Annotated in this window: 35 protein-coding genes, 1 pseudogene and 1 other annotated feature (1 of these 37 running past the window's edge); of the genes and pseudogenes, 8 read left to right on the top strand and 28 right to left on the bottom strand. The window is 29.7% G+C overall.

The features are described 5' to 3' along the window. Positions 1–85: 85 nt before the first annotated feature. Entirely contained in the window at positions 86–1465 is a 1380-nt protein-coding gene (locus ACESR5_RS01970; protein ID WP_373153960.1) for a PLP-dependent aminotransferase family protein, read from the top strand. Positions 1466–1778: 313 nt separating this feature from the next. Here ACESR5_RS01970 and ACESR5_RS01965 read toward each other — a convergent pair whose 3' ends face one another. The 15 genes from ACESR5_RS01965 to ACESR5_RS01895 all read right to left on the bottom strand — a co-directional run bounded on the left by ACESR5_RS01965 (position 1779) and on the right by ACESR5_RS01895 (position 20213). Further along, on the bottom strand, positions 1779–2894 hold the full coding sequence (locus tag ACESR5_RS01965) for a Fic family protein (RefSeq protein WP_087936720.1): 1116 nt from the start codon (positions 2892–2894) through the stop codon (positions 1779–1781). 225 nt (positions 2895–3119) lie between these two features. Continuing rightward, a complete protein-coding gene (locus ACESR5_RS01960) occupies positions 3120–6275 on the bottom strand; it encodes a type I restriction endonuclease subunit R (protein ID WP_373153959.1) in 3156 nt (1051 codons plus the stop codon). Between the two features lie 18 nt (positions 6276–6293). Further along, complete coding sequence (locus ACESR5_RS01955; protein ID WP_373153958.1) at positions 6294–6872, bottom strand: restriction endonuclease subunit S; 579 nt, start codon at positions 6870–6872, stop codon at positions 6294–6296. 17 nt (positions 6873–6889) lie between these two features. Then, on the bottom strand, positions 6890–8176 hold the full coding sequence (locus ACESR5_RS01950; protein WP_373153957.1) for a restriction endonuclease subunit S: 1287 nt from the start codon (positions 8174–8176) through the stop codon (positions 6890–6892). Between the two features lie 14 nt (positions 8177–8190). Continuing rightward, entirely contained in the window at positions 8191–8817 is a 627-nt protein-coding gene (locus ACESR5_RS01945; protein ID WP_373153955.1) for a hypothetical protein, read from the bottom strand. 2 nt (positions 8818–8819) lie between these two features. Next, complete coding sequence (locus ACESR5_RS01940; RefSeq protein ID WP_373153954.1) at positions 8820–10385, bottom strand: type I restriction-modification system subunit M; 1566 nt, start codon at positions 10383–10385, stop codon at positions 8820–8822. Positions 10386–10388: 3 nt separating this feature from the next. Then, positions 10389–10616, bottom strand: coding sequence for a DNA-binding transcriptional regulator (locus ACESR5_RS01935; protein WP_087936714.1), 228 nt, complete (start codon positions 10614–10616; stop codon positions 10389–10391). Positions 10617–11270: 654 nt separating this feature from the next. After that, the gene (locus ACESR5_RS01930; protein ID WP_373153953.1) at positions 11271–12599 is read right to left on the bottom strand and encodes a putative ABC transporter permease; all 1329 of its coding nucleotides are present in this window, start codon (positions 12597–12599) and stop codon (positions 11271–11273) included. A gap of 73 nt (positions 12600–12672) precedes the next feature. Continuing rightward, the gene (locus ACESR5_RS01925) at positions 12673–13251 is read right to left on the bottom strand and encodes a sugar O-acetyltransferase (RefSeq protein ID WP_373153952.1); all 579 of its coding nucleotides are present in this window, start codon (positions 13249–13251) and stop codon (positions 12673–12675) included. 24 nt (positions 13252–13275) lie between these two features. Next, positions 13276–14007, bottom strand: coding sequence for an HAD family hydrolase (locus tag ACESR5_RS01920; protein ID WP_373153951.1), 732 nt, complete (start codon positions 14005–14007; stop codon positions 13276–13278). Further along, positions 13988–14548, bottom strand: coding sequence for an NUDIX domain-containing protein (locus ACESR5_RS01915; RefSeq protein WP_373153950.1), 561 nt, complete (start codon positions 14546–14548; stop codon positions 13988–13990). Before ACESR5_RS01915 ends, ACESR5_RS01920 begins: the two co-directional genes overlap by 20 nt. 39 nt (positions 14549–14587) lie before the next feature. Beyond that, positions 14588–15532 carry an AEC family transporter gene (locus tag ACESR5_RS01910; RefSeq protein WP_087298229.1) on the bottom strand — a complete coding sequence of 315 codons (945 nt, stop codon included), beginning with the start codon at positions 15530–15532 and terminating at the stop codon, positions 14588–14590. Between the two features lie 2 nt (positions 15533–15534). Continuing rightward, positions 15535–16344 (bottom strand): HAD family hydrolase, encoded by an 810-nt coding sequence (locus ACESR5_RS01905; RefSeq protein WP_087936709.1) that lies wholly within the window; start codon positions 16342–16344, stop codon positions 15535–15537. 102 nt (positions 16345–16446) lie between these two features. After that, entirely contained in the window at positions 16447–19521 is a 3075-nt protein-coding gene (locus tag ACESR5_RS01900) for an ATP-binding cassette domain-containing protein (RefSeq protein WP_373153948.1), read from the bottom strand. A 161-nt stretch (positions 19522–19682) separates the two neighbouring features. Continuing rightward, complete coding sequence (locus ACESR5_RS01895) at positions 19683–20213, bottom strand: methylated-DNA--[protein]-cysteine S-methyltransferase (protein ID WP_373153947.1); 531 nt, start codon at positions 20211–20213, stop codon at positions 19683–19685. A 170-nt stretch (positions 20214–20383) separates the two neighbouring features. Then, positions 20384–20616: a binding site (T-box leader), on the top strand. Between the two features lie 33 nt (positions 20617–20649). On the opposite strand from ACESR5_RS01895, the gene lysS reads away from it, so the two are divergent. Then, positions 20650–22140: a lysine--tRNA ligase gene (gene lysS, locus ACESR5_RS01890; protein WP_087305158.1), complete on the top strand. Its 1491-nt coding sequence runs from the start codon at positions 20650–20652 to the stop codon at positions 22138–22140. 177 nt (positions 22141–22317) lie between these two features. Here the strand turns inward: lysS and ACESR5_RS01885 are convergent, their stop codons facing one another. From ACESR5_RS01885 to ACESR5_RS01870, 4 genes are all read right to left on the bottom strand, one after another. Continuing rightward, complete coding sequence (locus ACESR5_RS01885; RefSeq protein ID WP_087258007.1) at positions 22318–23418, bottom strand: site-specific integrase; 1101 nt, start codon at positions 23416–23418, stop codon at positions 22318–22320. Then, positions 23418–23702, bottom strand: coding sequence for a helix-turn-helix domain-containing protein (locus ACESR5_RS01880; protein WP_373153944.1), 285 nt, complete (start codon positions 23700–23702; stop codon positions 23418–23420). The genes ACESR5_RS01885 and ACESR5_RS01880 overlap by 1 nt, the downstream gene beginning before the upstream one ends. A 14-nt stretch (positions 23703–23716) precedes the next feature. Beyond that, complete coding sequence (gene mobV / locus ACESR5_RS01875) at positions 23717–24961, bottom strand: MobV family relaxase (RefSeq protein ID WP_373153942.1); 1245 nt, start codon at positions 24959–24961, stop codon at positions 23717–23719. Between the two features lie 194 nt (positions 24962–25155). After that, positions 25156–26124, bottom strand: a complete 969-nt coding sequence (locus ACESR5_RS01870; protein WP_373153940.1) for an AAA family ATPase — start codon at positions 26122–26124, stop codon at positions 25156–25158. A 305-nt stretch (positions 26125–26429) separates the two neighbouring features. Between ACESR5_RS01870 and ACESR5_RS01865 the strand changes: the two genes are divergently transcribed. The 4 genes and pseudogenes from ACESR5_RS01865 to ACESR5_RS01850 form a co-directional block, all read left to right on the top strand. Beyond that, positions 26430–27101: a helix-turn-helix transcriptional regulator gene (locus ACESR5_RS01865; RefSeq protein WP_373153938.1), complete on the top strand. Its 672-nt coding sequence runs from the start codon at positions 26430–26432 to the stop codon at positions 27099–27101. 14 nt (positions 27102–27115) lie between these two features. Continuing rightward, complete coding sequence (locus tag ACESR5_RS01860; protein ID WP_373153936.1) at positions 27116–27673, top strand: hypothetical protein; 558 nt, start codon at positions 27116–27118, stop codon at positions 27671–27673. A 79-nt stretch (positions 27674–27752) separates the two neighbouring features. Beyond that, a complete protein-coding gene (locus ACESR5_RS01855) occupies positions 27753–30773 on the top strand; it encodes a metallophosphoesterase (RefSeq protein WP_373153934.1) in 3021 nt (1006 codons plus the stop codon). Between the two features lie 187 nt (positions 30774–30960). Next, a pseudogene (locus ACESR5_RS01850) lies at positions 30961–31113 on the top strand (amino acid--tRNA ligase-related protein); the annotation flags it as partial. A gap of 286 nt (positions 31114–31399) precedes the next feature. On the opposite strand, the gene ACESR5_RS01845 reads toward ACESR5_RS01850, so the two are convergent. The 3 genes from ACESR5_RS01845 to ACESR5_RS01835 are packed head-to-tail and all read right to left on the bottom strand — an operon-like array spanning position 31400 to position 34472. After that, positions 31400–32500, bottom strand: coding sequence for a tyrosine-type recombinase/integrase (locus ACESR5_RS01845; protein ID WP_373153933.1), 1101 nt, complete (start codon positions 32498–32500; stop codon positions 31400–31402). After that, complete coding sequence (locus ACESR5_RS01840) at positions 32501–32749, bottom strand: helix-turn-helix domain-containing protein (RefSeq protein WP_373153932.1); 249 nt, start codon at positions 32747–32749, stop codon at positions 32501–32503. A 13-nt stretch (positions 32750–32762) separates the two neighbouring features. Further along, positions 32763–34472: a helicase-related protein gene (locus tag ACESR5_RS01835; RefSeq protein WP_373153931.1), complete on the bottom strand. Its 1710-nt coding sequence runs from the start codon at positions 34470–34472 to the stop codon at positions 32763–32765. A gap of 115 nt (positions 34473–34587) precedes the next feature. Between ACESR5_RS01835 and ACESR5_RS01830 the strand changes: the two genes are divergently transcribed. Further along, positions 34588–36078, top strand: coding sequence for a hypothetical protein (locus ACESR5_RS01830; protein WP_373153929.1), 1491 nt, complete (start codon positions 34588–34590; stop codon positions 36076–36078). Between the two features lie 81 nt (positions 36079–36159). On the opposite strand, the gene prfH is transcribed toward ACESR5_RS01830, so the two are convergent. The 6 genes from prfH to ACESR5_RS01800 form a co-directional block, all read right to left on the bottom strand. Beyond that, on the bottom strand, positions 36160–36750 hold the full coding sequence (prfH, locus tag ACESR5_RS01825; protein ID WP_373153928.1) for a peptide chain release factor H: 591 nt from the start codon (positions 36748–36750) through the stop codon (positions 36160–36162). Then, positions 36744–37745, bottom strand: coding sequence for an RNA ligase RtcB family protein (locus ACESR5_RS01820; RefSeq protein ID WP_373153926.1), 1002 nt, complete (start codon positions 37743–37745; stop codon positions 36744–36746). Before ACESR5_RS01820 ends, prfH begins: the two co-directional genes overlap by 7 nt. Before the next feature lie 173 nt (positions 37746–37918). Further along, a complete protein-coding gene (locus tag ACESR5_RS01815) occupies positions 37919–38686 on the bottom strand; it encodes a hypothetical protein (protein WP_373153925.1) in 768 nt (255 codons plus the stop codon). 3 nt (positions 38687–38689) lie between these two features. Then, complete coding sequence (locus ACESR5_RS01810) at positions 38690–39139, bottom strand: RadC family protein (protein ID WP_373153924.1); 450 nt, start codon at positions 39137–39139, stop codon at positions 38690–38692. Next, positions 39123–39692 (bottom strand): recombinase family protein, encoded by a 570-nt coding sequence (locus ACESR5_RS01805; RefSeq protein ID WP_373153923.1) that lies wholly within the window; start codon positions 39690–39692, stop codon positions 39123–39125. The genes ACESR5_RS01810 and ACESR5_RS01805 overlap by 17 nt, the downstream gene beginning before the upstream one ends. Before the next feature lie 141 nt (positions 39693–39833). Next, positions 39834–41837 carry an LPXTG cell wall anchor domain-containing protein gene (locus ACESR5_RS01800; protein ID WP_373153922.1) on the bottom strand — a complete coding sequence of 668 codons (2004 nt, stop codon included), beginning with the start codon at positions 41835–41837 and terminating at the stop codon, positions 39834–39836. 186 nt (positions 41838–42023) lie between these two features. Between ACESR5_RS01800 and ACESR5_RS01795 the strand changes: the two genes are divergently transcribed. Further along, positions 42024–42169, top strand: partial view of a helix-turn-helix domain-containing protein gene (locus ACESR5_RS01795; protein ID WP_373153921.1) — the beginning only. It continues 187 nt past the right edge of the window; 146 of the gene's 333 nt are visible here — the first part of the coding sequence; the start codon lies at positions 42024–42026; its stop codon lies off the right edge, out of view.

Raw genomic sequence — 42169 nt, 5'->3', positions numbered from 1 at the left:
CTACGTATTAATAAAGTTGATAGAAAGGAGAAGGTATATTTTAATGACTGATAAATGAGTCAATTATAATATACCAGTGAAAAATATGTTAACTTATTCATTTAAAGAATTGGATATACCTATGTATGAATATTTATATCAATGCATTAAAAATGATATTATCCATCAAAAACTCAAACCCCATGAAAAATTACCTTCTAAACGTGCTTTTGCGAAAAATCAAAATGTCAGTCTTATTACTGTAGAGAATGCCTATCATCAGCTTCTTATTGAAGGATATATTTATTCTAAAGAAAGAAAAGGATATTTTGTAAGTGAACTTCATTATCCCCATTATATAAAAAGTCATTCTTCTGTTATGACAAAACCAAAACAAACTCAGTATCGTATAGACTTAAAATCAAATTCTGTATCTTCTTTACATTTTCCATTTTCTACATGGTCTAAAATGACACGTCAAGTCCTTTCATCTCAATCACAAGAATTGCTTTCACGTTCTCCACATCAAGGTTGCGAATCTTTAAGGCGTGCTATCTGTTCACATCTTTATGCCTTTTGTGGAATGAATATTTCTCCTGATCAGGTGATTATTGGAGCTGGAAGTGAATACCTTTATAATCTAGTGATTCAATTATTAGGAAGAGATCAGATATATGCCTTAGAAAATCCAGGTCATCACAGTATTTCCCAAGTCTATCACATCAATCATGTCAATTATCATTACATTACCTTAGATCAACAAGGCATTGATATAAAGGCACTAAGACAAAGTCAGGCACAAATCGTGCATATCTCTCCTGCTCATCATTTCCCAACAGGTATCACAATGCCCATACAAAGACGTTTAGAATTACTTCAATGGGCAGAAGAATCCCATCGTTATATTATTGAAGATGATTATGATAGTGAATTTCGTATGCGAGGAAAACCACTCTCCCCACTCTTTCAGATTGATCAAAATGAACATGTGATTTATATGAATACATTCTCTAAAACACTAGCCCCTTCATTTCGTATTAGTTATATGATTTTACCACCTCATCTCGTTCAAATTTTCCAACAAAAATTAGGTTTCTATACATGTAGTGTATCAAGCTTTGAACAGATTATTCTTGCCGAGTTTATCCAAAACCATCACTTTGAAAAACACATTAATCGTATGCGTAACTACTATAAATCCATCCGTGATGAATTTCTTCTCCAACTTTCACAAAGTCCTCTCTTTTCCCAAATTACAATTACTGAAGAAAACTCAGGCTTACATTTTCTACTTCATTTCTCTTTGCCATATAGCGATGAATTTATTTTAAAACGTGCTCAAGATTTAGGAATCAACATGAGCATGCTTTCCCAATTTTATGACCAACCATTTGATTCACATACAATCGTGATTAACTATTCTGGACTTTCTATTGAAGACATTCCTTTAGCCGTTCAATTACTGTGTCAATTATTAATGGAATAAAAAAAAGGACAAAATAAATTTTGTCCATGGCGATTAATCATCTTTGATGATTATCGTTTTTTTAATAAGAAAACTGCTTTATATCATCTGATATTTGCTTTGATGGCAGCAACGTCTTTCTATATTTGCATACTACTGCAACAGATATTTGTGCCTGTTCTTTGATTTCCATATTCCCATAGCAGAAGTATAACATAAGCTTCCGCTTTTTTTTACCTTAACCAACCGTCTAAAACCCGTGGGATTGCGGTAGCCTCATTTCAAAAGTTTTTCATACAGTTCATGATGTTTAGCATCTTCTCCATCTTGATGCTTACTTTTTGAATTTATATTTACCTTTTCCATGACCAAATACTGGCTCTATAATATCTTTCTGTACTAAATTGGAAAGAAGCTTAGAGGCACCAGATTGCTTCAAATCAATGACCTTCATGACTGCACTTCTACCAAATACTTCATCATACCCGAATTTCTCAAATAATCTACGAACATGATTTGCTGTTTTAACGGATAAATCTTTTTCTTTTACTAAAAGTGTACTTTCAATATCCACTTTTGTATCTTGAATGTCCACTTCTGTGCTTCCAATGTCCACTTTTTTAGTATTTAAAAATCCACTTATATGCATATCTCGGTTATGTAGTTCATTTTTCTCATTTAAAAGCAGATTTCTGAGAAAAATTTCAAGGTATTCCGTTGTTTCATGAATTCCTTTTTGCAAATTGGTATAATTCGCACGGACTAGTGCATTTCTAAAATACCAGGCATTTTCGGCAAAGATATCATTAGTTGCAGAAAAACCAAGTGTTCTAAGATATTTAATAAAAAATACCGCTGTTGTCCTTGTGTTACCTTCACCAAAAATATGAATCTGCCATAGTCTTGAAACAAATATTGCAAGATGATGGATGATTTCATCCATTGATAGACCTCTATAACTAAAGCTTTTTTCCTGTGAAAAGTCATATTCAAGTGTTGCCCTAAGCTCTGAAGCACTACCATATATCACAGTTTTACCGTCAAGTACCCACTCTTTCTTAGTTATATTGTAATTTCTAATCTTCCCAGCATGACTATATATTCCCTGAAAGAGTTTGCGATGGATGGAAATATATTCATTAGGCGAAAATGAAAACGCAGTTTCAGAAAGTATCTCGGCAATTCGAGAAGATACCTTATCTGCTTCTTCTGTGCGTTCTTCATTTGACAGATGTACAGGTTTTTCCTTATAATAACTTTCAATAAGATTTTGTGCTTCCTTAATTGTGATTTTACCCTCGATGTTTTGGAGAGCAGTATCAATCAAATACTTTGAAGGCTTCAAACCATCCACAGCCTGAAGTCCGATGGCAGTACTCCAAGCATAACTTTTATCAACTTTTTCTGGTTCTGATTCTTTCAAATACTCTTTAAATGGATCTCTTTTCATGTTTACCACCTCATATTTTCTTTTTTTATTTTAAATCATTATCTGTTTATTCATAGGTATTAAAATAACCAAAAGTCAAAAAAGTTTCTGTATACCTAACATATGGTTTTCTTGTAACAAGACCACAAACTACTTCACCAAAAGCTTCACTTTTATTCGAACTTAGCAATACTATTTTAAGTTTACAAAAAATAGATATTTGGATTAGGAAAATCTTGTTTCCCTTTATAAGTTGTTATCTGATTCAACAAACGATTCTCCAATACCAAAAAATCTTTCAAAAAATAATTTTAGCTTATCAATAACATTTTGCTTTTTAATAGATCTATTGCTATTACCAAAACGAGATACTGGTGGCATAAGCTTGTCAATATCAGTTCCAATCGTCTTAATTTCGCCGTCTCTAAATGCATTTTCAATAAATTTCCTTGTTTCTACTTCTTTAAGCTTTTCTTCCTCAATTATCTTTAAAAGTTCCTCTTCACGCATTTTAGCTACATAATCATGCCATTCTGCCATCACATCTTGAACATCATTAATTCCAGCAATAAAAGTTTCTATAAGTGCTTTTTTACTACGTAGTTCAGGACTCGCATCAATAGCCTTAGTAATTGTAATCAGAACTTCTTTATCTTCACCATGACTATCATGATACTTTTTAACAAGCATCAAAATATAATCAATATTAATTTCTATTTGTTTAATAAGTTCAACTTCAAATACGATATCATCAATAATATTCTTACTTTCACCTTTTTTATTTTTTTCATACCACTCATCACGCAAATCCTGATATCTACCCAGATAATCCTGTAAGTCACGTTCACTGATCATTTCTTTACCAGCAAATTCATCAAATGTTGACAAAAGATTTCTCATACGTAGAATTGCTCCAAAAAGAGAAATAAAATCCTTTTGCTTTTGTTCACCTATAATTTGTGAATCAGTCAATGGAAAATCAGATAATAATTCAGTCATCATATCCACATAGCCAGGATATACTTTTCCCTCGACACTCTCATAACCATAATAATAGTCATTAAATCCTTTAAGAAGAACAATTCCACCAGCATTCTTATCCCCAAATAGTGATATAGCAGTATCAACACGTTTTTGAAGATTTCTAAAACATACAATATTTCCAAATGTCTTAATGGAATTAAGAATACGATTTGTTCTAGAAAATGCCTGAATTAATCCATGCATTTTTAAGTTCTTATCTACCCACAAAGTATTAAGCGTTGTTGCATCAAAACCAGTAAGAAACATATTAACAACAATCAAAAGATCAAGTTCCTTATTCTTCATTCTAAGTGAAACATCTTTATAATAATTCTGGAATTTATCACCATCGGTAGAATAATTCGTATGAAACATTTCATTATAATCATTGATAGCATCTTCAAGAAAATCCCTTGAGGATTGATCAAGTAAAGATGTATCTTCTGAATTTTCTTCGTCAAGAATACCATTTGTATCATCTTGAACTTCAGCTTCATTTGCCCCATAACTAAAGATAGTTGCTATACGTAATTTCTTTGTTGGATCTTCTTCCATCTGTTTTTTAAATTCATGATAATATAATTTAGCCATAGGTACTGAAGCAACTGCAAAAATAGAATTAAATCCATTAATACGCTGTTTCTGTTTAATTTCTTCTACTGCACCATTTTTACCAGATGCAACTTCAGAAATATTCATAAGTGAATTATAAATATATGTTTTATCACCTCGATATGTCTTTCTATCAAAATTATCAAGAATATACTTCGTAACAAGTTTGATTCTTTCTGGGGCCATCATTGCTTTTTCACGGTCAATATCCCATACTTTTTCATCATCAATATCTTCATTCATATCCATTGTTTTTATATAATCAACCCTAAAAGGAAGGACATTCTTATCATTGATTGCATCAACAATGGTATATGCATGCAATTGATCACCAAATGTTTGTTCTGTTGTAAAAAACTGTGCTTTTTTCATGCTTCCTGTATTTAAAGGAAATATTGGTGTTCCTGTAAATCCAAACAAATGATATTTCTTAAAACTTTTGACAATAGCAGCATGCATATCGCCAAATTGACTTCTATGACATTCATCAAAAATAATCACAACATGTTGATTATAAACATTATGTTCTTTATTCTTTTTAATAAAAGTCGCCAATTTTTGAATGGTTGTAATAATAATATGCGCATTTTTGTCTTCTAACTGCCTTTTTAATACTGCAGTTGATGTATTACTATTCGCTGCACCTTTTTCAAAACGATCGTACTCTTTCATTGTTTGATAATCTAGATCTTTACGGTCTACAACAAATAACACTTTATCAATATATGATAGTTGGGATGCCAATCTTGCAGTCTTAAAGGATGTAAGAGTCTTACCTGATCCCGTCGTATGCCATATATATCCTCCGCCTGCAACATCTCCATATTTTTTATAGTTATTAGCAATTTCAATACGATTTAAAATGCGCTCAGTCGCTGTTATCTGATAAGGACGCATAACCATCAGCATATTTTCTGATGTAAATATACAATACTTTGTTAAAATATTCAGTATTGTATGTTTTGCAAAAAACGTTCTTGTAAAATCAATCAAATCAGAAATCACATGATTATTAGAATCAGCCCAAAAACTTGTAAATTCAAAGCTATTACTCGTTTTACCTTTTCTTGCAGTAGCAGGAGATTTAATGTCTTTAATAGCATTAAATCTCGTACTGTTAGAATAATATTTTGTATTTGTACCATTAGAAATAACAAATATCTGAATATATTCAAACAACCCACATCCTGCCCAAAACGAATCTCTTTTATATCTATCTATTTGATGAAATGCCTCTCTAATCGCAACACCTCTTCGTTTTAATTCAACATGAACAAGAGGTAATCCATTAACTAATATTGTTACATCATATCTATTATTATATTTAGCGCCATCATCTCTTCCTACTTCATATTGATTAATAACTTGTAAAAAGTTATTATGAATGTTCTTCTTATCAATAATAGTAATATTTTTTGTGCTTCCATCATCACGTTTTAATATTTGAACATTATCTTCTTGTATTTTACGTGTTTTTTCAACAATTCCTTCATTTTGATTAGCGAGAGAATTTTTAAAAAATCTATTCCACTCATTATCTGAAAAATGATAATCATTAAGTTTTTCTAACTGTTCACGTAGATTTAAAATTAAATCTTTTTCAGAATGAATATTTAAATACTCATATCCCTGTTCTATAAGCATACGAATGAATTCTTTCTCTAAATTTGCTTCAGACTGATAATAATCAGAGCGCTTTTTTACAGGCTCATATTCTGTAACTACAGTATTTTCTGTTGTCTGAGCAACAATATTAAAGTATGGCATATCTTCGCCTCCTTACTTTTATATTTCCTTAAATGTTAATAGCTTATCTCTATAATATTCATGTTGTTTCTGTCTTGCTTCAATTTCAGCAGGAAGACTAGAAGCAATGTCATTACATAATGTATCAAATCTATCAAGAATAGAAACGATCCTTTCTTGTTCTTCTATGATTGGAAGACAAAAAGTATATTGCATTATTGCCTCTTTATTTCCTCGAGGCATTTTTGCCCCTTTTGCATTTTGCATATTATATTCAAAAAATTCATCTGAACTTAGTACATAAAATAAAAATTTGGAATTTACTATTGAATCATCACTTACTCTTATATCTAATACGTCTCCATTTGTTCCACCGTTATTATCTGCGTACCATATTTTTTTCAAATATGGTCTTATATTTCCTATCAGAATATCTTTCTCCATATATTTTGTTGCTTTGCCTATACTAGGTAATGTACTAGCTTTAGTTTTTCCACGTTTATTTTGTAACAAATTTTCTACACTAATATAATTCTCTTCATTTAACTCTGAAACATCTATTCTATCTTTTGAATACTCAGCAATATCAGATAATTTAACATTTATATATCCAAACACATACTGAATAAGCCTAATTATTGCTTGTCTGTCTGTCTGTCTGTCTGTCTGTCTGTCTGTCTGTCTGTCTGTCTGTCTGTCTGTCTGTCTGTCTGTCTGATTATGTCGCCGGTTTCAGCAAATGTCAACAACATATCTCGATAATATTCATATTGTTTTTTACGTGCTTCTATTTCAGCAGGTAGCTCAATATTCAAGTCATTACAAATCTGTTCAAAATTATCTAAAACTTCTACAATTCTCTTTTGCAATTCATGATTAGGAATAGCCATTTCATATTCTCCAATTATCCTTCCAGTTAATGACGCTCTAGTTGCAAACGAACATTTTTTAGTAACATAATTTCTAAATGAAGATGTTGAAAAGCAATATGCACAATATTCTGGAAGTAAATCATCTGTTTTAGGGGTTGCTTTAACTGTAAATCCGTTAAATACGCATTCTTCTAAGTCTGATAACATAACTGAAGACCAACCAATATCTTCAGCTGTTTCAGAAGTTCTGGTAAATAACACATCCCCTCTATTAACTCTTAACTTATTCATTTCATCGGGCGTACACTCAACAAAAGATGTAACATTTTCTTTTTTTAATGCCCTATGATTATACACATCAGTATATGTAATAAACGGTACACCTCGCCCAAAAAAATCTTTTCCCTTACTCAATCCATTTCTAAAATCAAAAATATCACTTAATTTCTTACGCTCTATTTTAGCATCAAAAGACAATAATCTATCTCTATAATATTCATACTGTTTCTTTCTAGCTGTAAGCTCTGCTGTAAGTTCTGCTGTAAGTTCTGCTGTAAGTTCTGTGAAATTGTCCAATATACGTACAATTTCACGCTGTACCTCTAAAGGAGGAACGGCTATTTTTAATGATTTAAAATCTTTACCTGTTAATTTAGGTATATTTCCATGTACCAAAGATGTTACATCTATCGTCTGAAGATAATGATATAAATAGCGCAACATCACTCCCTGTTTTTCTTCAATGATATGAGCGTGATTGTTTACCCAAATCTTACCCTTTGCCCATGTTACAACTGGTGTTCCTGATTTTGTAATTACACTCCCGTCCTCACCAACTAAAACAAAAGTACCATCAAAAATATAATCTTCTACATAATCCTGAACCCCATTTGCACCGTAATAGGGATATTCTCCAACCACACGCATTGATTTTGCTATTGGTTTACGTTTTTTATCAAGTAAATTACAGCAATCGTCAAGGCACCTTATTTCTACTCCATTAGGAGATAATTCCTCTAATAATCTTTCTAATTTGCTCATTATCTTCAACCTCCTTTCTTTTTTTAAAATTTTATTACTTTTTTAAGTTTTTCTATGAGTCTCTCTTTTTCTATTTCTTCATACAGTTGTTTTATATTTTGTATTGAGGGAAATAAACCTCTATTTGCAAATTCTTTACATTCTTTTTCTACATAATCGTATTCTAAAGCATTGAATCCTCTATCAACATTATCTTTGTTTTGTTTATCAAATGACTTAATTAATATTTGCTGTCTATGAAATTGTTGAATCATATTCACATATGCCTCAATAAAATCAGCACATTTATTGTATTTCTTATTATAAACAAATCTAAATTCCTGAGCATCCTTTTTTAAGTTTTCACAATCCGTTAAAAACATTACCTTTTTTGAATGGTCTAAAGGTGTTTTCATAATATCAGCTAACATGTAGAAAGTAGATGAATTTGTTATGTAGCTGAATACAACATCTATAGACATTGGATTTAATCTATCCAAGAAAAATATATTGCTTTTATAAAGATTCCACATATCCATTAATTCAAGATACAATCTTAATCTTCTGTCAAATAAGTTTTGTTTCTTTGTTTTTATATTTTGATACACATTTATTCCTATTGCTACAATTGACAAAATTATTGTTGTAACGCTTAAAATAATATTCCACATAACTAGTCCTCAATCTCTGCAATGATCTTATCTATCTCATCACGAAGTATTTGCTCACGTTCTACAATCCTTTTTATTTCTTCATTAAGCTTAACTATATCAATTTTTTCTCTTGTATCCTCAGCTTCAACATATGTAGAAACAGAAAGATTATAGTCATTATTAGTGATTTCTTCATAATTTGCTAAATGTGTTACATGTTTAATATCTTCTCGTTTTGTAAACATATCAACAATATGATCTATGTTTTCTGGTGTTAACTTATTATTGTTTGTGACTTTAATACATTCTTTCGTTGCATCAATAAATAATGTTTTGTTATCTTTTTTATTCTTCTTCATGACCATGATACATGTCGCAATAGAAGTTCCAAAGAATAAATTACTTGGTAATTGAATAATACAGTCAATATAGTTATTATCTATCAAATATTTACGAATCTTCTTTTCTGCACCACCACGATACATAATACCAGGGAAACATACGATTGCAGCTGTTCCGTTAGGTGCAAGCCATGAAAGACTATGCATGATAAAAGCAAGGTCTGCCTTGCTTTTTGGTGCTAATACACCTGCTGGCGCAAAACGTGGGTCATTAATAAGTAACGGATTATCACTACCTGCCCACTTAATGGAATATGGTGGATTTGATACAATCAATTCAAATGGTTCATCATCCCAATGTGCTGGTGATATCAGCGTATCTTCGCAGGCAATATTAAACTTATCAAATTCAATATCATGTAAAAACATATTGATTCGACAAAGATTGTATGTCGTAATATTAATTTCCTGTCCATAAAAACCATTACGAATCTTATCTCTGCCTAATACTTTTTCTGCTTTCAAAAGTAATGATCCAGATCCACAAGCCGGATCATAAACTTTATTTATTTCAGTTTTATCCACTGTTCCTAATCTTGTAAGAAGCTCTGATACATCTGCAGGAGTAAAGAATTCTCCTCCTGATTTACCAGCATTTGATGCATACATCATCATTAAATATTCATAAGCATCTCCAAATGCATCAATATCATGATTCTTAACATTTCCAAGATTCATATCTGCAATACCATCAAGCAGTTTATAAAGTTTTTCATTTCTTTTAGCTACAGTTGACCCTAATTTATTACTATTGACATCAAAATCATCAAATAATCCTGCAAAATCTGATTCTGATTCACTCCCTTTTGCTGATTCTTCAATATGTCTAAAGACTTTTTCTAGTGTTTCATTAAGATTTTCATCATTTTGTGCTTTTTTTCTAACATTACAAAAAAGTTCAGAAGGTAATATAAAGAATCCTTTTTCCTCAACAAGTCCTTCTCTTGCTTCTTCAGCTTCCTCATCACTCATATTTGCATAATCAAATTCTATATTACCTGCTTCAATTTCTCCTTCATTGATATAATTTGTAATATTTTCTGATATGTAGCGATAAAACATGGTACCTAAAACATAATTTTTAAAATCCCATCCATCTACTGCTCCACGAAGTTCATCTGCAATTGCCCATATGGCACGATGCAACTCATCTCTTTCCTGTTCTTTTTTATTATCTAAAGCCATGTATCATTCATCCTTTCCTTTCTGAACCCATTCATTTTCCAATTCATTAAAATCAATATGATTCACTTCACAAAATTCCTTTAATTTTTTCATTGCTAATAGATTTGGTCTAACCTTACCATTCTCCCATCTATTAATCGTTGAAAAAGAAACTGCCAATTCCCTTGCAAATGCCTCTTGTGATAAAAAACATTTTTGACGTATTTTCTTTATTTCATCTGAATAGGTCATCTCATACTTCCTCCTCGTAACTTCATATCTTTTAATGATATAGCATTATTATAGCATTTACTTAACAACTAATAAAATATTATTTTTTCATCTTAATAATCAAATATCATAAGCAAAATATCAAATATATCTTTAAATTGCTTTAGATAATTAAAAACGTAGGTTATATTTCTAAATAAAATAATGTCAATATCATTTAAAAACAACCCTATAACCTACAGTTGCATTATCTTCCTGATAAAACTATAGTGTGACAGATGCGGATGTGAAATGGAAATGGACGGATACATATTAAGTGAAATAGCGGAGGCCGATGGAGATGATGAACTGTCATGCATCTGCATAAAATGTGGAAAAGGAACAATGCACTAGGTCAAAAAATAATATATCTGGTTACTTTTTAATTTGCTTATTATAAATATTTACTTTAAGCATTTATTAACCAAACAAAACCAAATTTCTATAATATGAAAAAAGATGTTTTCTACACTACATAGAAAACATCCCAATATATTATAAAAAATTTATTTTCATACACAAAATACATGTCTTATAGAAGGGAAAGTCAAGATATATGAAATAAATGATTTTTATGCTTTAAAAAAGTTAAGTCAAGATATTTATGGTCTGTTGCCTTCACTTTTTTAAGGCTTTTTATTTTTTCTGTGGAAACTTTGCATTAGGATAAATACGTTCCATTCTTTCATTTGGATAATGCTGATCTAGAAATTCTTCTACAGGATTTTGAGCATTGATTTGTCCATTTTGTCTTTCTGAATATCTTTGAATAGCTAATCCTGATATGATAATATTGATTGTCATAAAAACAATAAAACACCATGAAAGAATTGTTCCTGTTTTTTTGGGGATTTTTTCAATGAAGTCTGATAATTTTGGATAAATGATTTTAATCCAAATCACAGCTACAATTCCCCAGAAGAAACAGAATAATAAATTAATACGTCCTCCTAAGTTAAAAGGAAGATGACTATAATCCCAAAAGACTGTTCCAAAAACTAATTCTGTAAAAACACTACATGCATATTCATAAGCTCCACCTACAACCGTTCCAAACAAGAAAATAAAACGGTCACTCTTATAACGATACTGATATAACAGTAAAGTTAATAAAGCACAGCCAATTCCCCAAACAATAGAAAAAGGACCATAAATCACACTACTACGACTCATCCATATTCCTGTTGTATAATGACACCATAATGTTTCAACAATATCTCCTAAAAATGCACCAATAAGAAATAACCATAATAATTTATAAAAAGAACATCCTTCAGCAAATACAGTTGATTTTTCAACTTTTGGCTCATTTAAAATTTCTTTTTTATCAAGATTTGGAAATGCATTCACAAAATGTTTAAGTGTCCATTCAGATATTCTCATGCCTAAACGATCTGCCGTTCTTTGCATGTTTTCTGATACCTCTTTAATGACACCTTTTTTCACACGTGAACGTGTACTTAAAATACCTGTGATTGTCCCAACAAAATCTACTGCCATAACAACACCCATAATAATCAAGAGAATCTCTCCAACGGATGAAGGAATCAAATGAACAGCGTTTAAAAGTGTTGGCTCAATAAATTCAACACAGATGATAGCCATCAACCCCCAAAGAATTGTATAAGGCATGTGCACATAACTACCGAATTGGAATCTCTTTCTTGAATAATCCCACCATTTATGGTGAAAAATTTTCTGTAAGAAAAAACCTGTCATATATACAACAAAGGAAGAAATAATTGCCCCTCCTAAGAACATAAAAAACCATTGATCATGAAGTTCATGTAATAAAATAAAAAACAAAACCCCACAAATACCATAGGATGGGCAATATGGTCCATATAAAAATCCAACATCAACAAACTTCTTACGACGATATGCCGCAAGAATAGTTCCTATGACCCAACCGACAAAAGAATAAACAAAAAATATCCATAATTGATCATAAATTAACTTTTCCATCATTTCCCTCCAACATAGTCTATATGATACTATCATAGATATATGAATAATACATGAAGAAAAAAGAAAAAAATCAGAAAGATTTCTGATTTTCATCCCATTGTTTCACAACTCGACATGGATTTCCATAAGCAAGACTATGTGGTGGTATATCTTTGGTCACTACACTTCCTGCCCCAATGACACAATCATCACCAATCGTGACTCCTGGCATGACGGAAACATGAGCGCCAAACCAGACATTACTTCCTACACGAATAGGCAAGGCAATTTCTAATCCCTGATTACGTTTTTGATAGTCTAGAGGATGATTCGCTGTATAAAAACCACAATATGGACCTACAAAAACATAATCACCTATTGTGATACTTCCACCATCCATAAAATAACAAGAGCTATTAATAAAAACATTCTTTCCTAATTGAATACGACTTCCATAATCACACATAAATGGACTTATAATTTCCAGATTTTCTGGATAATAACCTAATAACTGTGTCAAGATGTCTTTTCTTTTTTCAACATCCCCAGGTCTTGTATGATCTAAATCAAAGCATAGATCTTTAGCTTTTATACGCATTTCTAATAATTGGGCATCATTATTGGCATCATACCATTCTCCACGTTCCATCTTTTCTAATTCATTACTCATGATATTCTCCTTTTCAATCATTTCTTAATCATTAATCACCTCAATTGCTTCACTGATAGATGATACGATATGTGTTGCTTTTTCCTGAACAATTTGTGGTGAATCATGAAATGTAAATGAACAATCAGCACTTTCTAACATAGGAATATCATTATAAGAATCTCCTATGCCATAGACCATATCCAAATGCAATAATTCTTTCAATTTCTTGACTGCTTCTCCTTTAGAACATCCTCTTTTAACAATATCTATATATTCTTTATTTTGAAAAGCAATAATTTCTTTGTATGTTTCATTTAAATCCTGTGTCCATTCTTTGGCCTGTTGTTCATGAACAGCATTAATTGATAATCCAAAAATATGTTCATCTCCAATACAATCAATAGACTCTACATATGTTTGAGCTATTGGAATTTTTGAATCTTTCACTAATGTATAAATACGAAAATCTGCCTGAATAGAAACTTCAGCTTTTTGATGATATTGTTGATAAATAGCTTTCATCATATCTTTAGATATTGTCTGTTCATATAAGACATGACATTCTTTATCTAAAATGCAGGCGCCACTGCTCACAATATAAAAATCTGGTTGAATACAATCTTTGATATAATGTTGTACACCTATCAATGGTCTACCTGTACACAATCCAAATAAATGATATTTTTGAAAATGAACAATAGCTTGTTGATCATTTTCTTTAATACCATCTTCAAAATATAATGTTCCATCAAAATCACTGGCTAATGCTTTCATTGTTGACTCCTTTTAAATAATAATCTATCATCTGTAATTCTTCTATCTTAATGCAATGAGGAACTTGTTTATGTAAAACCAATTGTTGGCATTTGGTAAGTGGCATCCATTGAACTTCTTCCACTTCTTCTTTTTGTAAGACAAAATCGCCATCATACCATAAGACATAAACATGCGAAACTTGTACATTATGAAATGGTTTTTCATGAAATACATTGTGGCTATTGCTGTAACTTGCACCAATATAATGTAATTCACCCTTTGTCGCCTCGACTCCCAGTTCCTCTTTTAATTCGCGTAATGCCGAAGTTTCAAAGTCACTTCCTGCTGGAATATGACCAGCACTTGAAATATCATAACATCCCGGATAAGAATCTTTATTGAGGCTACGTTTCTGTAAGAGAATTTCGACATCCTGCTTTTTTCTTAATAACCAGACATGGCTAGTGCGATGACGAATGCCATGACGATGTGCATATTCTCTTTCTACAATTTCTCCCGTTGGATTTCCCACTTCATCTACGATATCTAAATATTCCATCAACTCATCACCTCTTTCTATTCTACTACATTTTACATTTTAAATGAAAGATAAAACTCTTAAAACCCATATCCAAAATGTTAAAGAAAAACCACTCAGTAATGTTGTTAACATGACAACATTACTGCTTAAAACACCAGCATGTCCCATATTCTTTGCCATGACATAACATGTCACTGTTGATGCAGAACCTAGCATAACCAAAATAGCTATTAACTGTTCCTGACGAAAACCTAAGATGATAGCAAGTGGTAAAAACAGGAAACAGAATCCAAACAATTTAAAGAAAGATGCTAAAAAGGCAGGTTTTATCTGACTGATAGCTTTATCCAAACGAAAAGAAGCACCCATCGCTATCAAACCTAATGGTGTAGCCATATTGGCAACATAGGATACACTTTTTGAAAGAATGGTCGGCATTGGTAAAGAACATAAAGACCATAAAAATCCAACTGCAATCCCAATAATAATCGGATTCTTTAATATTCCTAGACATGTCTTTTTCAATAAATCACGATTAACTCCATCCCCATGAGGCTGATAGAAAGACAAGATAATCACAGCAAATATATTATATAAAGGTACACTTCCTATAATCATTAGTGGTCCCATTGTAGAACTTCCATATATGTTTTGAATTAAAGCGACTCCCAGCAAGGCTGCACTACTGCGATACGTTGCCTGAATAAATTCACCTTGAATACTTTTATCTTTTAAAAATTTTGATATTATCATCGCAATCAAAATACTTATAAGTGTCACAACAAAACAAAATGCAACAAAAGAAAAATTCCATACTTCTAAAAAATCAACTGTCGCCAAATCTTGAAACAAAAGAACTGGCAAAGGAAGCATAAAGACAAAACGATTTAATTGAGAAGCAAATTCTTCACTCATCCACCCCAACTTTCTTAAAAGCATTCCTAAAACCATCATCAAGAAAACTGGAACTGTCGCATTGAAACTAAATAATAAACTATCCATGTTTAAACCTCATCAGGAAATAATATTTTTAAAATACGTTCTAAGCCCTGATTTTCAATAGCGCAACAAACCAGATCTGCTTTTTGTTTTAATGCTTCAACAGCATTCCCCATCGCAACACCAACTTCACAATATTCAATCATTTCCATATCATTCAATCCATCCCCAAAAGCATATGTCTGTTGACGACTCACATGATAATAATCTAAAACTTTTTGAATGCCGACAGCTTTAGAAATCGTTGGTGAAAAGAATTCAAAAGCATTTTCACTGCCATGTTCATCATGATGAATAACACTGCCAAATTTATCCTGAATATAATTTTCTATTTTTGCTTTATCTTTATTTAAAACATTAGCTTCTATCTTGATTGTTCTTTTTAAAACCTCATCTTTATCAAAATCCAATTGGAACATTTCTTTCATACCAGCCTGAGAAAAGAAATCATAAAGTTCATGATAGCTAGGATCAATATAAATCGCATCAGCTGTTTCTAACATATAGTCACATCGCAGGTCTTCTAGCATCTGAACAGTTTTCACACATAGTTTGTAATCCATTCTATCTTCATAAATAGATTGCCCATCAATTTCAACATATCCACCATTAGCTAATATATATCCATCAAATCCTACATTTAATAAATACTGATTGATCATAGCTTTAGGTCTACCACTAGATATAAATATTTTATGTCCCTGCTCTTGAATTCTTTTTAATTGGTAAAGAGCCCCTTGTGGTATGTCAGGAATACCTCTAGCAGTATCCAATAATGTTCCATCAACATCAAAAAATAATATTTTTGATTGCATGATTCCACCCCCATAACTGATATCTATTATATAAGCTTTTGATTGATTTTGCTTTCTTTTTTCAAGAATGGAAATAGAAAAAGACAAACATTTCGTTTGTCTTTACTCACTACGTAATGCTGAAACAGGATCACTCTTTGCTGCTTTGCTGGAAGGAATAATACCACCAATCAAAGTTAAAACAACGCTAAGCACAACTAAGATGACACCACCTGCCACTGGTAAAGAGGCACTGACATCTACATTACCAGCAATCGAATGAATAATCATGTTTCCTGGTATCAACAATAACAATGTAATCACAATACCTAAAACACCTGCAAGTAACCCTATAATAAATGTTTCGGCATTGAAAACTTGTGAAATATTACGTTTAGATGCACCTATTGCACGCAAGATTCCAATTTCTTTTTGTCGTTCTAAGACACTGATATAAGTAATAACACCAATCATAATAGAAGATACGACTAAAGAAATAGCAACAAAGGCAATCAGTACATAACTAATCACATTAATAATGTCAGTTACTGATGACATTAAAGTACCTACATAATCTGTATAAGAAATCACTTTATCTTCATCAGTTTTTTCCATTTTGGCATTATAATCATCTAAAATATTCACAACATTTTGTTTTGTTTCAAAATCTTTTGGATAAATATTAATACCACTAGGTTCATCAAAATCAGCATATCCTAATGTTTTTAAATTATTTTCATAAGTTGAAGTTTCTGTTGTCATAAGTGAGACCATAAGTTCAGACAACTCTTCTTCACTCATATTCATTTGAATAGCTTCAGAAAATGCAGTTGGATCAATTTGAATCGCTGATTGCATATTTTGAGCTAATGTTCCCATTTGTTTAGACATTTGAGCACTGATTTGTTCTTCTAAGGATTGAGAAATCTGTGCTGTATATTGTGTCATCATTGTTTGAATCTGATTTTGTAATAATGTTTCAAACTGCCCTGTTAAACCACTATCTTGAAGTAATTGAATAACATTTTGTTGAATCAGACTTTGTGCACGAGATGTTTTAATATAAGTCATAAAATAAGTCTGTATCTGAGTTGAATCCGTCAACTGATTTTCAACCATATAATTTTGAAAATCAGTTGTGATACTTTGACTTAAAGATTCAATCTGTTCTCTTGTAAACTCAACATTTAATTGTGATAAGATTGCATCCATATCAATAGAAGGCATATTTGACATATCTAATTGAATCTGGCTTAAATCCAGCTCACCCATTCCTTTTGTCAATTGACTTTGATCTATTGAAAACGCACTCTTTAACTTCTCTGTATCAACACTAAACAATGAATTCATATCAAACTCTTTATTATTAGCTTCATTAAAAGCATTACCTGTAAACACGTCAATATCTTTATTTTCTAATTGTTTTTTCACAATTTCACTTGCTTGAGCTTGTTCAATCACATGTGTTGTCAGTGACTGGGGATAACCAATACCCGTTTGAAGCATTGTCGCTGTTGTTCCTTTGGCTGGTTGAACAATCCCAACAATTTTTATGGTTTCACCATTTTCAATCAATTTTTTCATATAGGATTGATTATCTGTTTTATCTCTATATAAATCATATTCTTCATCATATTCATAATAATCTGCTGCATTGACAAGCTTAAACTCTTTTCCTAATACATCTTCATATGAATAAGTATCTGTATTCTCTGGAGCATTGACTTCTTCCTCTTGAGAGAACTTATCTACCATATCATCTAATTCAGAAAAATCTCTTAACCCCAATGTATAAGACATTAAATCATTAATCTTACCATTTTGTGTTAAAACCAGAACACACTCATTATAAGCCTTAGGCCAACGTCCTGCTTTAACATCATATTGATCTACATATAGACTTTCATCACTAGGCATTTCATAAAAGACATCGGTACTCATCATTGTTGACATCATGCTGTTTCCACTACTTGAAGAACCTAAACCAAGTGATTGAAACGATTTATCAGGATGAACCTGTCTGATATTTTCTGTATCTGTACTGTATATTTGTGGTGATACATTATACGTATACTCTACAGCATTTGTATATTCTTTAATATGACTGTCACCACTATCTAAATATTCTTTTAAAGAAGCCAAGTCATTAGAACCAATCTTTGAAAACATATTGGTAATCATTTGAATAACTTGTATCTGGCCTTCTTCTTTATTTTCACTTTGACTATCTTGCACATCTACCATCAAAGATGTCATATCAAAACCTGTACTTTGTATTTGCAGTGGGTATTCAGATAATGTTTCTTCTTCAATTGATTGAATATATTGATTGACACCATTAGAAAGCGATAATATCAATGCAATCCCAATAATTCCAATAGACCCCGCAAAAGATGTTAAAATCGTACGGGCTTTTTTGGTACGTAAGTTATTAAAACTTAAAGATAAAGCTGTTAAAAAGGACATTGAAGATTTTCCCATGTTTTCATGTCTTGGTTTATCCAATTCATGTTCACTGACTTCATATGGATCAGAATCACTACGGATTGTTCCATCTCTTAATTCAACAATACGTGTCGCATAAGCTTCTGCCAATTCAGGATTATGTGTTACCATCACAACAAGTCGATCTTTGGCAACGTCTTTTAACAGTTCCATAACCTGAACACTGGTATCACTATCCAATGCACCAGTAGGTTCATCGGCGAGTAAAATATCTGGATCATTAACCAAAGCTCTCGCGATAGCTACACGCTGCATTTGTCCTCCAGACATTTGATTTGGTTTCTTGTGTCCCTGATTACCTAAACCCACCTTTTCTAAAGCTTGCTTTGCTCTCTTTTTACGCTCTGCTTTAGAAATACCAGATATCGTCAAAGCCAATTCAACATTAGCCAGGACAGTCTGATGAGGAATCAGATTATAGCTTTGAAAGACAAAACCTATGGTATGATTACGATAGGAATCCCAATCTCTATCTTTATACTTTTTAGTCGAAATGCCATTGATAATCAAATCACCTTTATCATAACGATCTAATCCACCAATAATATTTAAAAGTGTTGTCTTTCCACTTCCACTTGGTCCTAATATCGCAACAAATTCATTATCTCTGAGATTAAGACTTACGCCATCTAATGCCTTTTGAACTAAATCACCCGTTTTATATTGTTTATATATATTCTTAATTTGTAGCATTCTCTTATCCCCTTTATATAGAATATATACTATTAAATCCTTTTTATTTGAATTGAAAATGAACATTTAAATATTTCTACCGTATATCGACATATTTCCCCGGAAATAGTCCTCTTTTTATATATTCCCACAAAAAAAGAATATACATACTTATATATTCTTTATCTCTGGAGAGGTTCATATAAACGTGTCATATCAACATTCTCTAATTGTAATAACTTGATTTTATTATCAATACCACCCGCATATCCTGTTAAACTTCCATCTTTTCCTACAACACGATGACATGGAATAATGATGGATATAGGATTATGCCCAACAGCCCCACCTACTGCCTGAGCTGACATTGTTTTTTTATTTAATGCTTTTGCCACCTTTTTAGCAATTTCCCCATAAGTCATTGTTTGACCATAAGGAATCTCACACAATATTTTCCATACCATCTGTTGAAACTGTGTGCCTTTTGGTGTTAATTTTAAATCAGTGATGGAAGGTTGTCTTTGATGAAAATAATCATCTAACCATTTTTGAGTTTGTATCAATATGGGATGATCATCTTTCTTTATGATATTTTCTTTGATATTTCCTAAAAAGTATTTCTGCCCTTCAATCCATAATCCAATCAAACCTTCTTCATCACATACCAACAAAAGATTTCCTAAAGGTGATTGATAATATGTCTGATAATACATAAGTCTCACTCCTTATCATCATTTTATCATTCCCTATTTTTCTATACAACTATTCTGTCATATATAAGTTCATTCTTGATGAATATGATAATCATAATGAAGTCTCAAATGAAATAAAAAATGCAGTCTTGACAACAAGAAAGTTTATTTATATAATACAGGCGTATAGAAAAAAGGCGATGAATAGAAGAGTAATTGTTATGATTGATAACAAGAGAGTCCTGATGGTGGAAATGGACAATCATAGTAACGATGAATAAAGACTAGGAGCCGTATTTTGGATCGTATGTGATAAAATAACGTGTGCCGCGTTACAGGCTAGACTCTGATAGGAGTTGAAAAGGTTTATGCAGTGATGCATAAACGAATGAGGGTGGTAACACGATAATCTCTCGTCCCTTGTGGATGGGAGTTTTTTTATTGGAAAGGAGATATTATGGAAGAAAGACATTTTAGTGAACAGGAATTAGTAAGACGTGAAAAGTTAAATTTTTTAAGAGAAAAAGGTATTGATCCATTTGGACAAAGATTTGATGTCACTGCTTTTTCAACAGAAATCAAAGAAAAATATGCAGGAAAAACACATGAAGAATTAGAAGAAGCTGCGATTGAAGTCAAAGTTGCTGGAAGAATTATGACAAAACGTCGTAAAGGTAAAGTATGTTTCATGCATATTCAAGATAAAGAAGGGCAAATCCAAATTTATGTCAGAAAAGATGTTATTGGTGAAGACAGTTATGAAGTTTTAACAAAAAGTGATATTGGAGATATCGTTGGGATTGTTGGGACTGTCTTTGTGACAAATACTGGTGAATTATCTGTCAAAGCTTCTGAGTATATTCACTTAACAAAAGCATTACGTCCTTTACCTGAAAAATATCATGGTTTAAATGACGTTGAAGAAAGATATAGAAGAAGATATGTTGATTTAATTATGAATGAAGAAGCAAGAAAGATTGCTTTTACAAGACCAAAGATTATTCGTTCTATTCAACATTATCTTGATGGTTTAGGATATACTGAAGTTGAAACACCTGTATTAAATCCTATTTTAGGTGGTGCTTCTGCTCGTCCATTTATTACACATCATAATACTTTAGATATGAATTATTATTTAAGAATTGCGACTGAATTATCTTTAAAGAGATTAATTGTTGGTGGTATGGATGCTGTTTATGAAATTGGACGTTTATTTAGAAATGAAGGTATGGATAGAACTCATAATCCAGAATTTACAACAATTGAAGTTTATAAAGCATTTAGTGATCTAGAAGGAATGATGGATTTAACTGAAGGTATCATTTCTAATGCTGCGAAAGATGTTTGTGGTACATATGATATTGAATATAAAGGACATCAGCTTTCTTTAGCTCCTGGATTTAAACGTATTTCTATGACAGATGCTATTAAAGAACAAACTGGAATTGATTTTGCAGGAGATATGACTTTTGAAGATGCGAAAAAATTAGCTGAAGAACACGGTATTGAAGTCGAAGCACACTTTGGTTATGGTCATATTATTAATGAATTCTTTGAAAAATATGTAGAAGAAACAATTGTTGATCCTACATTTGTTTATGGACATCCTGTAGAAATTTCTCCACTAGCAAGAAAAAATCCTGAAGATCCTCGTTTCACACAGAGATTTGAATTATTTATCTGTGGTAATGAATATGCAAATGCATTCAACGAATTAAATGATCCTGATGATCAATATGAAAGATTTGCAAATCAGTTAAAAGAAAAAGAACTTGGAAATGATGAAGCTAACGAAATGGATTTAGATTATGTAGAAGCATTGGAATACGGATTACCACCAACAGGTGGAATGGGTATGGGTATTGATAGACTTGTTATGTTATTAACTGGTCAAGAATCTATCCAAGAAGTTATCTTGTTCCCTCAGATGAAACCACGTAATAAATAGTGATAAAATCAAGATAATTTGAATTGTTTTAACTCAATAAATAATAAAAATAAAAAGCATAACTTAAACAATAATCATCTCTATAAACGAAATGATATTGAATTTATTGTTATGCTTTTTTTATTTGACTCTCATAGCGAGATTTATGATACTGGCATACAAGTGGCATACACTATATTATAATTTATCAATATATTCAATTAAGTTCTTACGACTTTTTTCATAAATATGTGCATACGTACTTCGTAACATTTCTACACTATGCCCCAATCTATCAGCAATTAATAATTCAGAAATCACAGGATTTGATAATAAATAACTTGCATGAGAATGTCTTAGTCCATGTACTGTTATTTTTTTTAGCCCAGATTTTTTTACATCTTCATTAAACCATCTTCTAAGTGTAGCTATAGAGATGTAAGTTTGATCTTTATATAAATAATAATCATCATTAAATCCCTCTTGTTGAGAAACAATAATATATCGCCTTTTTAATTTTTCTACCAGTCTATTTGGTAATTGAATAATTCTATTTGAACGTGAAGTTTTAGGTGATGTTATTTGTGATGTAATCGCACTTAATGATTTAGATATTCTTAGTTTATTATTAATAAGATCGACATCTTTCCATTGTAAAGCACAGAATTCACCAATACGTAAACCAGTAAGAAACATAAATTCATAAATATCCCTTTTATATTCATCTTCAACGCTATTAATAAATTTGTGATATTCATCTATTTCCCAAAAATTTTCTTCACTAGATTGTCTTTTTATAATCTTATTTGGATCTTTAGGTGGTTTAACTTTATGACAGGGATTCTTTTGTAACCAGTCATGATCAACAGCATATGTGAATAAACCTGACAGGTGCAGTAAAATATTACGTGTAGATGATTCGCCATAAATTCTCCCATCATATCCACTTTGTGAAATAGCATTAATCCAACGTGTAATTTCTAATGTTGTAATATCATCAATATAACGATTACCAAAACTAGGTGATATGATATTTTTCTCAAACCTCTTATAAGCTTTGATAGTTGATTGTTTGATATGATTGGGAGCATCTTTATGATACTCCTCAATCAAATCATTTAATTTTATACGAGTTGGTAAAATATTATTATATTGTTTCAAAAATTCTGCTTCCGCTAATTTTGCTGCTTTTTTACTTTTAAATCCCCTACGTTTATAATTCTTTCTTTTTCCATTTTCATCTTTCGGTAGTTTTCCATAAAATGACCATGTTCCATTACTTTCCTTTTTTTGAGCCATCACATTGCTCCTACAACAGCATTGTGATAATTCTTTTTATTGATGTCATCTTGTTTACGTTTTTCAACAGACTGTTTACTTATAATAGCTTTACTTTTATTACTGACATCTAAACCAATATAGTCATCTTGGAAAGCACGAATAATTTTTTGAGGAAACATATAGTTTTTACCTGTCTTAATACCATCTATTATCCCTACTTCTCGTAACATTGATACAGTATTCACATGAACATGTAGAAATTCTGCTACTTCTTCTCTTGTTAACATTTTTAAATCTTCCATATTATATATCACTCCTAACGCATTATATTTTTCATTGTATGACTATCATTATCTTGTTTTATGTTTTCATTTGTAGGTTGATTTTGACTTTCTAAGAACATAATTCTGTTTGCTATGCTTTCAACTTTCTTAGATACTTTTTGTAAAACGGTTATTCCAATATCCTTAAAAGATTTTATATCCATTTCATAATCGTTATGAACAAGCATATTTTTAAATTTTTGAAATACCTTATTTAAACCTAACCATGAAATAAATGTTTGAAATATTGATAGCTCATTTTTTAATTTTGTCACTTTATTATCTAAATAATGATTATTATCTCTTAATATTTGATTATCATTTTCATAATCATGAATTTGATTTTCTAACGAATCTATAGATTGATAAAGATTGTTGATAACTTCTTCCTTTTGTTTAAGTTGCTTTGCTAGAGGCATGGATCTATACATATCTAATTCTTCTTTTTGAGTCGTTACAAGCTGTGTTAAACCTAATACCTCTTTTTGATATTGATTATGACTATACTTCAATTCATCAATAATCTGATTACATTTCTTAAGTGTTCTTGTCTTTTCCAACAGTCCGGATGGATTGTAATCAATTTGATTAGCTTCATCAATAATGTTTTGAGTTGCTTCATTATGTTTATAAATGTTTTCTAAGCTCTTTTTAAAACTTAAATCTTCTTGTTGTTTCAACTCTTTTATTGTGCGATTTCCGTTGATTGTAGCGTTGTTTTGAATGGAAGGCATATAACCTAAGGCTTGTTCAAGAAACGCCCCTAAATCTGGGTGAAATCGTTTGAGTTCTTTCTTTGTGAGAATATCCTTGCATTTCAATCTTTCAATTCCATCTATTTCAACAACTGGTATAAATGAAAAGTGTATATGTGGTGTTGCTTCATCATTGTGCACCCAAGCACTGACAACGTTCTTTTGATTATATTTTTGGGTAAGAAATTGAAATGTCGATTCAAAGAATTTCTCTTGATCTTCTTGAGGTACATCTTTAGGAAGGGTCACAATCCAATCCACCATATAAATAATATCATCTCTCTTGAGATGTTTGACTTCACTTATTCTTTTCTTTAAAAACTGTTCAGGTTTCATCGGTTGAATATCACATGCCAGATTGTAATTAAGATGAGTTCTACTTTTATCTATATCCTGATTAGACAGTTCACAGCCCTCTCGTCTTTCACAATGGATAACCAATCCAATGACACCTTGCTTTTTTATTTTTTGGGCATGAGCCATATGATTTCATCCTTTCCAAAAGCCCCCGGCAGGGCAAGTTTCCAAAAAGCTTTAGCATTTTGGTATAACTTGCTAGACCAATGTTTTGGTCTTTCTTTTTAAAGATTGCCGATAGGCTTCATATTTTATTTTCAATGTTCTTGTTTTGTGACAGCATGACAGTTGTTTTCGTACCGATTTCATCTGTCATACTGTCATTTTTCATTTTCATCTTTATGATAAATTATCTTAATTGTTCTTTTTTGACCATTTCTATCATTAGTAAATGTAATATGATTTTCATCTAAATATCGCTTATTTTGTTTAAGATATTTTGTAAGATAATTTGGATTGAGTTCCATTTTTGACTTTTGAACAATTTCTTGACAAGTTCCAATAAGTTCATGTTTTTCTAGACCAACTACTGCGTTAATCAGCTGAAGAATATTTTTAGGTATTTCTTCCGTTACAGTCTGTTCATCAGTATCTAATACCCAGTTAATATTCTTTTCATCCTTTTTAATTTTAATGATAGATTTATTGTTTCTTAGTATCAGTTTCAATTCCCCATGTGTATCAAATTCATTTCTTACAGAAAGCAATAATGTACCTGTAGTTGCTCCAGAAAGTGCCTTTGAACCTATGAGATTATCTTGATCTATTCTTTCTTTATTTTTCTTTGTATGATGAATAAGAATACATATAAGACTTTTCTTCACAACAATATCTCTTAATTCTTTTAAGATTGGATAAACTTCATAATAACTATCATTAGAAGAAATAACCTCATCTAGTCCAACATAAGAATCAATAATAATGAGTTTGTATTTTTCAATATCTGATATTTGACTCAATCTTTCATTAATATCATATATTGATTTTGAATCATTAAATTCATACAATACCTCATTCGTCCCTGAAAGATTTAATGAAATAATTCTACTCTTTGTTTCAAAATCATAATTATCATTATCAAAATAAATAACTTTACCTTTAGGCATAGGTCTACCAAGAAAATCATTCCCTTGTGCTACACAATTTGCCATTGTTGTTGCAATCATGGATTTCCCTACTTTGCTTGATCCAGCTAAAACATATAAACCCGATCTAAGCAACCCACCGAACAAATTAACTCCTTCAGATTTAAATACTTTTTCCAATAATTCTTTTTGAGTTATCGGCATATAAAAACTCCTTTCTTAAAATTTGGTTTGAAAGGAGACACGTTGTCTGATATAATTCTCTTTGAAAGAGCATTATAAAAACATGTCTCTTTTCAGGTATGACTATCTAGAAAGTTTGGCGATGGACTAGATAGTCTTTTTTCTTCATTTATATATCATTTACTTCACCTCCCGAATAAGGTATAATAATATATTATTAAATAACATACTATAAGTATACCTTAAATATAATATATCATAAAGTATACTTATGTGCAATATCATTATGGATATTTTTATACTATTTTATGTTAGGAGAAATTATTATGTACTTTAAAGACTATATGAAAATGATGAGAGATAGAGATAAAATTACACAAGCAGAATTAGCTGATGCTTTAAATGTGTCTTTGAATACCATAAAAAAAATTGAAAGTGGAGCAACAAAAGTACCAAATACCAAATTATTAAATTCAATTGCAAAATATGAAAAATCACATCCATGTAAAGTTCTAAGCAGAATCTTATTTGGAGATATTGCTGAAGATAATGATGAAAGATCAAAAAAAGCAATGGAATTAACTTTTGCTTATTTTTCTTATATGTATTTAGAAGGATGGAATATTGATCATGTTTTTAATGTTGAATACGTAGATGATATAGGTGATAGACAATTTATTGGAGAAATAAGTAAGAAAAAAGATTCTAAATATGTATTATTGATTGATTATATTGATAGATATCAATTAGATACAAGATACATTGATTGGAAAGAATATCAAATAGGCTTCTTTGCACAAATATTTACAACTATGATTTCTATTGATAAAAAATATAAAGGAATGAACATTCTATTTAATGCAAATGACAAAAACGAAGCAAATATATTTAATGCACTTAAATTGTTTGAAACCGACCATGTAAAGTCACAAATTACATATATATTATTTGATTCTAATGAATATAAAATTAAAGATACTCATTTAGTTACTAAGTAGGGGTTGTGATAAATATGAATGAAAATGAATGGACTAAATCAATTTGCAAATTGTTGCAGAATAAATTAGGAGATAATATCTATATTGATGTATTTAGAAAAATACCGTATGCTTTAGAATATCTTGAATTTGATGAAAATATAAAAGGAGTTAAAACTAACATTCAAGAATTTGAAACAGATTTATTGATTTATGAAAAATTTGAAAATAGCATTAAACCAAGAGTTATAATTGAGTCAAAAATTCAATCAGTAACAACTCATGATGCTATTACATATAGCTACAAAGCTTCATGTCACAAAAATGTTATACCATATTTGAGATATGGTATCATGTTGGGAAATAGAGGTGAATATCCTTTACCAGGAAGACTTTTTAGGCATGGTACAAATTTTGATTTTCTGATTAACTTTAAAGAATATGAACTATCCAACACAGAAAAAGAAAGTTTTATAGCAATGTTAAAAAGAGAGATTGATTATTCTAGAAAATTTGAAGAAATATTGAAAAATAGTCGAAAGAAAGATAGAAAGCATTACTTTATGTTACAAAAAGATTTTCATTTAGAATAACTATAAAAATATACTTACTAGAATTTTAAAAGTCTATAAACTCAGATAGCATAATAAATGATAGAGGTAAAATAATATGATGCATCGAGAAATTAAAAAAATAATTAATCAATTAAAAAGAAATGACATTGACATTTTAAATGTTCCTGAGAAATATTTTGATTCTAAAGAAATTGTATTATTCGAACGTGAATCTGGATTGCGTATACCTAGACAAAGGGGATTTGATGTCATTGCTGACGCTTTTTTTGTGGAAGAAGATTTATTGTATATAGATAATATGGGTAATGATAAAAAGAAAAGTATCATCACATTATTCGAAGATTTTGATTCTTATTATAATTTTTTAAATGGAGATATTTATAATAATGCATGCTATACTTACTGCCAACGATTAAATTCCGTCTCTCATAAAATCGATTTAGAAAAATTAATGATGAAAAAATCATTTGTTGAAGAAACGATTGATGACTATTCTCTTATATTGTCTAAAGATGAAAAAGATAGTTATAACAATGGTCAGAAAATACATAAACTATGCCAAAAATGGACTAATAAATTTAATAAATGCCAGAGTTATGAAGAATTTATAAAAGTTGTCAATAGTTATAAGAAATCCGTATTAAACAATATTATTGATGTTACTTTTTTCTTTTTTCAATATATTTTTGCAGATTCTGAAGACAAAAACCGTTTTTCTATAATTATGCAATATATGTCTACTGGTGCTTATCCTCAATATAAGTTAATTAATGCTTTATGTTTAATATATAATCCAGATGATGTAATGAAATCTTTCGATTACTCTTCAGGTGCTCGAGGAACTATTTATAAGCATAAAAAGAAATTAAGAGATTATATCACTTATTTAAAAGTTGGAGAAATTAAATTTTATTCACATGCTTTCTTCGATAAAAATACACATTATTATTGTGAAGAAACCAAAGGGTATCAAAAAGACAATAATCAGCTTCCTATCGTAACAATATGTAGATATTTTGAAACTTTTGACGAATTTATTAATTATCGAAATGGAGATTTAACACATTGTGATTTATCTGGTGCACTTGAATGCGATATAGATTTTTCTAAGTACAATATTGACAATACGACAAAGCTACCAATTAATGCCAATGCTAAAACTACCTACTTCATAGAAAAAAAGTATGATAATGATAAATTTTACGTAACACAAAAATGGTATAATGAATTTGGCTGTATGATAAAAGAATATAAACATTCATTTAATTACTTCTTTGATTTTGTTGCTTTTTTAAAAGGAGATTTATCTGAAGCCAATTTATTGTTTTGTGATGGTTTGATATTTTTAGAACAGTGGGATGAAATTAACTTTGCTAATGCTAAATTAAAAAGTGCTTTATGTAAGAAATTTAATTTAAAATTTGATACACATAAAATCAATACTAATTTAATAGAATCATTTTCTTGTGTAGAACATAATGAAGAAATGACATTACCAACACTGCAATCATTTAGAGATTTAGAAGAAGATAATAAAAGAAACGATTTATCGCCTATTGACACATCTTTAAATTATGGCTATCAAAGAGTTCAGTACATTTCAGACCTTCATCTTATGCATAAATTACAAAATGCTTGTTGCCAATCAAAAGAAGATATATTATATGTAATAAAAAAAATAGCTAATACAATTGCACTCGAAGCAGGAAATATATTATTGATTAATGGCGATGTATCATCAGATTTTACAATATTTAAGTTATTTGTAAAATCTCTTTCATATGCGCTTGACAAAAATACCACCGTTGTGTTTACATTGGGGAATCACGAATTATGGGATTTTCCAAAGCTAGAAATAGATCAAATTGTTACAAAATATAGAAATTTATTAAATGAGTATGGTATGTATTTACTTCATAATGATCTTCTTTATAAAGAATCTAATACTCCATTCTCTAACCCAAACACTGCAACACACCTAATTAAATATCATGATTTATGCCAAATGGATAAAAAGCAGATATCTGTTCTCTTAAGAAGCGCAAGGTATGTTATACTTGGTGGATTGGGTTTTTCTGGATATAACACAAAATTTAATGCAAATAATGGTATTTATCGAAAGACTATAAATAGGGAATGTGAAATTAAGGAGTCTAAAATTTTTGAAGATTTATATAATTATTTACATCCTATTTTGTCTAAAAAGAACACTATTATTTTGACGCATACTCCAAAAATAGATTGGTGCCAAAAAGATAATCCTGACCAAAATTATATTTATGTAAGTGGACATACTCATAAAAATTTTTTTCATGACGATGGTGAATATAGGATTTATTCGGACAATCAAATTGGATATTATAACAAGAATCTACATTTAAAATCTTTTTTGATTAATACTGATTATGATTGTTTTTCTGATTATGATGATGGAATATTTGAAATTACAAAAGAGCAATACAATGATTTCTATTGTGGGAAAAATATATTAATGACCTTTCAAAGAGAAATTAATATTCTTTATATGCTAAAAAAGAACGGATATTATTGCTTTATCCACAAATCAAAAAAAGGTACCCTTACCATTCTTAATGGAGGTGCTATGAAAAAATTAAATATTCAAAATATTCAGTATTACTATGACAATATGGATGCTATGATTTCTATGATAAAAAAGCCTCTTGACAAATTTAGCACATTTCAGAGACACATTTCTGATACGATTAAAAAAATTGGCGGATATGGCAAAATACATGGATGCATAATTGATATTGACTTCTATAATCATATATATGTGAATCCAATTGACTTATCAATAACAGGATATTATGCTACTGATATAATTAATAAGATTGCATATCCATCTATACCTAGCCTATTGGAAAATAACTGTCCAACAATGTTTAATGAATATATCAAGCTTCTTGAAGATCATGATAAAAATTCATTAATATTAAAGCAAAAATCAAACATTACAACATTACCACAGATATATCTTGATACTAATATTTACAAAGCATCTAGAGAAATAAAAAAAATGCAAAGGCTAAATTCAAATATTCTAAGTTCTTGGTATGAAAATATAGATTCAAAATTTGTTAAAATTAATATGAAGTAGTAAAACAAATAGATGAAATCAAACTTAAAAAATGTTATATAAAATAACCTATATTTTTAGTGGCATACATTGTGGCATACAAAACGATTTACATATGTATAAAAGTATAAATTTATCCACTTTTTTAAGTAAGTAATGACATGAAAAAACACATAAAAATACATATAGAAATAATATATGGATTGAAATGGATTTAGATTATGTAGAAGCTTTGGAATACGGTTTACCACCAACAGGTGGAATGGGTATGGGTATTGATAGACTTGTGATGTTATTAACTGGGCAAGAATCTATCCAAGAAGTTATCCTCTTCCCACAGATGAAACCACGCAATAAATAGCGATAAAATCAATATAATTTCGATTTTACAATCTAAAATAAAATAAAAATATAGCACATATTTATGAAGTTATGAAATATTTTTAATTATTCATAATAGACTAAATATGTGCTTTTTTATGAGCAATGATTTTTGATAAATTGTTAAAACGGACATAAAGTGGACATATAAAGAACAGTTTTTTGTATATTTTTGAAGATTTTTATATCACATCTATAAAGTGGACATACTTTTTTTATAATGGACATTTTTTAGATTAAAAAAAGAAGCACCCGCTTCTTTTTCTTTACAAATTATTAATATAATCATCTAATATTTTTCTATGTTTCTTATATATATGAAAATATGTATCTCTAAGAGTTTTAACTGTATGTCCTAACCTATCTGCAATGAGTTGTTCAGATAGCATAGGATTGGATAATAAATACGAAGCGTGAGAATGACGTAAGCCATGAAAAGTAATAGGTTTAACCCCAGACTTCTTTACATCTTCATTAAACCATCTTCTTATTGTTCCATTAGAAATATACTTTTGATCACCAAAAATATACCAGTCATCATTAAAATTTCTTAATAGACTAATATAATTATATCTAGTTCTAAGTTTTTCAACAATTTTATGAGGCAATTTTATAGTTCGATATGAATTGCCAGTTTTAGGTGATGTAATTTTAGATGTTAAAGCACTTAAAGATTGTTCAATGGTTATTGTTCCTAAATTTAAATCAATATGTTTCCATTGTAAAGCACATAGTTCCCCAATTCTTACCCCTGTATAGAAACAAAATTCATAGATATCATATCTTTGTTCATCCTCAACATGTTCCATAAACTCATTATATTCATCAATTTCCCAGTAATTATCTTTACTAGTCTTTTCTTTAGGTTTAGCATTGGGGTTTTTAGGCTGTTTTACTGAGGAACATGGATTTTTAATAAGCCAGTCATGTTTAACAGCATATGTGAGCAATCCTGATAGATGTAGAAGTATTCCTTTTATTGTTTCATCAGAATATTTTTTTCCATTGACTCCATCACTATAGATATTATTAATCCATCTTTGAATTTCAAAAGAAGTAATTTCATTGATGTATCTATCTCCAAAAGTAGGAATAATAATGTTATTCTCTATTCTTTTATATCCTTTTAATGTTGATTCTTTTAAAGATAGGGGAGCATCTATATGATACTCCCTGATAACATCGTTGAGCTTCATTTGACCAACCGGTATTTGTTGATGCTCTTCTAAAAACTTTATTTCAGCAAATCTAGCTTCTTTGCGTGTTTTAAAGCCTCTTTTTTTATAATATTTTGTTCTAGCATTTGATTGCTTTGGGAATTGTCCATAAAATGTCCAACTTCCATTTTGTTCTTTTCTTTGAGCCATCTAATTCACATCTTCATTCTGTCTTGAGTCTACGACACGTTTGCTATCTTTTGCTTTTTCTCTATTGCTGCAGTCCAATCCTAAATAATTGCGTTCAAATTCAATAATGGTTGACTTTGGAAAGATATAATTCTTTCCAACCTTAATTGCTTGCAATAGCCCCTCTTCACGTAATATGCTAACCATGTTTACGTGAACATGTAAGATTTCAGCAACTTCTTCTCTAGTAAACATTCTAATTTCAGTCATAATTCTCTCCTCCTTAAATTTTAATTAATTTTATTTTCCCATTTTCAATGACAAAGTCCAATCCAATGTCTAACATAATGAACTTTTCTTTAAGCTTTTCAACAGATAATGGACGATCGTTTCGTTCTCCATTTTCTTTTTTGAACCATGTCCAAAAATGTTTAGACATCAAGGAATGAAAATATATTTTATCTTTTTTTGTTTCATAAGGAAATTCCTTATTGAGTAAATCTTGAATTGAAAGAAGAAATCTTTCGGCGTTCAATCGACTTGATGACAATATTTCTCCCTCTATACTTCCACTAACTTTTTCTAAAATCCATCTAACCTTTACATCAAATGGATTATCTGCTTTTCTTAGTTGATTTAAGTTTTTGATTTCTGTGCACACTTTGGAATATCCTAAATAGTTGTATGAATATTTAAAAAAGTGTGGAATGTAAGGATTAAAATAGCTCATGTTTCGATAGGCCTCTCCTTCTTTTGTATTTAAATAATGTACAGAATCTAATTCTTGATATTCTTCAATATCTTTTTTAACAGAAATAAATTTTTTCTTTTTAGAAATTGAATTCCCTAACGATACTGCCAATGATTGATTTGATTCGTTTATCAAAAACAAATCAAAATAGTCATTCTGTCCATTTATAAATCTTTTACGACCAATCATTTGAACTATTTCAATAGGATCATCATCAAAGCAAACTATATTTTTTAAATCAAATGAACGAATATTCACGCCATTATCAAGAAGGCTTGTTGTAATTAATACTTTTTGATAAAAAGTTTCATCCTCAATCAATAATTTAAATGTTTTTCTTTGAATGTCTGTTCCTTCATCAGCAGATTCTTTATCTAAGAACACTACTCCCTCTCCCAATGATTTAGAAAGCTGACGATAAATGTCTTTACCTTGTGGAATTGATTTCACGAAAATAAGCCATTTATCCTTCGATTCAATGACTTCCTTTAGAAGATCTCGCTCAAATGATTCAAAACTAATAATATTACGAATTTTTGTGGATTGATTCTGCATTTCATAAATATAAACTTTTTGAGCAACTATAAGATCATTATTGTATCTTCTTTTTAAACGTTCAATAATTCGTACTTGAATATCTTGATTAGTTGCACTCATAAAAATTTTAATTGATCTTTTCGTTCCCATAACTTTCATTAAACTCAAATTAGTTTGGGAGTTGAAATCTGAGTCAGCTAAAAAGTAATGAGACTCATCACATACTATAAAATCATATAGATCCAATATATCTGATGTCAAATCTTTATTTTTTTCTAGTGTTTGATATGAAATAACATTTACATTACCTATTAATCCATAACATCCACAATTTTTTAAATGGTTTTCAATTTGCTTACGATTAGCTTTTCGATTTGTAAGAACCAAAACACCATATCTTCCAAGTTTAGCTAATTTTTCAATAAATGTTGTTTTACCCGTGCCTGTTCCACTATTAATAAATACGTATGAGTCATAGTACCAAGTTCTAAATTCACTCATGAAATAATCACTAATGTAAACAAATTTGTTTGGAATAGTCTTTTTCTTGAAGTTTAGCATTACGTCAAAACTGTTATTACCGACATATTCTGGCAATACATACCCACTTGCATTTTCGTGTTCCATCTTTGATTCATCCTTTCTTAATACTACATCCTTTCTCAATCTTTTCACTGGTTGATATAAATTTTTATTTTTTGTCATTTTATTCTACCTCCTTTTGACAAGTCCATGATATAATTTTTTTGAAATTTTTTAATCGTACTTTCTTACAAATTTTTTTGTATAAAAAGGAACTTTTTAGGAGGTATACAATATTATGCAATACTATAAAGATTATTTAAGCCTACACGTAGACAATACTCTTTTATCACTAATAAATAAGGCTTATACCGAAGCTTTAAAAGATACACAATTGCATGCTTTAAAACCATATTATGGGAATAGACCTTTTGAAACTACTAATTCTAATCTTTTACTAACTGACTATCTTTATTTAAAAACTAAAAGTTATGCTTTAGAACATTTATTAACTTGCCTATTATTATATAAATCTCAAATAATTAGTGATTACGATACTGCATCACTCAATAAAACAATTACTCCTTTAATATTTACTTTAAATAAAATGCATTATGATACTTCAAAATCAGCTGATTTAAATCTTAAAGGAGCTAATCTTATCAAAAAAAGAAACTATCTTAAAAATCAAATTTTAGATGTCAAAAATTCTTTTAAAGAATTTATAGATTTCAATGCAATGGATAGAAGTTCACCATATCTTTATTACAAAAATATTTTTTTATATAAATTTAATTATGATTTTTTCTATAAAGATATTGTTTTCTATTTTGTATTTTCTACTAATGATGAACAATCTTTATTACCTAATACTTTCATAAAATATATCACATTATTAATTCATTTAATGTATACAAACACTAAAGGAGATATTGAAAATAGTAATAATTTAATAAAATTATCAAATACCATTTTGTCATATTTAAAAAAAGAAAATCGGTTTTCTGAATATAAAAAAATCGAGGAATTACTAAGAAAAATGGATGATGATCTTACTAAAATTATTGCAATGTATGAAACTATGGATAGTAGCAATTCATCCGAGAAGTATTGTTTTCATCATTTAATCAATAGATACTATCACAACCATTTTTTCAACTCTTTAAATCATCCATTTTTAGATATAATTTTTAAAAGAATTGATATACATGAATTATATAATACTATTATTGAAGATAATTCCTCTTATTTTACTCCATCTATAAAATGGGATAACATATCTGAAGATAAAAAAATGATAGATAATTATTCAATTAAAGATAGTGCATATCATCTTAGATTATTAGAATTATTAACAAAGTTTGATATTGATTTTTATCAAATTACATTCGATGATTTATATGAATTAAAAACTAACTATGGAGAATTCAAATCAAATCGTTATAATTTTTTAAAAGAAGAAAAATTAATATTCGATACTACTACTAACTTCATCTATATTTTTTTAGAAAACTATGAAAATGAAATATTTGACACAATAGCAACATGTGTATCAGATATAGAAATTAGAACAATTAATGAAATTAAAGAATCAGAAACTATATCTTTTTTAGATAATATAATTAGACAAATTAATAACGAACTTGATTATATTTATACTAAAATTCCTGATGATTTAGATTTTAAAAAAATTGATTATGAAAATAATTACAATGATTTATACAAGATTATAAGAAAATATCCTTTTTTACTTACTTATATAATCAAGCAAGGCTTTATAATTGGATAAAAATTGACAAAACTCAATATATAGCAAAATGACAACATTATAAACAACCAAAATAAGAGAGGAAACTTAATTCCTCTCTATTTATTTAATACGTTTAAATTGTATTCCCTTATAAATTCTATTGGGATTACCTCTAATAATTTGATTATGAAGATTCCAGTTGTAATACTTTATTTTTCCATTGATAGATGAGTTATGCTCATCTATTTTTTCTAATAATCTTAAATATGCTATTTTCTTATTTTGAGGTTGATTTCTTTGATCCATGCATACCACAGATAATCCTGTTGGAATATGAATGGCACGTATTGCTGTAGAAACTTTATTAACATTTTGTCCACCTTTACCACTTGACCTAAAGACTTCATATTTAATATCTTGATTATTATCAATAGTTATTTCATCTTTTAGGATTGAAACACAAATAAACCAATTCTTTCTCTTATGATGTGGTCTAATCAGACTTTGACATATCCACTGCACAGTCCCCTCTAAAAAAGATAAATCATCATCAGAATATAGAACTGCACTTTTTAAACATTTGTCATTTCTATAATTAGTAGAAACAATTTGCATTGTTTTAAATTCTTTTAACAATTCTTTTAAATATAAACAACAAGCCATTTCACATTCCTGTGGACTACCAAGACCTGAACTTATTTGAATTAACATTTATAAGTCACCACCGGTCTTAATCTTGCGATAATTTCTATGGTTTCATATTCTAACAATACTTTTATTACTTCATCTATATCCTTATATGCTTCACTTGCTTCTTCATAAAGCAAAGCATTATCATTAGTAATAACTTTACCACCAAGTTGTGTTGTTTTAAGTTCTTCGCGTTTATATTTATTGACTAATCTCCCTTTGCACAAATGTCTTGCCCATTTACGCCCTGCACCATGTGAAATAGAATATAAAGTTTCTTGTTGTGGAATACATCTCACAAGATATGAATAGGTTCCTCTTGACCCTGCAATTACTGCATATTCATTAAATGATGAAATAGAGCCTTTATGATGATAATAACCATCAGGTCTTTTTTCTATATAATTATGCACACAATCAATTACTAATTCATTTCTATATTTTAATCCTGTCAAATCCATAAATATATTAGCAATCTGGCATCTATTTTCTTTTGCATAATGAACAGCTTTTTCTTCTTCTAGAATATACTCATTAAATTCTAAACTTCCCTCTTTTAATCCGTTAAGTGACGCATATTTTCTATATATTTCTTCGCCCAATCTTCTTGAACCTGAATGAATTAATAAATATGCATTTTTCTTATTGATAGGTAATGTATCATCATAGAGTTTATCAATGATTTGCAATTCAGCAAAATGATTACCTCCACCAATAGAGTATTCTCCATAAATTTTAGTATCAGTTAATTTCTTGACAATCTTATCAACATTTAATTTCTTTGATTTAATATTAGTAGCATACAATGACATTCCACAACCAACATCATTTCCGACAAATAATGGATAAATAGTGTGACTTGTCTTAATTGTTGCCCCAACTGGAATTTTACTTGGATGCAAGTCTGGAAGTCCAACAATATCAAGAACATCTTCAAACTGTGATATTCTTTCTAATTGATGGATTGCTTCATCTTCCATCCACAACTTATTATTTTTAATTATTTTAATTCCCATATGTCCTCCTGTGTTCAAGCAATCACAAGAGCATATAAAAAGCATAGCAGATAATCCACTATGCTCGTTTTTCCGTACACTTGTGATTAGCTACTTTTCTTTTATCTATTATATTGTGTTTGTTTATATGTCTTAGCATAGCCATCACACCCTTTCTTATTGCTTAAAGCATATCATATTTTATTCTTATCTACAAGATAAATCTTTTCTTTCACATATTTATTCATGATATCAATATCATAAAACTCAATATAGAATGTCAGTGAAGGTCGTTTATATGTATATTTTGACTTTCTTTTCCCACCCCATACAAAGCTTGTAAATGGTTTGGAAAACCAATCATGTTTTTCATCATAGCAGTCTGAAAAATCATCCTTTGTAAAGATTTCATTGAAGAAGTAGTCCACCAGATCAATAGATTCTTCTTGATACCAGACCTGAGGAAATGAATAATAGATAATGCTTCCGTTGATATGACCATCTGCATTGACTAGAATCTTGTAATCAGGAATATCTTCTATTTTTTTGATGTTGTCATGAAAATATCTTTTCATTCTTTCAAGATTGATTCTGCATTTATAAGTCGTCCATCTAGTATATTTGAGATTCTTGACAATCTTCTTTAAATCCTTATCATCAATCCATACTTTTGTTGTTCTGAAAATAATATCATATTCACAATTATCATCAAACGCAAATGTATTTGGTCTTTTATTCTTCCTTATAGGCAAATAGATTATTGCATATGGATTGAATGCTAATATACAGAAACTAGCAATCAAGTATTTTAGACATTGAACATTTCCATCAATCCATGCACCACCATACCACCAGTCTGCCCAGTCAATGATCCAAAGACGATCATGTTCAAAGGGAATGTATATATAGTAATATTTCTTTTTGTAAGGAACCTTATATCTTCTAAACTTGTATGCTTCCATATGCTACTCTCCAAATAGGATTCCATGTTCGGCAAAACTGAAATATCCTCTTTCACAGGTAATAATATGGTCTATAATTGGAATCTGTAAAATCTTGGATGCTTCAATAAGCTCTTTGGTTGTGTCAATGTCTGTCTGAGATGGTTCAATCGTATTGCTTGGATGCGTATGAAAGAGCATTATCTTTGAAGCATTGGAAAGTATAGATCCCTTAAATACTTCTCTAGGATGAGCTAATGTCATATTGACTGTACCTACCGAACATATCTCAAATGAATTAATCTCATTAACATTATTCATCATGAGAACACCAAAACATTCACGATCTGTATTATCAACAATATGACTAATCACTTCATACGCTTTTTCAGGACTTGAAATCTCTTTACTTTCATATTCCACTGTCTTTTCTCTACATATCTTCAATGATATAAAATCAACTTTTTTCTTCATTTTCTTTCATCTCCTTCACTCTTCTATAAAAGGTGGTCTTGCTGTAATTCAGCAATTTCATTGCCTGTACAGCAGTCATTTCTTTATTCTTCCATTTTTCATATATTTCATCAAATCTATCATTTTGAATTTTCTTTCTACCTTGATATTTACCATTAGCCTTAGCAATGGCAATTCCTTCTTTTTGTCTTTGAAGAATGTAATCATGCTCTAGCTGAGCAACAGCGCCAAAGACAGTAAGCATAAACTTACCTGATGGTGTAGACGTGTCAATCCTTTCTTTCATGCTGACAAATTGCACTCCTTTAGCAACCAATTGATCGACCAACTCCAACAAATCACGTGTATTACGTGCAAAACGACTGATTGATTCCACAACAACAATATCACCACTTCTAACAAAACCCATCATTTCCTTAAGCATAGGTCTTTCCATATTTTTGCCACTAATCTTATCAATGAATACCTTTTCAACATCTAGCTTCTTCATAATGACTTCCTGTCTTGCGATATTCTGTTCAACGGTTGATACTCTGATATATCCAATTTTCAAATTTATCACCACATTTCATAATCTTTAATAAACAAAAAGCGTTCCACTAAGTCACAATTTTAAGTGGAACGTTCCAAAATACATTATTCAACTTTAATGGTACAAAGAAAAAGTATACCACTAGGGTATACTCTAAAAGCACTATGCTCTACGTCTTTTTATAAAAAGATATCCAATAGCAATAGATGAAATTGCAATACCAATAATAGGCAATAATAATTGATTGCTATCTGCAGTTTGAACTGGTGTAGTTTCAATTTTTTGATTATCTTCAACTTTTGAATCTTCTATATTTGAATTATCTGCTTCATGTGATACTTCTATTGTAGGCAACTCCTTTTCAGCCAAGAAATATGTTGAACAATGAGTAATAACAAATTCAACATATCCATTTTTTACTTCGATACCTTGACTTGCTTTTTCAACTTCTTTTGTATCTTCATTATAATAATACAAGAATACATAATCACCATCTTTAAACTTATCACTTACATCTACTCTCATTGTAGCCATTGATGGTAAATTGCCATGATGTGAAAATTGTAAGTAAAATTTACCTATATCTGAATTAATATTCTCTATTTCCTTTTCATAAATACTTTTAAATTCTATATTCAGGTTAATATCTTTATCATAGTCTTCCTTAATCTCACTACCATCAAAACTCCATGAGTATTTTATTTTATCATTATCCACAATATTAAATGTAACTGTTTTTCCTGATGCCTTAATTTGATTAATAAGATTTTTACTTAAAGTATCTGCATCATTAATATTAACAATAATTTCATCGACATTTTCATCATTTAACAATTGAGAAATTTGACTTTCATCAATGTGATCTGATGAAATTGTTTCTACGTTATTTCTAATAGGTGTAGCTAAATTTGAATTTGTTGAAACAAATACAGTATTGGCATTTTTTTCTAAAGAAATCTGAATTGATAAATAGTTATCAGCATTAATACTAACTTTACCTGTTTCCTTTATAACACCAGTATTGTCATTGTATGAATATACATATAAATCTTTAAGATCATTTCCAACCATAGGATTATCTAAATTTTCATAACCTATAGAAGCAATTACAGAATATTCTGTATCTCCTAAAAAATGTTGTTGCTTTCCAATATTTTCATTAGCATTAAAAGAATAAAATACTAAATTATCTTCTTGTGTCACTTCTTTGATTTTTTTCTCATATGGTGAATTTTCTGTAAATGTCAAATCCACATCATTTTTTATAGTATTTGTATTCTCTGGTGCTAATTCCCAATAGGTACTATATTTATCATTATTAGTATTATAATTAACAGTAATACACTTATCATACTGATTTAAAGTTTCAATCAATTGATAAGGAATCTTACTTAGATAGTAAAATCTTATGGTATTAATATTGTCATTTTTTAATAATTCAGTAAAATATTCAACATTCAAATTATCATCATTAACATTATTTACTGTAACTACCCCATCACTAATCTGTAGAAATGAATCATATAGCAACCATGTCAGATTAGAAGATATCTGTTTTGGTAATTTATTTTTCAATTCAGTATCGCTTAACATATTGCCATAAAAACATACCCATCCAAAATCAGTACCATCATAATTGCCATTTGAATGTGGACATCCCATATCTGACAAATTAATTAATGATGTCAAATCTGGTATAGTTTTCAAATTATTATTATCCACCATTAAACCTTTTAAATTTTTAAATTTTTGCACTCCTTCAATACTTTCTAGAGCACAATCACTAGCAATTAAACCACCATTAATCGCACTTAACTCTTCTATACCGTCTAATGATTTAAGATTTTTATTGCCACTAATATCTAAATTGTAAATATTTCCATTATCAAAATAATGTATTCCTTTCAAAGAACGTATATCTCTATCGTTCATATGTAAAGATAAGCTAGTTTGATTGTTATTTTTTTGATCAATCTCGTTTTGCGTTAAAACGCTATCTTTATTTAAGTCATACGTTTCAACACCCCATTGATATAAATTTTTATCAGGTATCCCTGTTTCATCATTTCTAATGATATCACTATCTTCTGCATTGACATTAATAAATGAAGTACTAAATGGTATCATCAATGCTAGTGCCATAAATATTACGGCTATCTTTTTCATATGCTTCCCTCCTATAATTTTTTATACTAAACGATAATTATATCCATCTTATCTTTCTATATCTCCTTCTTTCTTCTAGCAAAATTATTTTATCATATATTGTCTTATTAATTCAACTTGTTCTATTAGTTTGTGTTTAATTTTTGGAATAATTTGTATGATAAACAATATACGAGGTGATTATTTATGCTCAATTCGACTATTGACTATGCCATGATTGGTAAAAGAATCAAAAATAAAAGAACAGAATCAAAAATTACCCAAGAAAAGATGGCTAATGATCTTAATCTTTCTACATTCTATATATCAAAAATTGAAAACGGTAAATCATG

Origin of the sequence: Clostridium sp. AUH-JLR23 (genome assembly GCF_964238065.1) — a bacterium.
In the GTDB taxonomy this organism is placed as follows: Bacteria; Bacillota_I; Bacilli_A; order Erysipelotrichales; family Coprobacillaceae; genus Allocoprobacillus; species Allocoprobacillus merdigallinarum.
Note: the sequence above shows the minus strand (reverse complement) of the source record. Positions and strands in the feature narration are given on the sequence as shown.

Excerpts from the sequence above, each read along its gene's own strand:
- ACESR5_RS01895 (WP_373153947.1), bottom strand. The coding sequence starts at position 20,213 with ATGTATTATCAGACATATTATCAATCACCTTTAGGAAATCTTTTGTTG.
- ACESR5_RS01815 (WP_373153925.1), bottom strand. The coding sequence starts at position 38,686 with ATGGAAGCATACAAGTTTAGAAGATATAAGGTTCCTTACAAAAAGAAA.
- ACESR5_RS01930 (WP_373153953.1), bottom strand. The coding sequence starts at position 12,599 with ATGGAAAAGTTAATTTATGATCAATTATGGATATTTTTTGTTTATTCT.
- ACESR5_RS01960 (WP_373153959.1), bottom strand. The coding sequence starts at position 6,275 with ATGCCATACTTTAATATTGTTGCTCAGACAACAGAAAATACTGTAGTT.
- ACESR5_RS01865 (WP_373153938.1), top strand. The coding sequence starts at position 26,430 with ATGTACTTTAAAGACTATATGAAAATGATGAGAGATAGAGATAAAATT.
- ACESR5_RS01800 (WP_373153922.1), bottom strand. The coding sequence starts at position 41,837 with ATGAAAAAGATAGCCGTAATATTTATGGCACTAGCATTGATGATACCA.
- lysS (WP_087305158.1), top strand. The coding sequence starts at position 20,650 with ATGGAAGAAAGACATTTTAGTGAACAGGAATTAGTAAGACGTGAAAAG.
- ACESR5_RS01860 (WP_373153936.1), top strand. The coding sequence starts at position 27,116 with ATGAATGAAAATGAATGGACTAAATCAATTTGCAAATTGTTGCAGAAT.
- prfH (WP_373153928.1), bottom strand. The coding sequence starts at position 36,750 with ATGTTAATTCAAATAAGTTCAGGTCTTGGTAGTCCACAGGAATGTGAA.
- ACESR5_RS01965 (WP_087936720.1), bottom strand. The coding sequence starts at position 2,894 with ATGAAAAGAGATCCATTTAAAGAGTATTTGAAAGAATCAGAACCAGAA.
- ACESR5_RS01920 (WP_373153951.1), bottom strand. The coding sequence starts at position 14,007 with ATGAAAGCATTAGCCAGTGATTTTGATGGAACATTATATTTTGAAGAT.
- ACESR5_RS01925 (WP_373153952.1), bottom strand. The coding sequence starts at position 13,251 with ATGAGTAATGAATTAGAAAAGATGGAACGTGGAGAATGGTATGATGCC.
- ACESR5_RS01900 (WP_373153948.1), bottom strand. The coding sequence starts at position 19,521 with ATGCTACAAATTAAGAATATATATAAACAATATAAAACGGGTGATTTA.
- ACESR5_RS01880 (WP_373153944.1), bottom strand. The coding sequence starts at position 23,702 with ATGGAAGATTTAAAAATGTTAACAAGAGAAGAAGTAGCAGAATTTCTA.
- ACESR5_RS01830 (WP_373153929.1), top strand. The coding sequence starts at position 34,588 with ATGCAATACTATAAAGATTATTTAAGCCTACACGTAGACAATACTCTT.
- ACESR5_RS01835 (WP_373153931.1), bottom strand. The coding sequence starts at position 34,472 with ATGACAAAAAATAAAAATTTATATCAACCAGTGAAAAGATTGAGAAAG.
- ACESR5_RS01840 (WP_373153932.1), bottom strand. The coding sequence starts at position 32,749 with ATGACTGAAATTAGAATGTTTACTAGAGAAGAAGTTGCTGAAATCTTA.
- ACESR5_RS01855 (WP_373153934.1), top strand. The coding sequence starts at position 27,753 with ATGCATCGAGAAATTAAAAAAATAATTAATCAATTAAAAAGAAATGAC.
- ACESR5_RS01885 (WP_087258007.1), bottom strand. The coding sequence starts at position 23,418 with ATGGCTCAAAAAAAGGAAAGTAATGGAACATGGTCATTTTATGGAAAA.
- ACESR5_RS01870 (WP_373153940.1), bottom strand. The coding sequence starts at position 26,124 with ATGCCGATAACTCAAAAAGAATTATTGGAAAAAGTATTTAAATCTGAA.
- ACESR5_RS01935 (WP_087936714.1), bottom strand. The coding sequence starts at position 10,616 with ATGACCTATTCAGATGAAATAAAGAAAATACGTCAAAAATGTTTTTTA.
- ACESR5_RS01810 (WP_373153924.1), bottom strand. The coding sequence starts at position 39,139 with ATGAAGAAAAAAGTTGATTTTATATCATTGAAGATATGTAGAGAAAAG.
- ACESR5_RS01820 (WP_373153926.1), bottom strand. The coding sequence starts at position 37,745 with ATGGGAATTAAAATAATTAAAAATAATAAGTTGTGGATGGAAGATGAA.
- ACESR5_RS01940 (WP_373153954.1), bottom strand. The coding sequence starts at position 10,385 with ATGGCTTTAGATAATAAAAAAGAACAGGAAAGAGATGAGTTGCATCGT.
- ACESR5_RS01910 (WP_087298229.1), bottom strand. The coding sequence starts at position 15,532 with ATGGATAGTTTATTATTTAGTTTCAATGCGACAGTTCCAGTTTTCTTG.
- ACESR5_RS01945 (WP_373153955.1), bottom strand. The coding sequence starts at position 8,817 with ATGTGGAATATTATTTTAAGCGTTACAACAATAATTTTGTCAATTGTA.
- ACESR5_RS01970 (WP_373153960.1), top strand. The coding sequence starts at position 86 with ATGTTAACTTATTCATTTAAAGAATTGGATATACCTATGTATGAATAT.
- ACESR5_RS01845 (WP_373153933.1), bottom strand. The coding sequence starts at position 32,500 with ATGGCTCAAAGAAAAGAACAAAATGGAAGTTGGACATTTTATGGACAA.
- ACESR5_RS01905 (WP_087936709.1), bottom strand. The coding sequence starts at position 16,344 with ATGCAATCAAAAATATTATTTTTTGATGTTGATGGAACATTATTGGAT.
- ACESR5_RS01915 (WP_373153950.1), bottom strand. The coding sequence starts at position 14,548 with ATGGAATATTTAGATATCGTAGATGAAGTGGGAAATCCAACGGGAGAA.
- mobV (WP_373153942.1), bottom strand. The coding sequence starts at position 24,961 with ATGGCTCATGCCCAAAAAATAAAAAAGCAAGGTGTCATTGGATTGGTT.